Origin of the sequence: Corallococcus sp. AB038B, assembly GCF_003668955.1 — a bacterium.
In the GTDB taxonomy this organism is placed as follows: Bacteria; Myxococcota; Myxococcia; order Myxococcales; family Myxococcaceae; genus Corallococcus; species Corallococcus exiguus.
Genome location: NZ_RAWO01000007.1, coordinates 281,276 through 336,640, shown reverse-complemented (window position 1 = coordinate 336,640; position 55,365 = coordinate 281,276). Strand labels below are relative to the sequence as shown.

49 protein-coding genes (1 of these 49 running past the window's edge) are annotated in these 55,365 nt (G+C 70.0%); 28 read left to right on the top strand and 21 right to left on the bottom strand.

The window, feature by feature from the left end:
- Positions 1 to 746, top strand: partial view of a hypothetical protein gene (locus D7Y04_RS26855; RefSeq protein WP_147454488.1) — the 3' portion only. Its footprint begins 34 nt before the window's first position; 746 of the gene's 780 nt are visible here — the last part of the coding sequence; its start codon lies off the left edge, out of view; it ends in the stop codon at positions 744 to 746.
- Positions 747 to 750: 4 nt separating this feature from the next.
- Here the strand turns inward: D7Y04_RS26855 and D7Y04_RS26850 are convergent, their stop codons facing one another.
- The 4 genes from D7Y04_RS26850 to D7Y04_RS26835 form a co-directional block, all read right to left on the bottom strand.
- Positions 751 to 1,437 (bottom strand): hypothetical protein, encoded by a 687-nt coding sequence (locus D7Y04_RS26850; protein WP_121761107.1) that lies wholly within the window; start codon positions 1,435 to 1,437, stop codon positions 751 to 753.
- Between the two features lie 94 nt (positions 1,438 to 1,531).
- Positions 1,532 to 4,246, bottom strand: coding sequence for an AsmA family protein (locus D7Y04_RS26845; protein WP_121761106.1), 2,715 nt, complete (start codon positions 4,244 to 4,246; stop codon positions 1,532 to 1,534).
- A 232-nt stretch (positions 4,247 to 4,478) separates the two neighbouring features.
- Entirely contained in the window at positions 4,479 to 4,940 is a 462-nt protein-coding gene (locus tag D7Y04_RS26840) for a fibril protein (protein WP_121761105.1), read from the bottom strand.
- A gap of 160 nt (positions 4,941 to 5,100) precedes the next feature.
- Positions 5,101 to 6,018, bottom strand: a complete 918-nt coding sequence (locus D7Y04_RS26835; RefSeq protein WP_121761171.1) for an iron-containing redox enzyme family protein — start codon at positions 6,016 to 6,018, stop codon at positions 5,101 to 5,103.
- A gap of 61 nt (positions 6,019 to 6,079) precedes the next feature.
- Here D7Y04_RS26835 and D7Y04_RS26830 point away from each other — a divergent pair, with 61 nt between their 5' ends.
- Positions 6,080 to 7,018: a dimethylarginine dimethylaminohydrolase family protein gene (locus D7Y04_RS26830; protein WP_121761104.1), complete on the top strand. Its 939-nt coding sequence runs from the start codon at positions 6,080 to 6,082 to the stop codon at positions 7,016 to 7,018.
- A gap of 73 nt (positions 7,019 to 7,091) precedes the next feature.
- Here D7Y04_RS26830 and D7Y04_RS26825 read toward each other — a convergent pair whose 3' ends face one another.
- The gene (locus tag D7Y04_RS26825; protein ID WP_120595017.1) at positions 7,092 to 7,841 is read right to left on the bottom strand and encodes a sterol desaturase family protein; all 750 of its coding nucleotides are present in this window, start codon (positions 7,839 to 7,841) and stop codon (positions 7,092 to 7,094) included.
- A 358-nt stretch (positions 7,842 to 8,199) separates the two neighbouring features.
- Between D7Y04_RS26825 and D7Y04_RS26820 the strand changes: the two genes are divergently transcribed.
- On the top strand, positions 8,200 to 8,538 hold the full coding sequence (locus D7Y04_RS26820; protein ID WP_233601589.1) for a hypothetical protein: 339 nt from the start codon (positions 8,200 to 8,202) through the stop codon (positions 8,536 to 8,538).
- A gap of 33 nt (positions 8,539 to 8,571) precedes the next feature.
- Here D7Y04_RS26820 and D7Y04_RS26815 read toward each other — a convergent pair whose 3' ends face one another.
- The 3 genes from D7Y04_RS26815 to D7Y04_RS26805 form a co-directional block, all read right to left on the bottom strand.
- Positions 8,572 to 9,675, bottom strand: coding sequence for a hypothetical protein (locus D7Y04_RS26815; RefSeq protein ID WP_121761103.1), 1,104 nt, complete (start codon positions 9,673 to 9,675; stop codon positions 8,572 to 8,574).
- A gap of 29 nt (positions 9,676 to 9,704) precedes the next feature.
- Complete coding sequence (locus D7Y04_RS26810) at positions 9,705 to 11,219, bottom strand: VWA domain-containing protein (protein WP_121761102.1); 1,515 nt, start codon at positions 11,217 to 11,219, stop codon at positions 9,705 to 9,707.
- 134 nt (positions 11,220 to 11,353) lie between these two features.
- Positions 11,354 to 14,200, bottom strand: coding sequence for a PAS domain S-box protein (locus tag D7Y04_RS26805; protein WP_121761101.1), 2,847 nt, complete (start codon positions 14,198 to 14,200; stop codon positions 11,354 to 11,356).
- Between the two features lie 206 nt (positions 14,201 to 14,406).
- Between D7Y04_RS26805 and D7Y04_RS26800 the strand changes: the two genes are divergently transcribed.
- Entirely contained in the window at positions 14,407 to 16,161 is a 1,755-nt protein-coding gene (locus tag D7Y04_RS26800; protein ID WP_121761100.1) for a HAMP domain-containing sensor histidine kinase, read from the top strand.
- A gap of 17 nt (positions 16,162 to 16,178) precedes the next feature.
- Here D7Y04_RS26800 and D7Y04_RS26795 read toward each other — a convergent pair whose 3' ends face one another.
- A complete protein-coding gene (locus D7Y04_RS26795) occupies positions 16,179 to 16,694 on the bottom strand; it encodes a GreA/GreB family elongation factor (protein WP_120595009.1) in 516 nt (171 codons plus the stop codon).
- An 86-nt stretch (positions 16,695 to 16,780) separates the two neighbouring features.
- On the opposite strand from D7Y04_RS26795, the gene D7Y04_RS26790 reads away from it, so the two are divergent.
- Together D7Y04_RS26790 and D7Y04_RS26785 are read left to right on the top strand one after the other, a co-directional pair.
- A complete protein-coding gene (locus D7Y04_RS26790) occupies positions 16,781 to 17,062 on the top strand; it encodes a rhodanese-like domain-containing protein (RefSeq protein WP_014400616.1) in 282 nt (93 codons plus the stop codon).
- Between the two features lie 17 nt (positions 17,063 to 17,079).
- Positions 17,080 to 17,970, top strand: a complete 891-nt coding sequence (locus D7Y04_RS26785) for a DMT family transporter (RefSeq protein WP_121761099.1) — start codon at positions 17,080 to 17,082, stop codon at positions 17,968 to 17,970.
- Positions 17,971 to 17,983: 13 nt separating this feature from the next.
- Here the strand turns inward: D7Y04_RS26785 and D7Y04_RS26780 are convergent, their stop codons facing one another.
- From D7Y04_RS26780 to D7Y04_RS26770, 3 genes are all read right to left on the bottom strand, one after another.
- A complete protein-coding gene (locus D7Y04_RS26780; RefSeq protein WP_121761098.1) occupies positions 17,984 to 18,916 on the bottom strand; it encodes an alpha/beta fold hydrolase in 933 nt (310 codons plus the stop codon).
- A gap of 159 nt (positions 18,917 to 19,075) precedes the next feature.
- Positions 19,076 to 19,648: a class I SAM-dependent methyltransferase gene (locus D7Y04_RS26775; protein ID WP_120595012.1), complete on the bottom strand. Its 573-nt coding sequence runs from the start codon at positions 19,646 to 19,648 to the stop codon at positions 19,076 to 19,078.
- Between the two features lie 44 nt (positions 19,649 to 19,692).
- Complete coding sequence (locus D7Y04_RS26770) at positions 19,693 to 20,496, bottom strand: prolipoprotein diacylglyceryl transferase (RefSeq protein ID WP_171809003.1); 804 nt, start codon at positions 20,494 to 20,496, stop codon at positions 19,693 to 19,695.
- 534 nt (positions 20,497 to 21,030) lie between these two features.
- Here D7Y04_RS26770 and D7Y04_RS26765 point away from each other — a divergent pair.
- Complete coding sequence (locus tag D7Y04_RS26765; protein WP_120581264.1) at positions 21,031 to 22,440, top strand: S8 family serine peptidase; 1,410 nt, start codon at positions 21,031 to 21,033, stop codon at positions 22,438 to 22,440.
- Between the two features lie 57 nt (positions 22,441 to 22,497).
- The gene (locus D7Y04_RS26760; RefSeq protein ID WP_120599850.1) at positions 22,498 to 22,959 is read left to right on the top strand and encodes a hypothetical protein; all 462 of its coding nucleotides are present in this window, start codon (positions 22,498 to 22,500) and stop codon (positions 22,957 to 22,959) included.
- A 277-nt stretch (positions 22,960 to 23,236) separates the two neighbouring features.
- Here D7Y04_RS26760 and D7Y04_RS26755 read toward each other — a convergent pair whose 3' ends face one another.
- Complete coding sequence (locus tag D7Y04_RS26755; protein ID WP_120599851.1) at positions 23,237 to 23,839, bottom strand: malonic semialdehyde reductase; 603 nt, start codon at positions 23,837 to 23,839, stop codon at positions 23,237 to 23,239.
- A 128-nt stretch (positions 23,840 to 23,967) separates the two neighbouring features.
- Here D7Y04_RS26755 and D7Y04_RS26750 point away from each other — a divergent pair, with 128 nt between their 5' ends.
- Entirely contained in the window at positions 23,968 to 24,327 is a 360-nt protein-coding gene (locus tag D7Y04_RS26750) for a helix-turn-helix domain-containing protein (RefSeq protein WP_120581261.1), read from the top strand.
- Between the two features lie 28 nt (positions 24,328 to 24,355).
- Here the strand turns inward: D7Y04_RS26750 and D7Y04_RS26745 are convergent, their stop codons facing one another.
- The 3 genes from D7Y04_RS26745 to D7Y04_RS26735 form a co-directional block, all read right to left on the bottom strand.
- Entirely contained in the window at positions 24,356 to 25,102 is a 747-nt protein-coding gene (locus D7Y04_RS26745; protein ID WP_120560256.1) for an SDR family oxidoreductase, read from the bottom strand.
- 154 nt (positions 25,103 to 25,256) lie between these two features.
- Positions 25,257 to 26,474 carry a PLP-dependent aminotransferase family protein gene (locus tag D7Y04_RS26740; protein WP_120599856.1) on the bottom strand — a complete coding sequence of 406 codons (1,218 nt, stop codon included), beginning with the start codon at positions 26,472 to 26,474 and terminating at the stop codon, positions 25,257 to 25,259.
- A 2-nt stretch (positions 26,475 to 26,476) separates the two neighbouring features.
- Entirely contained in the window at positions 26,477 to 26,947 is a 471-nt protein-coding gene (locus D7Y04_RS26735; protein ID WP_120581260.1) for an Lrp/AsnC family transcriptional regulator, read from the bottom strand.
- Between the two features lie 346 nt (positions 26,948 to 27,293).
- Between D7Y04_RS26735 and D7Y04_RS26730 the strand changes: the two genes are divergently transcribed.
- The 14 genes from D7Y04_RS26730 to D7Y04_RS26665 all read left to right on the top strand — a co-directional run bounded on the left by D7Y04_RS26730 (position 27,294) and on the right by D7Y04_RS26665 (position 43,819).
- Entirely contained in the window at positions 27,294 to 28,022 is a 729-nt protein-coding gene (locus D7Y04_RS26730; RefSeq protein WP_121761097.1) for a TetR/AcrR family transcriptional regulator, read from the top strand.
- Between the two features lie 9 nt (positions 28,023 to 28,031).
- Positions 28,032 to 29,027, top strand: coding sequence for a 3-oxoacyl-ACP synthase III family protein (locus D7Y04_RS26725; RefSeq protein ID WP_121761096.1), 996 nt, complete (start codon positions 28,032 to 28,034; stop codon positions 29,025 to 29,027).
- 40 nt (positions 29,028 to 29,067) lie between these two features.
- Positions 29,068 to 30,633: a long-chain fatty acid--CoA ligase gene (locus D7Y04_RS26720; protein WP_121761095.1), complete on the top strand. Its 1,566-nt coding sequence runs from the start codon at positions 29,068 to 29,070 to the stop codon at positions 30,631 to 30,633.
- Positions 30,634 to 30,678: 45 nt separating this feature from the next.
- Positions 30,679 to 31,734, top strand: a complete 1,056-nt coding sequence (locus D7Y04_RS26715) for an alpha/beta fold hydrolase (RefSeq protein ID WP_120596572.1) — start codon at positions 30,679 to 30,681, stop codon at positions 31,732 to 31,734.
- Positions 31,735 to 31,867: 133 nt separating this feature from the next.
- Positions 31,868 to 33,865, top strand: coding sequence for a triacylglycerol lipase (locus D7Y04_RS26710; protein WP_121761094.1), 1,998 nt, complete (start codon positions 31,868 to 31,870; stop codon positions 33,863 to 33,865).
- Positions 33,866 to 33,888: 23 nt separating this feature from the next.
- Positions 33,889 to 35,394: a long-chain fatty acid--CoA ligase gene (locus D7Y04_RS26705; RefSeq protein ID WP_121761093.1), complete on the top strand. Its 1,506-nt coding sequence runs from the start codon at positions 33,889 to 33,891 to the stop codon at positions 35,392 to 35,394.
- Positions 35,395 to 35,611: 217 nt separating this feature from the next.
- Positions 35,612 to 36,349: a response regulator transcription factor gene (locus D7Y04_RS26700; protein WP_120596569.1), complete on the top strand. Its 738-nt coding sequence runs from the start codon at positions 35,612 to 35,614 to the stop codon at positions 36,347 to 36,349.
- Entirely contained in the window at positions 36,346 to 37,782 is a 1,437-nt protein-coding gene (locus D7Y04_RS26695; protein WP_121761092.1) for a HAMP domain-containing sensor histidine kinase, read from the top strand. Before D7Y04_RS26700 ends, D7Y04_RS26695 begins: the two co-directional genes overlap by 4 nt.
- Positions 37,783 to 37,827: 45 nt before the next feature.
- Positions 37,828 to 39,168, top strand: a complete 1,341-nt coding sequence (locus D7Y04_RS26690; RefSeq protein ID WP_120596567.1) for an efflux RND transporter periplasmic adaptor subunit — start codon at positions 37,828 to 37,830, stop codon at positions 39,166 to 39,168.
- Between the two features lie 72 nt (positions 39,169 to 39,240).
- On the top strand, positions 39,241 to 39,987 hold the full coding sequence (locus D7Y04_RS26685) for an ABC transporter ATP-binding protein (protein WP_120596566.1): 747 nt from the start codon (positions 39,241 to 39,243) through the stop codon (positions 39,985 to 39,987).
- Positions 39,984 to 41,216 carry an ABC transporter permease gene (locus D7Y04_RS26680; protein ID WP_120596565.1) on the top strand — a complete coding sequence of 411 codons (1,233 nt, stop codon included), beginning with the start codon at positions 39,984 to 39,986 and terminating at the stop codon, positions 41,214 to 41,216. The genes D7Y04_RS26685 and D7Y04_RS26680 overlap by 4 nt, the downstream gene beginning before the upstream one ends.
- Positions 41,216 to 42,667: a TolC family protein gene (locus D7Y04_RS26675; protein WP_120596564.1), complete on the top strand. Its 1,452-nt coding sequence runs from the start codon at positions 41,216 to 41,218 to the stop codon at positions 42,665 to 42,667. Before D7Y04_RS26680 ends, D7Y04_RS26675 begins: the two co-directional genes overlap by 1 nt.
- 94 nt (positions 42,668 to 42,761) lie before the next feature.
- On the top strand, positions 42,762 to 43,157 hold the full coding sequence (locus tag D7Y04_RS26670) for a hypothetical protein (RefSeq protein WP_120596563.1): 396 nt from the start codon (positions 42,762 to 42,764) through the stop codon (positions 43,155 to 43,157).
- Between the two features lie 296 nt (positions 43,158 to 43,453).
- Positions 43,454 to 43,819 carry a helix-turn-helix transcriptional regulator gene (locus tag D7Y04_RS26665; RefSeq protein WP_120559818.1) on the top strand — a complete coding sequence of 122 codons (366 nt, stop codon included), beginning with the start codon at positions 43,454 to 43,456 and terminating at the stop codon, positions 43,817 to 43,819.
- 25 nt (positions 43,820 to 43,844) lie between these two features.
- Here D7Y04_RS26665 and D7Y04_RS26660 read toward each other — a convergent pair whose 3' ends face one another.
- The 4 genes from D7Y04_RS26660 to D7Y04_RS26645 are packed head-to-tail and all read right to left on the bottom strand — an operon-like array spanning position 43,845 to position 48,783.
- A complete protein-coding gene (locus D7Y04_RS26660; RefSeq protein ID WP_121761091.1) occupies positions 43,845 to 45,389 on the bottom strand; it encodes a response regulator in 1,545 nt (514 codons plus the stop codon).
- Positions 45,370 to 47,418 (bottom strand): hybrid sensor histidine kinase/response regulator, encoded by a 2,049-nt coding sequence (locus tag D7Y04_RS26655; RefSeq protein WP_121761090.1) that lies wholly within the window; start codon positions 47,416 to 47,418, stop codon positions 45,370 to 45,372. Before D7Y04_RS26655 ends, D7Y04_RS26660 begins: the two co-directional genes overlap by 20 nt.
- Complete coding sequence (locus D7Y04_RS26650) at positions 47,415 to 48,119, bottom strand: hypothetical protein (RefSeq protein WP_120596560.1); 705 nt, start codon at positions 48,117 to 48,119, stop codon at positions 47,415 to 47,417. The genes D7Y04_RS26655 and D7Y04_RS26650 overlap by 4 nt, the downstream gene beginning before the upstream one ends.
- A 4-nt stretch (positions 48,120 to 48,123) precedes the next feature.
- Positions 48,124 to 48,783 carry a B12-binding domain-containing protein gene (locus tag D7Y04_RS26645; protein WP_121761089.1) on the bottom strand — a complete coding sequence of 220 codons (660 nt, stop codon included), beginning with the start codon at positions 48,781 to 48,783 and terminating at the stop codon, positions 48,124 to 48,126.
- Between the two features lie 309 nt (positions 48,784 to 49,092).
- Here D7Y04_RS26645 and D7Y04_RS26640 point away from each other — a divergent pair, with 309 nt between their 5' ends.
- The 4 genes from D7Y04_RS26640 to D7Y04_RS26625 all read left to right on the top strand — a co-directional run bounded on the left by D7Y04_RS26640 (position 49,093) and on the right by D7Y04_RS26625 (position 53,381).
- Positions 49,093 to 49,620, top strand: coding sequence for a hypothetical protein (locus tag D7Y04_RS26640; RefSeq protein WP_121761088.1), 528 nt, complete (start codon positions 49,093 to 49,095; stop codon positions 49,618 to 49,620).
- Positions 49,621 to 49,810: 190 nt separating this feature from the next.
- Positions 49,811 to 50,290 carry an RNA polymerase sigma factor gene (locus D7Y04_RS26635; RefSeq protein WP_014400585.1) on the top strand — a complete coding sequence of 160 codons (480 nt, stop codon included), beginning with the start codon at positions 49,811 to 49,813 and terminating at the stop codon, positions 50,288 to 50,290.
- Positions 50,287 to 51,126 carry an ActD-like protein gene (locus D7Y04_RS26630; protein WP_121761087.1) on the top strand — a complete coding sequence of 280 codons (840 nt, stop codon included), beginning with the start codon at positions 50,287 to 50,289 and terminating at the stop codon, positions 51,124 to 51,126. The genes D7Y04_RS26635 and D7Y04_RS26630 overlap by 4 nt, the downstream gene beginning before the upstream one ends.
- Positions 51,123 to 53,381, top strand: a complete 2,259-nt coding sequence (locus D7Y04_RS26625) for a caspase family protein (RefSeq protein ID WP_120596557.1) — start codon at positions 51,123 to 51,125, stop codon at positions 53,379 to 53,381. Before D7Y04_RS26630 ends, D7Y04_RS26625 begins: the two co-directional genes overlap by 4 nt.
- Before the next feature lie 67 nt (positions 53,382 to 53,448).
- On the opposite strand, the gene D7Y04_RS26620 is transcribed toward D7Y04_RS26625, so the two are convergent.
- Complete coding sequence (locus D7Y04_RS26620; RefSeq protein ID WP_121761086.1) at positions 53,449 to 53,952, bottom strand: hypothetical protein; 504 nt, start codon at positions 53,950 to 53,952, stop codon at positions 53,449 to 53,451.
- Between the two features lie 268 nt (positions 53,953 to 54,220).
- Between D7Y04_RS26620 and dnaN the strand changes: the two genes are divergently transcribed.
- Positions 54,221 to 55,327: a DNA polymerase III subunit beta gene (gene dnaN / locus D7Y04_RS26615; RefSeq protein WP_120596555.1), complete on the top strand. Its 1,107-nt coding sequence runs from the start codon at positions 54,221 to 54,223 to the stop codon at positions 55,325 to 55,327.
- Positions 55,328 to 55,365 lie beyond the last annotated feature (38 nt).

Genomic DNA, 55,365 nt, shown 5'->3' with positions numbered 1-55,365 from the left:
TGGCTTCGCTGGCACTCGGAGTGGCCCTGTGGGGGCCTGGGAAGTCGGAGGCCCCTGTCGTCCAGGAGGCGCCCCGCGTGCAGGACTCGACGGCGGACGTCCGGGCGCTCCAGAACCGCGTGAAGGCGCTGGAGGAGACGGTGCAGCTCTTGTCCCGTCGGATGATGGCCTTCGAGCAGGGCGGCGGTACGGCCTCGGCCGGCACGGGCGGTCCTCCGCCCGCGGGCCTGGAGGCGGAGGTCGCGAAGCTGCGCGAGCAGATGCGCGGCGTGATGGTGGGCGAGGCGCTGACCAACGACAGCGCGAAGCAGTCGCTGAAGGAGCTGATGCGCACGGTGCAGGACGAACAGCGCACCGAGCAGCGCCAGCAGTGGCAGCAGCAGGTGGACCAGATGCGCGTGCAGGCGGAGACCGAGCGCTCCGACCGCATGAAGACCTTCATCAGCAACGCGCGGCTCAACTACAGCCAGGAGCAGGCGCTGACGAAGGCGATGCAGGCCGAGGACACGAAGCGCCAGGAGCTGGCGTCGGCGATGTCGGGAGGCCGGCCGGGCCGTGACATGCGTCAGCAGATGCGCGACCTGCGCACGCAGACCGATGCGGAGATGCAGAAGGTGCTCAGCGCGGAGCAGATGACGCAGTACCAGCAGATGCGCCGCGACGACATGAACCCGCGCGGCGCTGGTGGCCCCCGGGGCGGTCCCATCGGCGGCGGCTGGGAGGGGAACGGCGCCGGCGGGCGGTAGCCGCTCAACCGCCAGAGGTCTCCCAGCGCAGGACGTCCTCGAGGTCGAAGGCGTCCGCCAGGGCCACCGACGGGGTGCACAGCAGTACGGGGACCCGAGAGGACGCCGCGCGAGCGGCCTGGACCCGGTCCCAGACGGCAATCGCGGGCAGGTCCACGTCCCGTTCCTCCAGGAAGAGGAACGGGACATCCGCGTCAAAGGACTCCGCGGGCTGGACACGGAAGTCGCGCAGGAAGCCGTTCATCGCCCGCGACGCCCGGTCGGCAATCTCTCCCAGCCACGCCGCTTCCCCCTCACCCACGGAGACCGTGGGCCCGGGAGGAAAGGTGGAGAGCACGGCCTCGTCGCGAGGCGAGCCAGGCTCCACGAAAGGGATCGATATCCCTGCGAGCAGGGACAGTTCCTCATGGACGACGCGCCACCGGCCATCCGGGAAGCGCCGCAGCGTCACGCTGTAGTCGTCGTCATCCACGCCCAGCACGAGCGTCACGGGACCGTCCACCGCGTCCAACACCTGCGTCTGTTGAATCCGGCCGTGAGCCAGTTCGCGAAGCAGCGTGAAGAAGGCCACCAGGTCGCGAGTGGCCGTGCCCTCGGGATCCACAATCACGGTCAGCCGCCGGGGACGAGGCACGACGTCTCGAAGCGAGCGCAGGCCCTCGGCCTGGATGCGCGTGAGCCGGTTGGACATGGCCGCGAGCCTACGCCAGACACCGGAAACACGAACGCCGCGAAGCTCCCGAAGGAACCTCGCGGCGCGAGTGATACCCAGAACCGAGCGGCGCCTACTTCCCGCCGAAGATGCCCTTGAGGCGCTTCTTCGCCTCTTCCTCGGCGCGCTGCCTGGCCTTCTCCTGCTCGATGCGGGCCTGCTCCTCCAGCTTCTTCTTCTCCTCGTTGGCGCGCGCCTCCAGCTCCTGACGCTTCGCCTCCGCTTCGGCCTTCGCCTTGTCCTGGCCGCCCGTGATGATGTCCTCCACGGCCTTGCCCTTCTCACCCAGCAGGCCGCCCAGCGCGGCGCCTCCGGCCAGCTTCAGGATGGTCGTCGCCGCCGGCTTCACGTCGATGCCCGTCACCTCCGGGCTCCACGCCTTGCCTGAGATCTTCAGCCCCACCGGGATGGCTTCCGTCGGCGTCACCTTGCCCACCGTCAGCGTCTTGATGGTCGCGGGCGTCAGCGACACGCCGCCCGTCAGGTCCAGCGTGCCGTCCAGCCCGATGCCGCCGTCGAAGCTCATCGCCGCCTCCGGCCGCGTCCAGGTGATGGGCTTGCTCAGCTGCGCCACGCCGTTCTTGATGGTCACGCTGAAGGGCAGGTTCCCGCCCAGCGACGTCACGTCGCCGCTCTTGAGCGCCTTCGCGAAGGGCACCGCCTTGGCCAGCGGCCCCGTGACGGACGACACCAGGTCCTTGCCCAGGAACGTGCCCTCCAGCAGGTTGCCGTTGATGCCGCCCAGCAGCGTCTGCTGCAGCTTGTCCGGCGTGTAGCCCACGCCCTGCACGTCCACGTTGCCGTTGAACTTGCCCGTCAGCACCTGCTTCGGCGTGCGCGCCGCCAGCGCCTGCGCGACCTCCAGGCCCTGCACCTGCACCTTCGCGGTGAACGGCCGGGCCTCCGGCGCGGGCCCCAGGCGGATGGTGGTCCCGTCCGCCACCACCTTGCCGCCGTAGATGCCCGTCGAGAACTTCTCCACCGTGATGAGGTCGTCCACCATCTTCACCACGCCCGTCACGTTGGACAGGTCCATCGCCGTGTAGCGCAGCGACGCGATGGCGAACTGGATGTCACCCCGGTAGCCGTTGAAGCGACTGGCCTCCCCCGGCGGCGGCTCCGGCGGAGGCTTGCCGCCCGTGCGCGCCAGCACCTGCTCCTCGCTCATCAACAACTTCTCCGCATCCAGCCGCGCGGCCTTCACGTCCGCCTTGAACGTCGTCGTCGCCTTCTTGCCCGTGCCTGCGAGCGCCACCGTGGCGGTGCCCGTCACCGTGTCCTCCAGCGCGCCCAGGCTCATGCTGGTGACGTTCACCGTCATCCCGCTGCCCGTCTTCGCCGGCGCGTACGTGCCCGCCGCCGCGACCTCCAGCCGCTGCCCCGGCGCCTTGTTCACCAGCAGGCCCGGCCGCATGTCCACGCCGTTGAGGTCCGCCTTCGCGTCGAAGCGCAGCGCGCCGCCGCTCGCCGCCGCGCCCGTCACCTTCGCGTTCAGCTTCATCGCGCCGCCAGCTTCCTTCGTCAGCTGATCCGGCACCCGCAGCCGCACTGGCGTCAGGTCCACCACGATGTTGATGGCCTGCGCTTCCTGCGTGCCGCTGCCGCGCACGTCCAGACCAATGGGGCCGGCAATCATCCCGTTGAGCTGCTTGCGCAGCGGCGGGTAGTACTCGGCGAGCACGGCGGGGTCCAGGTTGCGGCCCGTCAGCTCGAAGCCCTCCACCGCGGGCTTGTCCGTGAGCAGCCCCTTCACCTTGCCCTTGCCAGAGATGGCCGCGGGGCCCAGGTCCAGCTTCAGCTTGTCCAGCGCCAGGTCACCCGTGGCCATGTCGCCCGTCACGTCCGTGTCGAGCACCACGTCCAGCGCCTTGCCGCCCTCCGAGCCCGCGAACTTCATCCCCAGCGCCTTGATGACGCCCACGAGCTTCGTGGGGCCCTTGCCGCCGGGCACCGCGCCGCCCAGGTCCGCCTTCCAGTCCGCGTCCAGCGTGCCCGCCTGCAGCCCCACGTCCGGGGGCAGGAACGGCCCCAGCGGCGACAGGTCGATGTGCTCCGCCTTCAGCGTCACCTGCTCCGGCGTGGGAATGAGCGTGGCCGGCAGCGGCGCCGCGGCGAGCGTCATCTTCAAGTTCTGCTTCTCCGCCAGCACCGCCGCGGCCAGGTCCACCTTCAGGGGCTGGCCCACGCGCAGGTCCTTCACCTCGATGTCCAGGTCCTTCACCGCCAGCTCGCGCGCCTGGGCGCCGCCCGCGCGGTCCACGAAGCGGATGGTGCCGTCGGTGAGCGCCGCGCGCTCCACGTGCACGCCCGACAGGTCCGTGGGCTGCGTCTCCTCCTCGGGCGTCTCCTCCTTCGGCTGCTGCGCGGCCAGCTTCTCCTGGAGGCGCTGCACGTTGGTGGTGCCGTCCGCCAGGCGGAGGACGTTCACGGTGAGCCCGGACACCTCCGCGTCCCGCACGCGGATGTCCTTGCCCTTGGAGGTGAGCAGCGGCATCGCCGCCACGCTCACCGTCACGTCCTTCACCTCCGCGAGCGGCAGGTCCTCGCCCTCGGCGGCGCCCACGCTGACGTTCTGGATGTGAGCGCCCACGTAGGGAAAGAGCTTCGTGGAGACGTCGCCAATCTCGATGGGGCGCCCCAGCTTCTGCGAGTACGTCGCGGCCTGGTCGCGCGCCGTCTTCAGCAGGATGGCGTCCAGGCGCCACAGCACCACCGCCACGATGGCGATCAGGAGGGCGAGGATGCCTCCCAGCACATACGGCCAACGCTTCTTCTTCACAGCCGCCACGGTTCCTCCTCCGTCGGGAGAGCGGTCGAACGCTTAGCGCAGCGCCAAGAGCGCCGCACCTCCCATGCACGAAAGGAGGTTGCCAGCGTGACGGTCAACAGCCGGGGGAAAGTCATACTCCTGTCGACCCTTGCATCTAGGCACGACGACCCCACCCAGGAAGGGGGCCTCATGCTTTGAGGACGCAAGAGTCCGGAGCTTTCAAGGAATCATGGGGTAAATCGGGCGGCGCCTAGAGGTCGATGACCTCCGGCTCCATCCCGGACGCGGGCGGCGCGTCGCCCTGGCCCTCCAGCAGGAAACCCCAGGGCGCGTACACGTTCCCGCCGGTGAACGCGTCCACGTAGAGCACCACCGGCGTATCCAGGCCGTCGTACGTGACCTCGAAGATGGACAGCTGGCCCTTCCCCTCGCCCTGGCCATCCACCTGGGTGAACTCGCAGCAGTCGCCCATGCGGCGCCACGCCACCGGCTGGCCCTGCGGGCCTCGCAAGAGCTTGAAGTACGCCATCACGCCCTTGTCTCCCCAACCCACGCGCACCGGGTTCTCCGGCCGGGTGCCGTAGGTCAGCGGATCCGGCCGCTTCGGCATCAGGGGTGCGGTGCGGTGCATCACATCCTGCATGGACGTGCCTGGGGAAGCGCACGCCGTCAGGAGCAGCACCGCGGCGGGGATGCATCGGAACAGGGACATCGGGACCTCCAGCTCGGCCTGGGAAACGCCCCAAGCTGGCGTCCGCCCCGGTTGCCGCGCATCCCCAGCCCCCGCACGGACCGTCCTCCGGGAAACGCACCCCCGAGCCCAGCGCACACGCGCAAGGTCCGGGGGGGAAGGACGACCAGGCCGCGCTTCTTCAGCTCAGCGACTTCAGGTCCAGGCCCAGCTCGTGGCGGTAGCGCTCGAAGCACCGCGCACCCGCCGTCAGCCGGAGCAAGGCTCCTTCCGCCAAGGGCCTCGCGCACGCGGGGTTCGCCTCCACCAGCGGATGAAGCACTTCCTTGTTCCAGGTCTCGGAGTGCTTCACGTCCAACGTGGAGTGCAGCGCGTAATAGCGCCGCACGCGCATGTCGAACCCCAGCCGCTTGAGGCCCTCGTTGACGCACGCGGTGCGGCCCGGCGCCGTCTCCTCCACGATGCCCAGCGCTCCCACCGCGTGGTACGTGTAGCGGCGGTTGAACGCGAACGCGCAGAGCAGGTTCGCCAGCGCGTGCGCTTCCCACACCGTGTCCTCGTCCGTGGGCTTCAACCCCAGCTTCTGCGCCATCTCCGCGAGCATCGGTCCGTGCATCGCGTCCTCGCGCCCTCGGCCCATCTCATCCCAGTAGTTGCGCGCCAGCTCCAGCTTCGCTCGCGTGGGCAGCTGCAACTGCGTCAGCGCCACCAGGTCGTCGAAGCCCGCCTCGCCCGCGACCTCCTGCGTGAGGAACCAGTCCATCTGCTCACGCGTGGCCTGCGTGGCGAGCCATGGGAACAGTGGATCATGCTGTCCGGGACCGGACTCCTTCAGATCCTCGAACCACGCGATGAACCCGTCCGCGTCCTCCGGTGCCTCGGCGGCCCATGCCGCCACGCGCTGTCGCTCCGCCTCTACGTACTCACCTTCGAGCAACCGCAACTGCGTCTCCTCCTGCACGGCTGCCCGCCAGCCCTCGGTGGGAAACCCCGGTGCCAGTCGCGCGTGGTTGAAGCGCAAGAGGGTCCGGTGAAGCCGTTCGGACAGGCGTGCGTCCTCCGTCCCCGCTTCCCCAGCCACCTCGCCAAGCCCGCTCATGGTGCGCACCCTCTCTACACATACCGGAAGGCGGGAGTGCCTTCCGGTCACATGTATGGGGATGACCTTGCACACCGGCCACATCGCTCCCGCCACCTTCGCCGTCAGTCAGGTGCGTTGCGAGAAGGACCACGTCCGCTCGCGCGACTGCGCGTATCAGGTCGCATGGAACATCAATCCGCATATGAAGCCCGGCGCCGTCGCGTGGCGGCGTGCGTGCACGCAGCATCGCGAGCTCCTGCGCGCCCTGCGTGAAGCGGGCGCGGGCTTCTTCGAACTGCCCTTCGTCCACGGCGCGTTCGACTCAGTGTTCGCCAAGGACAACGCGGTGCTCGTCTCCCAGGAGGGTGAGCTTCGCGCCCTGCTCGCTACGATGCGCCATGGCCAGCGACGCGGTGAACAGTTCGCGCGCGCCCGGTGGCTGTCCGCGCGCGGCTTCGACGTCATCGAGCCGCCGCGCGTGCACATCGAAGGCGGCGACGTGGCCATGCTGCCCGCGGGCCGGGGCGCCCTGCTGGGCTGGGGCATGCGCTCCACGCAACGCGCCGCGGGCGTGCTGGAGGCGTTCCTCTCCGCGCCCGTCACGCCGCTGGAGCTGTGCGACCCATACCTCTACCACCTGGACACCGCGCTCACCGTCCTGTCCGACGGCACCGCGCTGGTGTGTCCGGAGGCCTTCACGCCGGAGTCGCTGCGCATGCTGGCGCGCACGGAGGGCATCCAGCAGGTGGTCCCCATCGCACGCGAGGACGCGCTCGCGTTCGGGCTCAATCTGGTGGAGGTGGGCAACACCGTCATCGTCGGTGCGCGCGTGCCTCGCGTGGAGGCGGTGCTGCGCGGCCTGGGGCGCCGGCCCGTCAGCGTGCGGTTGGATCAGTTCCACCTGGCCGGCGGCAGCGCGGCGTGCCTCGTGGCGCGCGTGCACACCCTGCCGCCCCTGTCCGCCCGACGCTTTCGCGAGGAGCAGGCGCAGGACCTGGCCCAGCCGCTCTCCGCGTGACGTGCGCCAAAACGAAGACCTCCCCGGGCGACGAAGCGCGCGGGGAGGTCCGGGGTGAAGCGGGGAGAAGTCCTCAGGACTGTTCGCTGGTGACTTCCGGCGCGCTCAGTCCTTCGGCCTGCTGGAAGCGGCGCGGGTGACCGTCGCCGCGGGTGCCGCCGGAGAGCTTGTCCACCCAGGGGTACTTCTGCGCCTCTTCCGCCGTGTAGCCCAGGTTGAAGACGGTGGCGCTCTTGGGCTTGTCGGAGGCCTTCTCGTACAGCGTGCCGAACACGCGGTCCCAGAAGTAGTTCGTGATGCCGTAGTTGCCCTGCTCATTGTGGAAGTGGTGGGACATGTGCAGGCGCTTGATGTCCTTCAGCCACTTCTGCTGCGGGGCGTAGTTGAGGTGCTGGATGCAGTGGCAGAACTCGTAGAAGCACGTGGTCACCATGCCCCAGCCCAGCGCCGCGGCCGCGCCGGACCGGCCGCCGATGAGGTAGCCGATGGGCGTGAGCACCAGCGCGATGGTGGGCAGCGTGGTGTGCAGCGCGCCGAAGAGCACGCGCAGGTCGTGCGGGTCCTGGTGGTGGTCGAAGTGGATGCGCTTCCAGGTCACCGCCGTCGCCGCGGACTTGTAGAGAAAACGGCCGTGCAGGATGTACCGGTGGATGAGGTACCAGCCGAACGGGTACGCCACCGTGGCCAGCAACATCGCCGCGCCCATGCGCACCGGCGCGTCGAACCACTTCACCGACAGCACGATGCAGGTGATGCCGATGAGGATGTAGGCGACGACGGCGTAGTAGGTGAAGAACGAGTAGACCAGGTCGCGCAGCGACATCCGGTCCAGGTTGTGCTTCCGGTTCAGGAAAGAGACCGCCACGGGGATTCCCTCACTATCCGCTCCGCCGCGGGGCCCGGGCTGCCGGGTGCGCGTGGCGCGAAGGCTTGCTCGCATCCCGGCCCTTGGGGGTGATGCGGTGGTTCCTGAGCTATCAGTCAAGAGGCCCCTTGGCCCAGGAACGGTGAGGGCTCTCTTAGCGCCTTCCTGGAGGCATTGAGAAGCTCCGCTGTTGCCGCGCCCGCACATTGTCTGTCTGCCCGCCCTCCGTCCGACCCGAAGGCGGACTTCCATGCGGGAAGTCCACACCCCACCTTTCCGCCCACAGGCGCGAGCGATCGCGCGAGGGGGCAGATAGATGGCGCGCAAGGCACAGGGACAACAGGGCAGTGGGACCCAGGCGGGGGAACGCCCCGCGCGGCGGAAGACGGCCACCCGGAAGACGGCGGGCGGCGCACCCAGCGCGGGCCGCCTGGAGCTGCGCCGCGACGTCGCGGAGTACCGGGCCGCCGCGGAGGCTCAGGCCGAAATCGTGCGCGAGCGCATCAACGCCGCACTGGAGGTCAGCCGCCGCACGCGCGAGGAGATTGAGGAGCGCATCGCCAGCGAACTGCATGCGCCCCGCGTCACCGCGAAGAAGGCCGCCGCACCGGCTCGCAAGCGCACCCGCTCCTCCACGCGCGCGGCGGCGAAGTAGGGCGCGGCCCCACAGGCCCCCAAGGCCCGGTCTTCAGGAGCGGAGCGCCGGAGCCCGCGCGGGCTGCGCCGCTCCCTCCGGGCCGGAGGACTCCAGGTCCAGCGCGGAGAGCTTCTCCGCCAGCGCCTGGACCCGGTCGCCGCCGCCGTCCAGGGGGGACGCGGCGCGCGCACCGATGAAGCACACGCGGGCCCGCTCCAGCAGGGCCACCTGTGCGTGCAACTGCGCGAAGAGGCGCTCCTGTCTGCGCGACAGCGCGTCCAGGTGGTTGAGCTCCTCACCCAGTGACGCGGCGGCGCGCTCCAACTGGCGCCGGGCCACGCCGTCCTGCGCGTCCTGGGCGCGCTTCTTCAACTCCTGCACCTGCGAGTCCACGCTCCCCTGGGACGCGGAGGACAGCTGCGTCGCCAATTCGGTGTGGGACTCGGCCAGGGTGAAGACGTCCCGGGCCAGCTTTCCGAGCACGGCCTGGAGCTTCTCCAGCCCCGGGCCTCGGGCCAGCTTGTGCGCTTCCTCCTGGCACTGGCGGTAGAGCGTGAGCGCCCGGCTCACCAGGCCGCGCACCTCGCCGGAGAGCGTGGCCTCCAGCCGCATGCCCCGGGTGGCCACCGCGTCCAGGTCCATGGCCAGGTTCGCCGGCAGCGTGCCGATGCTCCAGAACAGCGCCACCACGGCGTAGTCCACCATCAGCGGGAAGTAGCCCCACGCCGGGAGGAAGCGCGCGTCGAGCACCTGGTGCACGTACAGGCCCAGCGCGGTGGTGACGGCCGCGGCCCCGGCGCACAGCGCGACCTGGAGCGGCGTGCCCAGGCTGTCGCGCCCATTGCCCCGCCACGCCAGCAGCCCCGCGGCGATGGCGCCCGCCACCGCGTGTGTCCAGGGAGACCCGAGCCCCAGCACATAGGGCACGGCGGGCAGCAGCACCATCCCCGCGCGCACCAGGAGGTTCTCCGCCGCCTTCGGCTTCACGGCGATGATGGCCGCCGCCATCAGCGCGAAGTAGCCCGGCTCCACCGGCACGCGCAGCACCTGCCGCGCCACGCCGGCCACCAGCGCCATGGCCCCGGCGCCCACGAGCGCGTAGATGCAGCGCGACTCGAAGTCCTCCCGCCGGATGAATTGGATGGAGAGCGACATGGCGCACCGGGCTCCGTACGGCGGGGGGACTAGTAGCTGTTGCTCTGCCCGAAGTTCTTCATCGTCTTCTTCTTGAGGTCGAGCGCCTCGCGGCGGACGTCGGAGTCACTCTGGGCACTGCCATAGGCTGCCTGGGTCTTGTCCACGTCCGCAAGCTCTCCTGCGAGCGCGGACGCCGAAGAGCCGAACAGTTTACGCGCGTTGGTCAGGAAGCTGAGCGCGCTCTCCCGGTTGCCGCTCTGCATCTGCTCCGCGGCCGCCTGGAGCTGCTGGGTACCCAACGCACGGATGGCATGGACGCGCACATCGCGGTCCAGGTTCGCGTGCACCACCTGGACGTCGTTCGTCACCTTCGCGCCCAGGGCCACCGTCACCTGAGACGGCAGGTCCGCCGCCACGTCCACGTACGACACGGAGGCGTCCAGCACGTTCATGTCCGCCGCGTTCGCGGGCGCGTCCAGCGTCAGCTTCACCACCACGCGCGCGGACTGGCCGCCCGTCAAATCGTAGAGGGGGATGCGCACGACGTTGCCGTCGCGGGTGGACGGCAGGCCCATCACCTCCACGCCGCTCACGCCGGGCGGCAGGGTCAGCGTCATGCTCACGTTGCGCGCGACGGTGCTGGCGGCCTGCTCCAGCTCACGGGTGAAGATGGCGGCCAGCTCCGAGGAGTCGCTGACGAAGCCGGAGAAGCCGCCGCCGCGCTCGGCCATGCCGCGCATCAGCGTGTCGTTGAAGCCGCTGCCCACGCCCAGCGCGCTCACGGTGATGCCCGTCTCGCGCAGCTTGCCCACTTCGGAGAAGAGGCCCGCGTTGGACGTCACGCCCTCGGTGGGCTCGCCGTCGCTCAGCAGGATGGTGCGCGTCACCCGGTACTGCCTGGCGTACGCACGCACCGCTTCCGCGCCCGCCACCAGTCCGCCGCTCATGTGCGTGCCGCCGTTCACCTGGATGGCCTCGATGGTGCTCAACAGCTCGCGGCGCGTGGTGTTGTTGATCTCCACGCTGGGCACCACCTTCACGTCGGAGCCGTAGTGCACCAGCGCCAACCGGTCCCCGTCGCGCAGCTGCCGCACCAGCTCCTGCGCGGCGCGCTTCGCGTCCGTCAGCTTGGCGCCATCCATGGAGCCGGAGCGGTCCACCACCAGCGACAGGTTCACCGGCACGCGCTGGACCTTCTCCGGCATGCGCGCCGACAGCTCGAACACGGCGAAGGCCTCGCCCGGGCCCGTCTTCACGTACGCGCCGGACAGCTTGCCCGTGAGCTCCACCGGACCGGCCTTGCCGGACGCGGGCTGGCCCAGGACGACGGGCAGCACGCCCTGGATGGGCGCTTCATCCGGCTGAATCACGGTGTGGGTCTGGTCCACGGCGCTCGTGGCCACGGGGGCCGGCGCGACCCGGTGCAGGTGTCCGTTGGGGAGCCGCTGTTCGACGACCGGCGGGTGCGAGGAGGTCTTCGCGAAGAACGAGCGCGCGTCGAGCGCGAGCGCGCCCACGAACAGCAGGCCAGCGAGAGTCAGCAACAGTTTGGTGCGGTTCATGCGCGGCGACCTTCCCCCAAGGGGTACGAGCGGACGAGCACACGCTCGCAGACCCGTCACGCGGGCGCATCGGTCAGTGGGAGGACCCTCCTCCCGATGACCGATGGGGTGACCCGGACCAGCGTTCCCCGGCGTCAGCCCGCGTCAGGCGGCCCGTGGCGCACCAGCTCTTCCACGGCGCCGCGCACGCGCGCCTCGTCGAAGGGCTTCTCCAGCAGCGGGTTGGGGATGTGCTCCAGGAAGTCGCGCGCGCCCGCGGTGAAGGCGCCGCCGGACACGAAGACGAAGCGGCGCTCCAGGCCCGGGTGGTCGCGCCGCACGGCCTCGTACACGTCGCGGCCGGCGAGGTCCGGCATCATCACGTCGCACAGCACCGCGTCGAAGCCCGGCGCCCGCGACATGCGCTCCAGCGCCTGGCGGCCGCTCGTGGCCACCTCCACGTCATGGCCGCGCAACAGCCGCTGCAGCACGCGGCCCACCGCGGGCTCGTCGTCCACCACCAACACGCGGCCTCGCGGCACCACGGGCGCGGCGGGCAGCGGGGCTTCCGGCGGATGGACGACCGGTTCGGGCTGGGGCGCGGGCAGCACCACGCGGAACGTGCTGCCCTTGCCCACGGTGGTGTCCACCTGGATGTCGCCGCCCAGCCCCGTGATGATGCCGTGGCAGATGGACAGCCCCAGGCCGGTGCCCACGCCCACGGGCTTGGTGGTGAAGAACGGATCGAAGATGCGCCCCATCACCTCCGGCGGGATGCCGATGCCCGTGTCGCGCACCTCCACCACCACCTGCCCGCCGGACACGCGCGTGGCGAGCACCACCTCGTGTTCATGCGCGGCGCCCTCCGGAATCGCCTGCGCCGCGTTCACCACCAGGTTGAGGAACACCTGGCAGAGGCGGCCCTCGTTGCCCATCACCTCCGGCACGCTGCCGTAGTCCCGGCGCAGCCGCGCGCGGTGCCGGATTTCATTGGCGGCCATCATCACCACCGAGTCCAGCACCGCGTGCACGTCCACCGGAGTCATGCGCTCTTCATCCGGCCGCGAGAACGTCTTCAGCTGGCGGACAATCTGGCGCACGCGCTCGGCGCCTTCGCACGCCTCGCCCAGCACCTCCTGCCACTCCGCCACGTCCGGCGGGCGCACGCCGCGCACGCCGGGGCCGGGGGACAGGTGGTGGCGGAACTCGTCCGACAGGAAGCCCAGGTTGGAGACCACGAAGGCCAGCGGGTTGTTGATTTCGTGCGCGATGCCCGCCGCGAGCGTGCCCACCGACGCCAGCCGGTCTGCCAGCGTCAGCCGCGCCTTCAACTGGCGCTGCTCCGTCACGTCGCGCGCGATGGACACCACCGCGGGCTGACCGTCGAAGCGCAGGGGCAGCGAGGCCAGCTCCACCACGCGCGTGCGCCCGTCGCGCAGCACCAGCCGCCGCTCGCTGGTGAGCGGCGCACTGTCCACGGCCGCCACGCCGGTGCCCGGCACGTCCGCCAGGAACTCCGACAGCCGGCGGCCCACCAGTTCCTCCGCGCGCGCGAAGCCCAGCGTGGTGACGAGCACCGCGTTGGCGTAGACGATGTGGCCGTCGCGCTCGATGGCCGCCGGGTCGGGGAAGCCCTCCATCAGAGCGCGCAGGCTGGCCTCGGAGCGCTTCAGCGCCTCCTCCACCTCCCGCCGCTCCGTGATGTCGCGCGCCAGGCCCTCCACCGCCACCACGCGGCCCGCGGGGTCCGTCACCGGCGCCACCACGTGCTCAAGCCACAGCAGGCTGCCGTCGGGGCGCAGGAAGCGCAGCTCCACCGTCCCGCCATCCAGGGACTGGGGCGACTCCAGCACGCGCTCCAGCGCGGCCCGGTCATCCGGGTGCACCTGCCGGTACCACAGCTCCGGATCCGCGTAGTGCGCCTCCGGCCCCAGGCCCAGCTTGGCGTGCGCCACGCGGCTGACGTACGCGAAGCCGCGCGGCGCTTCCCGCCGGTACAGGTACAGCACGTCGGACGCGTTCTCCGCGAGCTGGCGGAAGCGGTGCTCGTGCTCGCGCAGCGCCCGTTCGGACGCGCGGCGCTCCAGCGACACGGAGATGGCGCCGCTGGCCGCGGACAGCAGGTCCACCTCCAGGCGGTCCCACTCGCGCGCCTCGAAGCAGTTGTCGAAGCCCACGAAGCCCACCAGCCGGCCCTGCACGCGCAGGGGCAGCACCAGCAGCGTGAGGATGCCCTGCGGCTCCAGGAGGTCCCGCTCGACGGAGGGGAAGGTGGCCACGCGGCCGGTGACGACCTCGCCGCGCTCCAGCACGGTCGCCCAGCGCCCCAGGATGGGCCGCATGGGCAGGTCCTGGAGCATCGGGTTGTCGATCTCCGCGGTGACCCCGGGCGCGCACCACTCGGCGCGCTGACTGCACATGAGGGTCCCCTGCGCGTTGGTGTACGTCTCGAAGACGTAGACGCGGCTGGCGCCGGAGGCCTGTCCCAGCGGAGCGAGCGCCGGGCTGTACAGGTCGCCGCCCTCCGGCACCGACAGCAGGCGCTGCTGCATGTCCACCAGGGCGGTGAGGTAGCGCTCGCGCCGGGCGAGCGCGTCGCTCGTGCGCTTGCGCTCGGTGATGTCGTTGAGCGTGCCCGCCATGCCCAGCAGCGTGCCGTCCTCGTCGACCGTCACCCGCGCGAAGACGTCCACCCAGCGGAAGCCGCCGTCGCGCGTGAGGTAGCGCACCTCGTGCTGGACGAACTCGCGCTCGCGCGTGAGCAGGGTCTTGCACACCTCCAGCGTGCGCTCCCGGTCGTCCGGGTGCACGAAGTCCAGCGCGGAGCGGCCCAGGCACTCCTCCACGGGAAAGCCTGTCACCTCGGTCCACGCGGGATTGAGGAAGACCCACGTGCGCGCGGTGTCCGTCTGGAACACGACCTCCTGGAGCGTGTCGATGACCTGACGGAAGCGGCGCTCGGTGGGGGTGGTGCCGTCAGGCCGGGTGAACGGCATCTGCATGCGGAGGACTCACGGTGGAAGAACTTGGCCGTGCGGGCGGAACATCCGCGACGCGCACGTAGACAGTCGAACGATTGAGGATCGCCGTCATGCAGGCAAGGGGGCCCGCGGGAAGAGCGTGAGGATGGGAAGCATTCCCTGTCCTTGAGGATGGAGTGGGCTGCGGGTCCTGTCTTCCTTTCTTCCCGGGAGGCGGAGATGACACCATGATGCGTGCGGAAAGCCTTGGCATGTCCGGCATCACCACTCCAGCCTTGGAGGCCCGCGTGACGGATGGGGATGGCCCGCCCCTGTCAACGCGCGTCATGGACGCCGAAGGCGTTGTTCTCGTTGAATGCACGGGCCGTGTGACTGTTTTCAACTCACAAGCCGCGGCGCACTTCGGCATTCCGGTCCCCCTCCACATCGAGCACGCCCGCCTGCCTGGGTGTGAATGGGTGCGGGACGACGGCACACCGCTGCCGCCGGGCGACTCACCGCTGGCGCGAGCGCTGGCGGGCGAGCCGGTGGATGCGTCCCCATGGCACGTGCTCCGTCCAGATGGAACGCGCGTCGTGCTGCGCTGCAACGCGGTGCCGGTGCGGGGCGGGGACGGGCAGGTGGCCGCGGCGCTCCTGCGCACGCATGCCGTGGAGGCGGTGCCCGAGTCCCTGTTGGATGTGTCGCGCCTGCTGGCGGAGGCCGGGGCGCTCCTGGGTACGTCGGTGGCCGCGGAGGCGCAGCTGGAGCCGCTGCTCAAGCTGCTGGTGCCCGCGCTGGGAGAGGGGGCCCTGCTCGTCCTCCGGACGCCGGGCGCCGTGGGCGATGAAGTCCTGCGCGTGGCGGCGTCACTGCACGCGGACTCAGGAAGGCACGCGCTGTTGCGAGACCTGCTCACGCGCTATCCGCCGGACCCCTCCGTGCCGGGCGGGCTGCCCCAGGTGTTCACGTCCGGGGCGGTGGGGCGTCTGCCCATCCTGTCCGAGGAGCACGTGGTGGCCATCGCGCGGGACGCGGAGCACGCGCGGCTCCTGCGCGAGGTGGGGCCGCACGGCTGCCTGAGCGTGCCGCTGGGCGCGCGCGGCAACGTGCTGGGCGCGTTGATGGTGCTGCGCTCCAACGTGCTGCGGTCCTTTGGCGCGGAGGAGGAGCACTTCCTCACGGAGCTGGCCCACCGCACCGCGCTCTATCTGGAGAACGCGCGGCTGTACCGCGAGGCGCGCGAAGCGGTGCGCCAGCGCGACGAGTTCCTGGGCATCGCGAGCCACGAGCTGAAGACGCCGCTCACGCCGCTGAGCCTCAAGGTGCAGCTGCTGCAGAAGCAGGTGGTGGTGCTGGCGCGCGAGGGCAAGGACGTGCCCACCGACCGCGTCGCGGACGCGCTGGACGTGGTGCAGCGCCAGGTGCGCCGGCTGTCGGGCCTGGTGGACAACCTGCTGGACGTGTCGCGCATCACCGCGGGCCGGCTGCGGCTGGAGCTGGAGGAAATGGACCTGGCGAGCGTGGCCGCCGAAATCCTCTACCGCTTCTCCGCCGCGGCGGCGCAGGCCGGCACGGAGCTGGGCCTGGAGGCGCCGGTGCCGGTGGTGGGCCGGTGGGACCGGCTGCGCCTGGAGCAGGTGGTGACGAACCTGGTGTCCAACGCGCTCAAGTACGGCGCGGGCCACCCCGTCATCGTGAGCGTGGAGGCGCAAGGCACGCTGGCGCGGCTCGCCGTGAAGGACCACGGCATCGGCATCGCGCCGGACGACCTGGTGCGCATCTTCGAGCGCTTCGAGCGCGCGGTGAGCGACCGGCACTACGGCGGCCTGGGCCTGGGGCTCTACATCACGCGCCAGATTGTCGAGGCGTTCGGCGGCAAGGTGAGCGCCGTGAGCACGCCGGGGGAAGGCGCCACGTTCCTCCTGGAGCTGCCCCGGGGCGACATCCCGGAGGAGTGGCTCGTCGCTCACGCGGCGCCAGGGCCCACCCAGAGCGAGTAGGCCCGCGTCGCTTCAGCTCAGGCGACTTCCAGCACCGTCCACTCGCGCACCTCACCCGCGAGCGTCACCTCCACGGTGTCGCCGGCCTTCTTGCCCAGGAGCGCGCGGCCCACGGGGGAGCTGGGGGTGATGACGGAGAGGAAGCCGTCGCCGCCGGGGCCGGTGAGTTCGGTGCCCGCGCCGGCGGGGAGCACGAAGAAGGTGCGCTCGGCGAAGCCGTCCTCGTCCTCGGTGCTGCAGTCCACCAGGGCGCCCAGGCCCACGGGCCCCTGGCGCGAGAAGCGGGGCAGCTCCTTCTGGCCGAAGGCGGTGAGGGCCTGGAGCTCTTCTTGGAGGCGGCGGGCACGCTGGGCCTGGCCGGTGGCGAGGCTGCCGTACTCAATGGCGGCGCGGCCGTCCTCCTTCTTCTCGGACTCCGTGGCGAGGCTGCGGGCGGCCTCACGGGCATCGGCCTCCGCGCGGTGGGCCAGCCGGTCGCTCTGCTGGAGTCGCTCGGACAGTTGTTGGAGCAGGGTGAGCTTGTCGAGTCGCATGGGTATCGATACAGGACTGTAGCGCCCGGTGCGACGGCCTCCAGTTTTCAGCCCGACGGGGCCCCGGGCTTTGGTTGAATGGGGTGATGACGCCTCAGGAACGCTCGCAGAAGGCCCACGAACTCGTCGCCCAGGGCGCGGTGCTGCTGGATGTGCGCACCCCGGAGGAGTTCCAGCAGGGACACCCGGACGCCGCCCGCAACATCCCCGTGCAGGTGCTGGCCCAGCGCCTCTCCGAGGTCGGCCCGGTGGGCACGCCCGTGGTGGTGTACTGCGCGGCGGGAGGCCGCAGCGCGGTGGCCGCGGAGCTCCTGCGCAAGGGTGGCTTCCCGGACGTGTTCGACCTGGGCTCCGTGAAGAACTGGTAGGCGCGCGCCCGGGCGCCATGCAGACCCGCACCGCCGGCTTCCTCCTCGTCGCCCTGTCCGGCGCCTCCTTTGGCGCGTTGGGCCTGTTCGCGCGCCTGGCCTACGCGGCGGGCACGGACATGCCCACGCTGCTCTTCCTGCGCTTCATGCTGGCAGGGCTGGTGCTCGCGGCAGTGATGGTCGCGAAGGGCGGAAAGTGGCCCCGGGGCCGCCTCCTGTGGGGCCTGGTGGCGCTGGGCGCGGTGGGCTACTTCACGGAAGGCAGCGTCTACTTCATCGCGCTCCAGCACGCGTCCGCCGGGCTGGTGGCGCTGCTGCTCTACCTCTTCCCCGCGCTGGTGGCCCTCATCCAGGTGGCCCTGGGCCGCGAGCACCTGAGCCGACGCCGCTGGTTGGCGGTGGGGCTGGCCCTGTGCGGGACGGCGCTCACGGTGGACCCCGGCCCGGACGCGAAGCCGCTGGGCATTGGCCTGGGCGTGCTGTCGGCGGTCATCTACGCGCTCTACGTCCTGTCCAGCGCGCGGATCGCGGGGCCGGCGGGGCCGCTCGCGGCGAGCACCGTCGTCCCGCTGTCGGCGGGGGCCGCCTTCGGGGCGCTGATGCTGGTGAAGGGCCCGTCCTTTCCCCAGACGCCGGGAGGCTGGGCCGCGGTGGCGGGTCTGGCGCTGCTGTCCACGGTGGTGGCCTTGCTGACGTTCTTCGCGGGCCTCAAGCGCATTGGACCGGTGAACACGTCGCTCCTGTCCACGCTGGAGCCGGTGATGGCGGTGGTGCTGGGCGCCATCTTCCTGGGCGAGCGCCTGTCCTTGCGGCAGGGCCTGGGCGGCCTGCTCATCCTGGTGGCGGTGGTGGTGCTGGCCCGGAGCGACTCCAGCCGCCCGGCGGAACCCGGGACGGCCGGAGCCTGAGTCGCGCGAGCGACTACAGGCACTCGAGGAACTGCTGCACGTCGTTCACGAAGCGCTGGGGGCGCTCGGCGTGCGGCGCGTGGCCGGTCTCCGGGTAGAGCAGGTACTTGGAGCCGCGGATGGCGCGGGCCAGGGCGCGCTGCTCCGTCACGGAGAAGAAGCCGTCGTGGTCCCCGCCGATGATCAGCGTGGGCACGCGGATGCGGCCCAGGCGCGCGGAGTGGTCCTCCGCGATGAGCCCATCCAGCGCGTCCTGCCACACGCGCGCGGGCAGCTTGGAGCTCTCCGAGACGAGCGTGTTCAGGTACGACGCCGGAATGGGCGCGTAGAAGGTGCTGGCCTGGAACTCATGGATGAAGGCGGGATCCACGGGGTCGGTCAGCGTGTCCACGACCTCCTTGAGGCCCAGGGCCACTTCATTGCCCGCCACGGTGGGCGCGGAGCCCACGAGCACCAGTCCCTTCACGCGGCCGGGGGAATCCAGCGCCACCTGCTGTGCGATGAAGCTGCCCATGGAGTGGCCCACGAGCACGGCGCGCGAGACGCGCATCGCATCCAGGAAGGCCACCACGTCCTTCGCGAACGCCTGCTGCGTGTAGCAACACGCCGGACGGGACGAGTCGCCATGACCGCGCTGGTCCAGCGCGTAGATGTGGAAGTCGCGCGAGAAGCGCTGAAGGTTCAGGTCCCAGGTGTGATGCGAGTCCGTATAGCCGTGGAGCAGGACGACGACAGGCCCGTCCTGGCGGCCCTGCTCGACGTAGCGGAGCGTGACGCCGGTGGACAGCCGCACGGAGCCCTCACGGGGATTGGAGCCACCGTGACGGTCGGAGTCCGCCAGGGCAGCCGGAGCACTCACGAGGTCGGACGCGGAGTCCGAGGATACGTCGGGTCCACAGCCGGCGAACACCAGCACTGCGAGGAGGGGTCGAAGGGCGCGCAGCATGCGTCAGGGCCTCATGGGATGGGACGCGGCGGGTAGGTCCGCCGCGAGGACTCACGCCATCCTAAAGAGACCTCTGACATCCCGTATGCGAATCCATCCTGGCAGGTCGGAAGTGACCTGCCAGGGCGGGTCGCGCAAGCCCCTTCCTGAAGGGAGGCTTCAGGGCCGCCGTGCGAAGATGAACTCGCCCATGCCGCCCAGGCGCTGCTCGCGCCGGAGGATGTGGAAGCCCGTGGTCTCCACCAGGCGGAAGGTGTCGCGGTTGAGGCGGCAGCCGCCGGTCAGCTTGCGCCACGCGGGCGTCAGCAGGTCCTGCGCGGTGGCCACGGCCGGGTTCGGGGCCCGCACGTGCTCCAGCAGGCGCAGCTCTCCGCCCGGCTTGAGCACCCGCATCACCTCCGAGAGTGCCGTGCCCGGCGCGTCCACGCAGCAGAACACCAGGCTGGACACCACCGCGTCGAACGAGCCGTCCGTGAACGGCAGCGCCTGCGCATCCGCCTGGAGCAGCGCCACGCCGCTGCGTCGAGCCCGCGCGCGCACCAGCGCTCCCAGGTCCACGTCCACCGCGGTCACCGACGTCACGGAGTCCGGGTAGCCCGGCAGCGCCAGGCCCGTGCCCGCGCCCACCTCCAGCACCTTGCCGGACAGCCCTTCCACCAGCTGCCGCCGGGCGGCGTTCAAGCCCACCCAGCCCAGCGGCGCCATCAACGCGTCGTACGCCAGTGCCTTCACGCGGTACCCCCCCCTGCTGCGAGACGATGCGAAACGTGGACGCGCTACCGCGCTGTCTCCACCCGGCCCTGCGGCGCGGACGGCTTCTGCGAGGATGCGCTCGGCGCCTGCTTGCGCAACAGGCCCCACAGTCCGTACGCCACCAGCAGCAGGCTGCCGTACTGCGCCGGCGTCAGGCCGAAGTAGCGCGCGTCCACGTACGACAGGTCCGTGGCCCGCAGGAAGTCCAGGCTGAAGCGGGACGCCGCGTACAGGAGCGCCAGCAGCGGCAGGAGCCGACCCTTCATCTTCGGCATGTCGCGCAGCGCGTACAGCAGGCCGGTGATCGCGAAGAGCACGATGGCGTCGTAGAAGCCCAGGTCGTGCCGGTTGCCGTTGGGGAACTGCACCGCCAGGAAGAAGTCCGTCAGCTTGCCCGGGTGGTCGTGCACCGCGAAGCACCCCAGCCGCGCCACCGCCCAGCCCGGCGCCACGCCCAGCGCGAAGCTGTCCGCGTAGTCGTTGAAGCGCAGCTTCTTCACCCGGAAGAACACCACCGCCGCCAGGATGCCGCCCAACAGGCCGCCGAAGGACGACAGGCCGTCCCAGAACCGGAAGATCTGGAACGGGCTCTTGGACATCTCCTCCGGGTGGTAGAAGAACAGGTGCACCCAGTGGCCGAAGAGCATGCCGGCCGCCACCCCCCACATCGCGAAGTCCGCCAGCGGGTTCGGGTCCAGCCCCTCGCGCTCCGCCTGCTTCGTCAGCAGCCGGGCAGCCAGGAGGATGCCCGCCGCCACGAAGACGTTGAAGGGGTTCAGTTCCAGGGGCCCCAGCTTGAACGAGGGGGCGTGCCAATAGGGAATCAAGGGGGCTCCAGAAAGGCCAGGGATCCGCGCGGACATACTCCGGGCGGATGGAAGCCGAACAATCGGCGCATCCCGGGCTTCCCTCCACCTCTTTTTCCACTCCCCGCCCGCCGGGCGCGCAAGCCCCACCCGGACGCCCACTCGCGCGCCCGCCCCTCCTGCCTGCCCCTTCCCCACATCCGCTGGCGGACAGAGCCCGTGTGCGCCCCTGGCCACTGCCCTCGTCCCACGGAGGGAATCCGTTGTGTTTCCGGAGGTTCGGGGAAGCCGAGCGAGGACCGAGACACCAGACAAGGGGTGTCTATTACGGAAATCCCGTGATTTTTTGTCAGGGGGTCGCGGTCAAATCCCCCGGTTGGACCCCAGTGCATGGGGAGAGGGGAGGGCAGGTGATGCAACGGCTCCGGGCGACGCCCGCGAGCCCGACCCACCGGATCCGAAGGGGCTTGTCAGGGTCCCCAGGTGGGCGCGGTCGTACCGCAGGTGCTCTCCCTTCGAGCCCGGCGCGGATTGAGCGGTTCAAGGAGCACAGCCATGAAGTCATTCCTGTTGGTACCCAAGGAGTCCATCGAGACGCAGGCCCGGCCCGGAGTGCGTGGCACGGCGCAGGGCGAGCGCGTCCTCAGCCGCAGCACCGCGCTTCGCTTCAGCGCGGCCCAGAAGGCACCGGACGCCCTCACCGCTCTCGGCCTGCGGTCGGCCACGCTGCCTGGCGTGAAGCCCGAAATCAGCGGCCAGGCGGCGCGCGGACGCAAGCGCGCCCGCGGCAAGAAGGCCAGCGACGTCGACGCCACGCCCATGCCGGGCGCGCCCGTGACGGAGCAGGCCGGCACGGAAGCCGGCAGCTACCGGTTCATGCCGCTCATCGGCGCCACCATGGCGCACTTCTACTCCCAGGACGCGGAAGTCGCGGCCCGCGGCGAGCTGGCGGCGGAGTTCGAGTTCATCCCGGACGTGGTGCCCCTGTCCTTCCCCGGTCCGGTGTCCGCCGGACAGACAGGGCCGCGCAACCGCGGCATGAGCTCGCTCGCGCAGCGCGAGTGGCCTGACGAGTCCGGTGTCCCCCTGGCGCACGCCCAGGGCATCCGGGGCGCCGGCGTGATGCTGGGCATCCTGGACACCGGCGTGGACGCGGACCACCCGGAGCACGCGAGCAAGACCATCCAGTTCCGCTACGTCTCGCTCTTCCCCAACTCGCCGCACAACCCCGCGCGCGACGTGCGCGGTTTCGATCCGGACGGCCACGGCACGCACGTGTGCGGCATCGCCGCGGGCGTGCACCACGGCGTCGCGCCGGAGGTGGACCTGTACGCCGCGTCCGTCATCGAATCGGAGACCATCCGCACCAGCCTGGGCCGCGTGGCCGCCGGCATGGAGTGGTTGCTGCACCAGTTCAGCCGTCCGGAGAACGCGTCGCGTCCCGCCGTCGTCAACCTGTCGCTGGGCTTCCCGCTGCAGCCGCCTCCGGGCATCTCCGAAGCGGACTACCTGCTCAACCAGCGCGCACTGCAGGCCATGCTGCGTCGGCTTCTGGACAGCAACATCCTGCCCATTGTCGCGGCGGGTAACAGTGGACCCGACACGGTTGGTTACCCAGCGGCCTTTCCCGAGGCCCTGGCTGTGGGGGCAGTCGACTTCGAGCGCAACGTGGCCACCTTCTCCGCCAGCGGCTCCGTGGGGCGTCGGGTCGTACCTGACGTCATGGGCTACGGGGTGAATGTGTATTCGTCTACTGAACGCCGCTGCAACAATCAGGCGTTCTATGAACGAATGAGCGGCACAAGCATGGCGGCGCCGTATGTCGCGGGAATCGCCGCGCTGTATCGTTGCCGCGCCCCTGACTTGACGGCATTGGAAGTGAGGGATTTGATTCTGGGCAATGCCATCAAGCTTCCTCGCTCGGCGAACCACCGGACGGGGAAGGGCCTGGCTGTTTTCAGGTGACGCGGTAGTTGCCGGGGCCGGTGCCACGTGAGCACCGGACCTGGGGAGGATGTGGCCATGAGCAGGAAGAATGGCGTGCCGGGCGGACCTCAAGACATTTCGGCCCGGATGTCCTCCGTCGCCGCCGTGCGTCCGCTGCCTGGCAGCGGAGGCACGGTGCGTGCGTTGCCGGGCGCGGGTGGCCTGGAGCGTGACGCACAGCCGGCCGGCGACATTGACGTCACGGTGATGCCCCGGGAGTCGGCCGCGCCGAAGAGCGTCTCCGCGTCCTCACGGGCACCCCTGCGTTCGCGCGCGGATATCTACAAGGAAGGCCAGGCGGAGAACGCCCGCTTCCGCGAGAGCTTCATGCGCTGGCTGGAGGCACACCAGTTGGTGGGCGCCGTGCGCGCCATGAGCGAGCCGGGCGGTTCCCTGCCCATGCTGCACTTGAGGTGCGCCCCGCGCGTGCTGGACCAGCTGCGCCGCGCGCCGGAGTTCGAGGCGGGCACGATGATGCCGCTCGAACAGCTGTACTAGGCCCGCCCCACCGCGCTTGCCTCCTGTCACCGGCCCCGCGTCTCGCCTTCCTTGTAACGGAAGACGGCCCTCCGGCGGTCTACGCCGCCTTGCGAAAGGCGAGCCCCCGCGTCTGGGCGCCTGCGCTGTCGCACCGGGAAGAGGCTCGCTTGCCGCGTTCACCCCTGTGGAACCGACGGCGGGGCGGCTTCTTCCTGATTAACCTAGAAACTCAGGATTGTGGCCGCCTGATGCCATTGAACGGAGGGACCAATGCCCTGTCTGGGATTGGACGGTGTCAGTCCAACCGGCAGGCGTCCTCGAAAGACAGACGCGGGTTGCGCGGGAAGAGCTTCGCCGGGTCGCCGTAGCCCAGGTTGATGAGGAAGTTCGACTTCCAGCCGGTGCCCTGGAGGAAGGCCTCGTCCACCTTGGCCTTGTCGAAGCCGCCCATGGGGCCGCAGTCGAGCCCCAGCGCGCGCGCCGCGAGGATGACGTAGCCGCCCTGCAGGGTGCCGTTCATGAAGGCCGCCTGCTCGCGCGCCTCCGGCGTCTGGGCGGCGAAGACGCTCTTCATGTCGCGCGAGGGGAACAGCTTGGGCATCTGCTCGTGGAACGCGGTGTCGTACGCCACGATGACCGTCACTGGCGCCTGCATCGTCTTGTCCACGTTGGTCGGGGACAGCGCGGGCTTGAGCCGCTCCTTGGCCTCGCGGCTCCTCACGAACACCAGGCGCACCGGCTGGCTGTTGACCGCGGTGGGCGCCATGCGCGCCAGCTCGTAGATGCGCCGCAGCGTCTCGTCCGTCACCGGCCGGTCCTGCCAGCCCGGGTAGGTACGGGCCTCCGTGAAGAGCTGCTCCAGCGCGTCCGTGTCCAGGGCCGTGTTCGGGGTCGCCATGCGTGATGTCCTCCGTTGCGAACACCCCATGGCTATCCGCGTCACTTTTATTTCGCAAGTAGCTTCCAAAAAGTAAGTAAGTGCCGACGGAAAGGGGCGGGCGCTATATTCGGAGTGGAGGTGGCACGATGCATGACGACTCAAGCCCGCTGTGTGCGCGGTTCCTGTCGGCGGCCGACCTGCTGGGGCGGCGCTGGACGGGCGTCATCCTGCGCATCCTGATGGACGGGCCGTGCCGGTTCGGGGAGCTGACGGCGCGCATCGGCACCATCAGCGAGCGCGTCCTGTCGGAGCGGCTCAAGGACCTGGAGGCGGAGGGCATCCTCGAGCGCCACGTGGACCCGGGCCCGCCCATCCGCTCCGAGTACCGCCTGACGGAGAAGGGTCAGGCGTTCTGGAAGGTCATTGACGAGCTGGGCAAGTGGGCGGAGCGCTGGGTGGACGTGAAGCCCACGCGGGCCGCGCCCCGGAAGCGCAAGAGCGCCTGAAGCCCGGGGCGCGGATGCTGCGAACGGCCTAGAAGTTGTGACCGCCGTCCACGTCGATGGTGCGGCCGTTGAAGTAGTCGCACTCCACGATGAACTTCACGGCCACCCAGATGTCCTCCGGCTCGCCGATGCGGCCCACCGGGATGGCGGCCACCAGCGCGTCGCGGGCCTTCTGGTTCATCCCCTGCGTCATGGGCGTTTCAATCATGCCCGGCGCGATGGCGCCCACGCGGATGCCGAACGGCGCGAACTCGCGCGACCAGGTGACGGTGTTGGCGGCGAGCGCGGCCTTGGCGGACACGTAGTTGGACTGGCCGCGGTTGCCGTGCCGCGCGATGGACGACATGTTCACGATGACGCCGGGGCGCTGGTCCGTCTCCACCATCTTGGTGACGACCTCGCGCACCATCAGCGTGGCGCCGGTGAGGTTCACTCCGATGACGGCGTTCCAGTCCGCGGTGGACAGCTTCTTCACCTGGCCGGTGGTGCGGTCCTTCTTCACGAGCAGCGCGTCGCGCAGGATGCCCGCGTTGTTGATGAGGCCGTTGAGGCCGCCCATGGCGCCGTGGGCCCACTGCACGAAGTCCGTGACGTCCTGCTCGTTGGACACGTCCAGCTTGCGGCGGTGGATGCCCGCCGGCAGCGCCGCGAGCTTCTCCTCGTTGACGTCGCCAACGGCCACCTGGCCGCCCGCCTCGTGGATGCGCTGAGCGAAGTGCGCGCCCATGCCCTGCGCGCCGCCGGTGACGATGATCTTCAGGTCCTTCAGCTGCATGTGGCTCTCCTGGGCGTCATGGAAAAAACGCGCGCAGGGTACGCACACCGCACGGGCGCTGGCCAGCGCCGCGGAGGCTGAAACCTGAATCAAGCTTCAACTTCTCATGAGCCCCGGACCCCCGACGCGGTGCGTTGGGGCCGGACCGGCAGGGCTACAGTGCGTCGGAGATGACCGAGCCCAGCCGGCGCATGCCCTCGTTGATGAGGTCGGGCGGGCGGTTGGAGTAGTTCAGGCGCATGAACTGGGGCTTCTGGTCGTTGGCGAAGAAGGGCGCGCCGGGGACGAAGGCGACCTTCTGCTCCACGGCGCGGGGCAGCAGCGTGGCCGCGTCCAGGCCCTGGGGCAGCTCCACCCAGAGGAACATGCCGCCGTCCGGCCGGGTCCACTTCGTGCCCTTCGGCATGTGGGCCTCCAGCGCGGCCAGCATCGCGGTGGCGCGCTCGGAGTAGACGGGCATCAGCGCCTGGATGTGGCCCGCGTAGTCGAAGGTCTCCAGCAGCAGCGCGGTGGCGCGCTGGGCCAGCGTGGCCGTGTGCAGGTCCGTGGCCTGCTTGGCGATGGTCAGCGACTTGAGCAGCGGGCGCGGCCCCGTCACCCAGCCCAGGCGCAGGCCGGGGGCCAGCGTCTTGGAGAAGGTGGACAGGGACAGCACCACGCCCTGGTCGTCCATCGACGCCAGCGACGGCAGGTGCACGCCCTTGAAGCGCAGCTCGCCGTACGGGTCGTCCTCCAGGATGATGAAGCGGTGCTCCTGCGCCAGCCGCACCAGCGCCTTGCGGCGCTCCAGGGACAGGGTGGTGCCCTTGGGGTTCTGGAAGTTGGGGATGACGTAGAGCAGCTTCGGCACGCGCTTCTTCAGCAGGGCCGCCAGGTCGTCCGTGTCCATGCCGGCGTCGTCGCTGCGCACGGTGGCGAAATCCACCTCGTAGCCGCCGAAGGTCTGGAGCGCCGCCAGGTAGCTGGGGTCCTCCACCACGACCAGGTCACCCGGATCGAGCAGCACCTTGCCCACCAGGTCCAGGCCCTGCTGCGAGCCGCTGGTGATGAGCACCTGGTCCGCGTGGACGTGCTGGCCCTTGCGCGCCAGGTGCGAGGCAATCCACTCGCGCAGGGGGGCGAAGCCCTCCGTGGTGCTGTACTGGAGCGCGGGCCGCCCCTCCCGGGCGAAGGTCTGCTCGAACGCCTTGGCGATGGCGTCCACGGGGAAGAGCTCCGGGGCGGGCAGGCCGCCGGCGAAGGAGAGGATGTCGGGGCGCTCGGCGATCTTGAGGATTTCGCGCACCGCGGACGTCTTCATCCGGGACATGCGTTTGGACAGCCGGTAGGCCGGAGGAGGGGGCAGGGGTGCACTCATAGCGTCCGCGCTCATGTTCATTCTCCGTTCAACAGCTCATCGGGGACACGCACGTGCGTGTCTTCCTTCAGGGTCGACAGGACGATGGTGGTGCTCGTGCGGGTCACACCTGGAATGGTGCGCAGCGTCTCCACGAGCAGCGAGTCCAGCGTCCGCGTATTCGCGGTCTTCACCTTCAAGACGTACGAGTCCTGCCCCGCGACCCGGTGGGCCTCCAGCACGTCCGGCAGCTCCGCCACCTTCCGCGCGAAGCCCTCGAAGTGCTTGGGGTGCTCGATGCTCACCCCGATGAAGGCGGTGATGTCCTTGCCCAGCTGCGTCGCGTCCACGCGCGCCGTGTAGCCGGTGATGATGCCCTTCTCCTCCAGCTTGCGGATGCGCTCCGCCACCGCCGGCTGGGACAGCTTCACCCCACGTGACAACTCCAGCTGCGTGGCCCGGCCATCGCGCTGAAGCATATCGACGATGCGATAATCCAGGGGGTCCATGGGGTGTAAAACCTTATTTCTATAAGCGGACCTGGCAGTCGACGGTGAAGTTATATGCATCTGCCATGAAGTGCAAGTCCGTTTGCATGCAAAATGGTTGATGCCGGCGAAAGGTCTCCTACCCGACCTCCCGAGTCTCCAGGCAGCCAGGCGGAAGGTGGTGCCGGAAGGGCTTGGCGGCAGTCCTCCCTCGGGGCCAGGTGGGCGAGGTGGACACTTCCCCGCTCAAGGGCTGGGGACGTCACGCGAAGTGTTTGACGCCTCGCGTCCGTGTCTGTCTTTGACGCAGGGAGCCATCCATCCGCTTTTGACAGGGCGGTCGGCCGGGTGCTACCCGTCCTGAAAGATGAATCGCCCTTCAACTTCAGAACGAGTCCCCGTCACGCCGCGCGGTCAGCGGACGCGGCAGAAGTTGTTGAAGGCAGCGGAGGCGGTGTTCGGCGACAAGGGCTACGAGCGCGCGTCCATCGCGGACCTCACGCGCAAGGCCAGCGTCGCGCTGGGCACCTTCTACGTGTACTTCCCGGACAAGCAGTCCATCTTCGTGGAGGTGGTGGACGAGCTGGGCGCGCGCCTGCGCCGCCTCATCGCGGAGTCCACGGTCGCGTGCACCACGCGCCTGGAAGTGGAGCGCGAGGGCCTGCGCGCCTTCTTCCAGTTCGTGCGCCAGCACCCCAACCTCTACCGCGTGGTGCGGCAGGCGGAGTTCGTGGACGCGGACTGCTACCGCCGCTACTACGACCGCTTCGCCAAGGGCTACGTGCGCGGCCTCACGCTGGCCATGGAGGCCGGCGAGGTGCGCCGCATGGATCCGGAGGCGCTCGCCTACTGCCTGATGGGCATTGGCGACTTCCTGGGCATGCGGTGGGTGCTCTGGGAGGAGGACATGGGCCTGGAGCGCGTGCTCGACACGGCGATGACGCTCCTGACCCACGGCCTGCCCCCGGACGCGGGCGCCGCGCGCACCCATCTCCAGCCTGTGCCCCCCCCGAAGGCAGCAGCGAAGTCGTCGAAGCCCACCCCCCCGAAGTCGAAGCCGTCTTCCCGCCGTCCGTCACGCGGTCCCCGGAGCTGAAACACCGTCATGCGTTACGCGAACATCCTGTCCACCGGCCGCTACGTCCCCGAGAAGCTCCTCACCAACGCCGACGTGGAGAAGATCCTCGGTGAGAAGGTGGACGAGTGGCTCCAGCAGAACGTGGGCATCAAGCAGCGCCACGTGATGGCGGACAACCAGGCCACCAGCGACCTGGCCGTGGCCGCCGCGAAGGAGGCGCTGGCCCGCGCGAAGGTGGACCCCAAGGAGCTGGACCTGGTGCTCGTGGCCAGTGACACGCCGGACTACCTGAGCCCCGGCACGTCGTCCGTGGTGCAGGCCAAGCTGGGCGCGGTGAACGCGGGCACGTACGACATCAACGCCGCGTGCGCGGGCTGGGTGACGGCGCTGGACGTGGCGTCCAAGACGATTTCGTCGGACGACAGCTACCAGCGCATCCTGGTGGTGGGCGCCTACGGGATGACCCGGTACGTGAACTGGAAGGACAAGAAGACCTGCACGCTGTTCGCGGACGGCGCGGGCGCGGTGGTGCTGGGCGCGTCCGACAAGCCGGGCTTCCTGGGCGCGAAGCTGCTCGCGAACGGCGAGTACCACGACGCGCTGGGCATCTACACGGGCGGCACGAACCGGCCCGCCACGGTGGAGACGCTGGCGCTGACGGACGGCAAGCCCGCGGTGCAGTTCGTGCGCAAGTTCCCCTCCACGTTCAACACCGAGCGCTGGCCCATCCTGCTGGACACGCTGCTCAAGCGCGCGGACCAGACGCTGGACGACGTGAAGCTGTTCGTCTTCACGCAGCTGAACCTGCGCACCATCGAAGCCACGATGAAGGCGCTCAACCAGCCGATGGAGAAGGCGCACTACACGATGGACAAGTGGGGTTACACGGGCTCCGCCTGCATCCCCATGACGCTGGACGACGCGGTGTTGCAGGGCAAGGTGAAGAAGGGCGACCTGGTCGCCTTCTGCGCCAGTGGCGGTGGCCTCGCCATGGCGTCCGCCCTCTACCGCTGGACGGCTTAGTCCCCCCATACCCCGCCTCATTCAGACAGGAGTTCTTCGCATGTTCATCGGGGACTGGATGGGGCGGGGTGCCCTCTACTGGCCGGACGCGGTGGCCGTGGTGGACGTGGCCCGGAAGGACGCGGGCCGCTTCACCTACCGGCAGATGAACGCGCGCGCCAACGCGCTCGCGGGCTGGCTGCGGGACGTGGCGGGCGTGCAGCGCGGCGACCGCGTGGGCATCGTCGCGCACAACGGCGTGGAGTACCTGGACACGCTGTTCGCGTGCGGGAAGCTGGGCGCCGTCTTCGTGCCGTACAACTGGCGGCTGCACGCGGCGGAGCTGACGGAGGGCGTGCGCGCCATCCGCCCGCGCGTGCTGCTCTTCGGAGACGACTTCAAGGACGCGGTGGCCCAGGTGCGCGAGCACGTGGGTGATGGCCTGCGTCTCGTCGCGCTGGAGGCTCGGGGCCTGCCGGGCGCGGATCCGTACGAGAAGGCCATGGCGTACGCGCCCGCCGCTCCGGAGGCTCCGGTGACGAACGACGCGGTGAGCGAGGAGGACATCCTCTGCCTGCTCTTCACCGGCGGCACCACCGGCCGGTCCAAGGGCGCGAAGGTGTCCTACCGCATGGTGGCGTGGAACACGCTCAACACGCTGGTGCATGAAATCCGTCAGGGCGACGTGACGGTGACGCACACGCCGCTGTTCCACACGGGCGGGCTGCTCGTCTACACGCTGCCCTTGCTCACCGTGGGCGGCACCGTGGTGCTGATGCGCCGGTGGGACCCGGACGAGATGCTGGGCCTGGTCGCGAAGGAGAAGGTGACGCTCTTCTTCGCGGTGCCCACGCAGTACCAGCAGTTGATGGACTCGCCGCGCTGGAAGGGGACGGATTTCTCCTCCGTGCGCTTCGTCACCAGCGGTGGGGCGCCGCTTCCGGTGCCGCTGCTCCAGGCGTGGCAGGCGGTGCACCCGGTGCCCTTCAAGCAGGGCTTCGGCATGACGGAGTTCGGCCCGGGCATCTTCAGCATGGGACCGGAGTTCGCGGTGACCAAGGCGGGCTCCATTGGCCGGCCCAACTACTTCATCGACGCGAAGCTGGTGGATGACGCCGGCCACGCGGTGCCTGTGGGCGGGGTGGGGGAGCTGGTGCTGAAGGGGCCCTCCATGTGCTCCGGCTACTTCGAGGACGACGCCGCCACGAAGGAGGCCATCAGCGCGGACGGCTGGTTCCACACCGGGGACCTGGCGCGCGTGGACGCGGAAGGCTTCTTCACCATCGCGGGCCGCAAGAAGGACATGTTCATCTCCGGCGGAGAGAACGTGTACCCGCTGGAGCTGGAGTCCGTGCTGTACGAGCACCCCGCGGTGCAGCAGTGCGCGGTGGTGGGCGTGCCGGACGCGAAGTGGGGCGAGGCGGGCCGGGCCTACGTGGTGCTCAAGCCGGGCGCCGAGGCCTCGGCGGACGCGCTGCTCGAGCACCTCAAGGGCCGGGTGGCACGCTTCAAGGTCCCCAAGCGGGTGGAGTTGATGAAGTTCCTGCCGGTGTCCCCGGCCGGGAAGATTCTCAAGCGCGAGCTGCGCGAGGCGGCCATCGCCGCTGACGCGCGGGCCGCTTCGTGACGCACGGATTTTCCTCTCTCAAGCAACGCAACCAGGAGCGCGCACATGGCTGATACATCCAGGAAGGTCGAGATCCGGGACATCCCCACGCAGCGGCTCCGGGTGCGCGCGCGGCTGGTGGGCGAGGACGGCTTTCCCGTCATCTTCGTGCACGGCAACTGTTCCTCGTCCGCGTTCTTCGAGTCGCTGATGAAGACGCTGCCCGAGGGCTTCCGGGGCATCGCGCCGGACATGCGCGGCTACGGGCACACGGAGGCGAAGACCATCGACGCGACGCGCGGCATGCGCGACTTCGCGGATGACCTGGTGGCGCTGATGGACACGCTGTCGCTGAAGCGCGCGGCGTTCGTGGCGCACTCGGCGGGCGCGGGCATCGTGATGCAGCTGTCCATCGACCACCCGGAGCGCGTGGCCGGCCTGGTGGTGGAGGCGCCGCTGTCTCCCTACGGCTTCGGCGGCACGAAGGACGCGGACGGCACGCCGTGCTGGGCGGACTTCGCGGGCTCCGGTGGCGGCACGGCCAACCCGGACTTCGTGCAGCGGCTGAAGACGAAGGACCGCTCCACGGAGTCGCAGACGTCGCCGCGCAACGTGATGAACGGCTGCTACGTGAAGCCGCCGTTCCGCCACCCGGACGAGGAGATGCTCCTGGACTCCGTGCTGGACACGCACGTGTCGGACGAGCTGTACCCGGGCAACTTCGAGAAGTCGGCGAACTGGCCGGGCGTGGCGCCGGGCACCACGGGCATGAACAACGCCATGGCGCCGGCTTACTACAACACCTCCACCTTCGCGGCGCTGACGAAGGGGCCGGACGTGCTGTGGATCCGCGGCGCGGACGACGCCATCGTTTCCGACACGTCACTGTTCGACTTCGGCTTCCTGGGCAAACTGGGTGCGGTGCCCGGCTGGCCCGGGGATGAGAAGTACCCGCCGCAGCCCATGGTGTCGCAGATGCGCAAGGTGATGGATCGCTACGCGGCCAACGGCGGCCGCTACCGCGAGGTCGTCCTCCCGGACACGGGCCACAGCCCGCACCTGGAGAAGACGAAGGAGTTCCACGACCTGCTCGTCCCGTTCCTGCAGGAGCACACCCGCTAGTCGCTGTTCCTGACGTGCGGTGAGGCACGCGAGGGCCTTCCGGGGAGACCCCTGGGGGGCGTCGTGCGTCCCGTGTGTCCACTCTCAGTCGCAGTCCGCTGTCGCCGCACCCTTCACCCAACCGGAGGTCCGCATGCGAAGCAACTGGAGTTTGTCGCTCACGGCCGCATTGCTGATGGCAGGTTGCGGGGCAGAACCGCCCGCGGAAGCACCCCCGACGCAGGAGTCCGTCGCCACGGCCGAGGCTCCGCTGGACGCGGACCTGGCCCCGTACTTCGACGCAGTCCCCACCTTCACGGGCAACTACCGGGTGGTGGGCACGTACACGCCGCCCACGTGGTCCTGGGGGCAGATTGAGCTGCTGGAAGGCAAGCAGCGCTTCCGCACGGAGTACTACAACCCGCGCACGCTGAAGCTGCGTGACCAGGACACGTTCCAGTCCACCGACTACCCGCTGCGGACGTACTTCGGTTCGCTGAACCAGCAGCTGGTGAACGCGTTCAACCTCCACTACGGGAACAGCTGTGCCACGACGACCGGGGCCACCTGTCCCACGCCCGGCCCCACCAAGCCGGAGGCGCGCTTCGTCCTGCTGCACAAGGGGCGGGCCACCGCGGCGCGCACCTGTAACGTCAACCTGACGCCGACGCTGCTGGTGCACGGCGCCATCCAGGACGCGAACGTGTGGATGTTCCCCAACGGCAACAACGGTTCGGGCGGCACCTACGGCGGCGCGGCGCAGCTGACGGGCATGGTGCAGGACCTGGAGTCGAAGGGCCGCTGCGTGTACGCGGTGACGTTCGGCTCGTTCCACGGCGACAACTTCAACCACGCCATCCACGTGGCCAACGCCGTGCAGCGCGTGAAGGCGCTGCACCCGGGCGTGGCGCGGGTGGACGTGGTGGCGTGGAGCAAGGGCGTGCTGGCGGTGGACCCCTGGCTGGAGAACGCGGCCACGTGGGGCGGCTTCAGCACGACGCGCTTCTTCGAGCGTCTGGCGAAGGAGCAGGCGTCGCAGGTGCCGGCGTATGACGACTCGGTGCGCGTGTACGTGCCGCTGTCTGGCCCGCACAAGGGCATCGACCTGAACTTCCGCCACCCCATCCACACGCTGACCATCGCGAGCACGGCCTCCAACGCGCCGGTGGGCCGTGGCCCGATGCCGTGGACGTACTTCTCCGCGTTCCAGTGCGTGACGTTTGGTTATAGCGTGCCCTGGTTCAACAACCCCTACGCGGAGAGCGTGTGCAAGGATTCCGGGGGCGTGTGGACGGACTACTTCCGCCGCATCTACCTGTCGAACATCACGAGCCTGTCCAGTACGGGCACGCCGGTGTCCAGCAGCACGCTGCAGACGCTGAACACGAGCCAGGGCCTGTCCGCGTCGTTGTTCAAGTTCGACGATTACAACATGAGCCTCTTCGGCGCGGTGAACGACAGCGGCAAGTACGTGACGGCGTACCCGGGCCAGCTGCAGGCGGCGTATGACCTGCGCGGCACGTACCCCATTCCGGACCGCAGCGCGTCCGCGTGGGACAGCATCGATCCGGACGAGAACCGCTACTTCCCCTGGCTGGACACGAAGCTCATCTACAATCCGTACAACCCGTTCTTCGCCGCGGGCTACATGGCGTCCAGCGACCACCGCGTGTGCCGCACGACGGCGTTCGACCCGGTGGGCTCTCCGTGCTTCGCGTACCACGCGCAGCCCCTCTACGAGACCACCGACCGGAATGTGGAGGCGTACGACTCGCTGGGCTACGGCAAGTACCGCATCATGGACGGCCTGGGCATGGCGGCGGCCATGGAGATGGGCGGCAAGTTCATCACGCGTCTGGCGGAGCACGGCGTGGATTCGCGCCTGCCGTCGCTCTACGTGCTGTACGGCACGACGGGCGGGGCGACCCCGTTCGAGACGGATGGCATGACGTCCACCACGTCCACGCTGCGCAGCGACGGCGTGCTCTTCGAGGCGAGCATCGCGGCGATGACCCAGCTCACCCAGGGCTGGACGGCCGCGAAGAAGACCGCCGACGCGAAGCAGGAGGGCATGGCCTATGACCACCTGAGCATGGGCATCACCCCAGCGGTGTGGAACAAGATCTCCACGCACTTCGTTTCGCGGGATTGATGTCTTCGTAGGAGCCGCCGGGCATGCCCATCGTCCACGACTGGCTGGCCCGGCGGGCTTCGCTCGCCCCGGAGCGCACTGCGCTCGTTGATTCGCTTCGGGATGGGCGGCGCATCTCGTGGGCGGAGTGGAATGACTCCGCCCACCGGACCGCGCTGCTGCTGCGCGGACTGGGCGTGGGCCCGGGGGACCGCGTCTCCGTGCTGGCCTCCAACGGCGTGGAGACGCTGGACCTCGTGTTCGCGTGCGCGAAGCTGGGCGCCGTGCTCCAGCCGCTCAACTGGCGCCTGGGCGTGGAGGAACTCCACGGCCTGCTCTCCGATGTCGCTCCTTCCGTCGTCTGCTTTGGGCCGGAGTTCCGCGCTCAAGTGGACGCCTTGCGCCCCCGGCTTCCGGCGCAGTGGATCCCCTTCGCGGATCCGCTCCCCGGTGAGCGCGCCTTCTCCTCCCGCGACGACCTGTCCGGCTCGCTGCCTGTCGTCGAACTGGAGGCGGATGCTCCCTGGGTGCTGTGCTCCACCGGTGGGAGCACCGGGCTTCCGAAGTCCGCCGTGCTCACGCATGGCTCGCTCACCGCCAATGCCGTGAACACCGTCGTCAGCTGGGGCCTCACCCAGGACGACGTGGCGCTGCTCAACGCGCCCCTGTTCCACACCGGCGGCCTCAACGTCTTCACGCTGCCGCTGGTGCTTGCGGGCGGCGCCTCCGTCGTGTGCCGTGCCTTCGACGTGGCGCAGTGCTTCGACCTCATCCACTCGGGCTCCGTGAACCTCGTGTTCGGCGTGCCCACCATGTTCATCGAGATGCAGCGGCATCCCCGCTTCGAGGCCGTGGACTTCTCCCGCCTCAAGCTGCTCATCAGCGGCGGCGCTCCCTGTCCCGCCCCTGTCTTCGAGCGCTTCTTCTCCCGAGGCGTTCCCTTCCGCACCGGCTACGGCCTCACCGAGGCCGGCCCCAACAACTTCTTCCTCCCTGACGCTGTCATGCACTCGCACCCGGGCTTCGTCGGCGTGCCCCTCTTCCACGTCGAAGCGCGCATCGATGGCGAACAGCGCCCCGGTGACGTGGGCGAGCTGCTCCTTCGCGGCCCCCATGTGTGCGCCGGCTACTGGCGCCGCCCGGAGGAGACCGCCCGTGCCTTCGCGGACGGCTGGCTCCATACCGGCGACCTGGCCTCCCGCGACGCCCAGGGCCTCTTCCGCATCGAGGGCCGCGCCAAGGACCTCATCATCTCCGGCGGCGAGAACATCCACCCCTCCGAGGTCGAGAGCGTCCTCGCCGGCCACCCCGACGTCGCCGAGGTCGCCGTCATCGGTGTCCCCGACCCGAAGTGGGGCGAAGTCCCTCGCGCCCTCGTCGTCCCCCGACCCGGTGCGGCACCCACACTGGAGGCGCTGGGAGCGTTCTGCTCGGGCCGGCTTGCCCGTTACAAGCTGCCCCGGACGCTGCGGCTGCTGGAGGCCCTGCCTCGCACCCCGGCGGGCAAGGTGGACCGGCGGGCGCTCACCCGGCTGCACGGCGAGCCCTGAATTTCCGTCCGTTGCGGCCGTCCCCCTGAAAACCCCTGGGATGACCCGCCGGAGCCCCATCCGTAATATTTCGTCATGGGCCCGTAGCCCCCTGGAAATGTAGGGGTGAGAGGTTGCAGGTCGCGGCCCGGAGGCGGACCGCGGGGCCCGGACTTAACGGAGAGAAGCCCGGGCCCTCATTCGCCTCCGGTCCGCATCCCTCGCGGAGACCCGACCCATGGAGACGACCCCACGCCCCACGACCTCCGAGGAGGCCACCATCCAGGTGCTCCTCGTCGAGGACGATGAACGCCTGGCGCGGCTCACCGCCCGCTACCTCCAGGAGCACGGCATCATCGTGACCGTCTCCGCCTCCGGCACTGACGCGCTCCTCCAGACGGCCCGCCACACCTTCGACGTCATCCTCCTGGACCTCATGCTCCCCGGCCGCGACGGCCTGGAGGTCTGCCGCGAGCTGCGCACCCGCACGGACGTCCCCATCATCATGCTCACCGCGCGCGGCGAGGAGGCCGACCGCGTCCTGGGCCTCGAGTCCGGCGCGGATGACTACCTGCCCAAGCCCTACTCGTCGCGCGAGCTGCTCGCCCGCATCCGCGCCCAGGTGCGCCGCGCTCGCGGCAAGGTGGGCCCCACCAGCCACCCCGTGCACGCGGGCCGCCTGGTGCTGGACCCGCGCAGCCTGAGCGCGTCCCTGGACGGCAAGCCGCTGTCCCTCACCACCTACGAGTTCAGCCTGCTGCGCGTCCTGGCCGAGCGCGCTGGCCGCGTCCTCAGCCGTGAGCAGCTGCTCGACCTGGTGAAGGGCAGCGCGGACGAGGTGTTCGACCGCTCCGTGGACGTGCACATCTTCCGCCTTCGCCAGAAGCTGGAGGTGGATCCGCGCAACCCGCGCCTGCTCAAGACGGTCCGCGGTGCCGGCTACATGCTGGCCACCGAGACCGAGGCGGAGCCGTGAAGTTCTTCCGGATGCCCATGGGCCTGCTCCCCCGCATCTACCTGGTGGGAGTCATCCAGATTCTCCTCGTGGGCGTGTCGCTCATGCTCGCGCGCGACCTCCTGCGCAACGAGTCCTGGCGCAACCGCTTCGACGACGAGCTGTCCTACTTCGTCGACGAGTGGTCCGCCCTGCGCGACAACCCCGCCGAGCTCCAGGCGTCGCTCGAACGCGCCCAGCAGCGCATGGGCATGCGCGTCACCCTGCGCGCCGCGGACGGGGCGCTGCTCGGCAACACGCGTCCGGACGCCGCGCCCCCGCTCAGGCCCGAGGAACTCTCCGCCGTCAGCTCGCGCGTCACCCGCAGCGGCCCTCGCGGACCGTTCCCCGGGGCTGGCAGCGGCCCTGGCCGCATGCTGGTGGTGAGCCCCTTCCCGGGCCCCATCCAGGTCTATGCCGCCGTGTCCCTGCCCCCGCCGCCGCCTCCTCCTGACGGCGACCGGCAGACGGCCATCATCGTGGGGCTCGTGCTGGCGTGTACCGCCATCACCTCCGTCGTCTTCGCGCGCACGCTCGCGGGCCCGCTGGAGAAGCTGGCCTCCGCGGCGCGTGCGTTTGGCGCCGGACGGCTGGACGTGCGCGCGGGCCTGCGCCGCAAGGACGAGCTGGGCCTGGTGTCCGAGGCCTTCGACGAGATGGCCGGCCGCATCACCCAGTTGCTGCGCTCGCAGAAGGAGTTGCTCGCCAACGTGTCGCATGAGCTGCGCACGCCCCTGTCCCGCATCCGCGTGGCGCTGGACCTGGCCGCGGAGGGCGACGCGCAGACGGCGCGCGAGCTGTTGCCCGACATCACCGAGGACCTGTCCGAGCTGGAGCGCCTGGTGTCGGACGTGCTCACCACGTCCCGCCTGGAGCTGGTGACGGAGGGCGCGAGCGGCGTGCCTCCCTTGCGCCTGGAGCGCGTGGACGCGAACGCGCTGCTGGACAAGGCCGCCGCCCGCTTCCACACCGCCCGGCCGAAGCACCGGCTGGAGGTCCAGGTGGACGGCACGCTGCCCGCGCTGGAGGCGGATCCCGTGCTACTGCGGCGCGTGTTGGACAACCTGCTCGACAACGCGGGGAAATACTCGGAGCCCGGCACCACCGTGAAGCTGCACGCCCGGGCGGCGGGCGACGGCCTCCAGGTGGACATCCAGGACCAGGGCATCGGCATCGAAGCGCAGGACCTGTCTCGCGTGGGCACGCCCTTCTTCCGCACCGACCGCAGCCGCGCTCGCACCACCGGCGGCGTGGGCCTGGGGCTGGCGCTGGTGCGCCGCATCCTGGATGCGCACCACGGCCGCCTCACGCTGGAGAGCCAGCCGGGCCAGGGCACCACCGCGCGCGTCGTGCTCCCCGGAGTGGGAGCGGCGGACACACCGGATGGCCGCCTCGCCGCGGGTCATCTTTCGTAATAGAGACGAGATTCGCCGAAACATTTCAAAACGTAGATAAGGGGCATGAAGGCCTTGAGCGAGATGCCGCGGGAAGCGCCGGCCCTGGCGCCGGTGGAGCTGGATGAGGACGAGGGTCGCAAGCGTGGCATTCCGCGCTGGGCCTGGGTCCTGGCAATCCTGGTGGTGGCGGGCGCGGTGGTGTTCTGGCGCATGCGCGCTGGAAACCAGGCGGACGCCGTCACCTACGACACGACCCCCGCCGAGGCCCGGAAGCTCACGGCCAAGGTGACGGCCACCGGCACTGTCGCGGCGCTGGTGACGGTGCAGGTCGGCAGTCAGGTCTCCGGTCGCATCCAGGAGCTGATGGTCGACTACAACTCGCAGGTGAAGAAGGGGCAGGTCATCGCCCGCATCGACCCGCAGCTGGTGCAGGCCGCGCTGGACCGGGCGAAGGCGAACATGACGGCCTCGCGCGCGAACCTCCAGAAGGCGCGCGTCAACGCGGACGTGGCGAAGAAGCAGGCCGTGCGTTCGCGCGAGCTGCGCGCCCAGCAGTTCATCTCCCAGTCCGAGCTGGAGACGGCCGAGTCCGCCGCCTCCAGCGGGCAGGCGGAGGTGACGGCCGCGGAGGGCTCGGTGGCCCAGGCGCAGGCCGCGCTCAACGAGGCGGAGGTCAACCTCAAGTACACGACCATCGTGTCGCCCACGGACGGCATCGTCATCTCGCGCAGCGTGGACGTGGGCCAGACGGTGGCCGCGTCCCTCCAGGCGCCCGTGCTCTTCACCATCGCGGAGGACCTGCGCAAGATGCAGGTCAACACCAGCATCGCGGAAGCGGACGTGGGCAAGCTGCAGCCCGGCCAGAAGGCCACCTTCACCGTGGACGCCTTCTCGGGGGAGACCTTCGAGGGCGTCATCCGGCAGATCCGCAACGAGGCCATCACCGTGCAGAACGTGGTGACCTACCTGGCCGTCATCGACGTGCCGAACCCGGACCTGAAGCTCAAGCCGGGCATGACCGCCAACGTGACCATCGTCACGCAGCAGAAGGACCAGGCGCTGTCCGTGCCCAATACGGCCTTGCGCTACCGCCCGGTGCCGTCGCCGGACGCCGCCGCGCAGGCTCCGGCCCAGCAGGCCCCGGCCGGCATGCGCACCGTCTACGTGCTGCGCCGCCAGCCGGAGCAGAAGCCGCAGCCTGTCGCCGTGAACGTGCGCACCGGCATGACGGACGGCACGTTCACGGAAGTGGTGGAGGGTGAATTGAAGGCGGGCGACCGCGTCATCACCGCAGCGAACTCGGCGGCGGGCGCGACGCCTTCCGCGGGTCCGTCAGGCGGCGCGAGCCCCCTCGGTGGCGCGGGCGGCGGCCGGGGCATGGGCGGCGGGCGCCGCGGCTTCTAGGCGCGCGCGGCCGTTCCAATCACAGACATCATCACAGGAACTGCGGGCAGGGGAAGGGACAGAGGCAGACAGATGGACGCGGACACGAAGCGGGCACCCCCCGTCATCCAGCTCAACAAAGTGGCGAAGGTGTACAAGTCTGGCGACGTGGAGGTGCGGGCCCTTCGTGGCGTGGACTTCACGGTGGAGCCTGGGGAGTTCGTCTCCATCATGGGCTCCTCTGGTTCGGGCAAGTCCACGCTGATGAACATCCTGGGCTGCCTGGACCGGCCCACCTCCGGTGAGTACCTGCTCAACGGCCGCGAGGTGGCCCGCCTGGACCGTGACGGCCTGGCGCGCGTGCGCAACCGCACCCTGGGCTTCGTCTTCCAGAGCTTCAACCTGCTGGCGCGCACCACCGCGCTGGAGAACGTGGAGCTGCCCATGCTCTACGCGGGCGTGCCCTCCAAGGAGCGGCGTGCGCGGGCGAAGGAAGCGCTGGAGCGCGTGGGGCTGGGGGCCCGGCTGGACCACCACCCGAAGCAGCTCTCTGGCGGTCAGCAGCAGCGCGTGGCCATCGCGCGGGCGCTGGTGGGGCGGCCTCGCGTCATCCTGGCGGACGAGCCCACGGGCAACCTGGACTCGCGCACCACGGTGGAGGTGATGGCGCTGTTCCAGCAGTTGCAGAAGGAAGGCATGACGCTGGTGCTGGTGACGCACGAGCCGGACGTGGCCGAGTACACCCAGCGCATCGTGGTGGTGAAGGACGGGCGCATCGTGAACGACAGACGCCAGACGCCGAACCCGGCGGTGGTGCCCGCCGAGGAGGTGGGGACATGAACATCATGGAGACACTCGTCCTGGCGCTGCGTGCACTGTTGCGCTCGAAGACGCGCTCGGTGCTCACCGCGCTGGGCATCATCATCGGCGTGGGCGCGGTCATCGCCATGGTGGCCATTGGCGACGGCGCGAAGGCCAGCGTGCAGAAGGTCTTCGACTCCATGGGCACCAACCTGCTCATCATCCTGCCGGGCTCGTCCAAATCCGGTGGCGCGCGCGGCGGCTTCGGCAGCCAGCCCACCATCACCTGGGACGACCTGGAGGCCGTGCGCACGCAGGTGTCCAGCGTGCGCGGCGCCGCGCCGGAGATGCGCTCCAACGCGCAGGTGTTCAGCGAGGACCAGAACTGGAACACCAGCATCATCGGCACCACGACGGACTACTTCTCCGTGCGCAGCTGGACCATGGCGAAGGGCGCGCACTTCACGGACGCGGACAACGAAGCGGGCGCGAAGGTGGCGGTGCTGGGCCAGACGGTGGTGGACAACCTCTACGGCAAGGGCTTCAACCCCGTGGGGCAGGTCATCCGCATCAACAAGACGCCCTTCACCGTGATGGGCGTGACGGCGCCCAAGGGCCAGTCGCCCGTGGGCCAGGACTTCGACAACACGGTGTTCGTGCCGGCCACCACGTTCAAGCGGCAGGTGCAGGCGCAGAGCCTGGGCGCGTACATCACCGGCGCGGTGTTCGTGCAGGCGGCCAGCGCGGACCTCACGGCCAAGGCCCAGACGGACGTGACGAACCTGCTGCGTGAGCGTCACCGGCTGGGCGAGGACGACGCCAACGACTTCGACGTGCGCAACCTGGCGGAGGTGGCCAGCGGTCAGCAGCAGAGCACGGAGACGTTGAGCCTGCTGCTCGCGGCCATCGCGGCGGTGTCGCTGGTGGTGGGCGGTATCGGCATCATGAACATCATGCTGGTGAGCGTCACCGAGCGGACGCGCGAGATTGGCGTGCGCGTGGCGGTGGGCGCCCGTCCGCGAGACATCCTGGCGCAGTTCCTCATCGAGGCGCTGACGCTGGCGGTGCTGGGCGGAATCATCGGCGCGGCCGTGGGCCTGGGCGTGGCGAAGCTGCTCGCCGCGCAGTTCGGCTGGCCCATGCTGGTCCGTCCTGACGTCGCGCTGCTGGCCATCGTGTTCAGCGGCCTGGTTGGGGTCGTCTTCGGTCTGTATCCGGCGCGCAAGGCGAGCCTGTTGGATCCCATCGATGCACTGAGGTACGAGTGATGCGCGCGCTTCCGTTGACGCTTTCGTTGTGCGTCCTGCCCGTGGTCGCGGGGGCCCAGGCGGCCCAGCCCGCCGCCCCGCAGGTCCAGGCTCCGGCGACGGCCCCGGCCGCCACGCCGCAGGCCCCGGCTCCGGCAACGCCCGTGACGCCTCCGGCCGTGCAGCAGTCCCTGACGATGTCCGCCGCCGAGGGGCGCGTCATCACCCTGGCGGACGCGGAGGCCGCGGCGCGCCAGTACCAGCCGTCGCTGCGTTCGGCCCAGGCGAGCACCGACGCGGCGTACGCCCGGGTGGACCAGTCCTTCTCCAGCTTCCTTCCGCAGGTGAGCGCCAGCGCGGGCTACACGCTGGGTACCAGCAACCGGGCCGTCATCCAGAACGTGCCGGGCAGCGACACCGGCGTGGTGTCCAACTCCACGCGGCGCTTCAGCGGCAGCATCGCCGCCAACCAGCTCATCTACGACTTCGGCAAGACGTCTGGCCGCTACAACGCGTCGAAGGAGACGGCGGGCGCGCAGGAGAACTCGCAGGAGCAGGTGCTCCAGGACGCGCTGCGCAATGTGCGCACGGCGTACTTCAACGTCCTCACGCAGAAGGCCCTCCTGGGCGTGGCGCGCGAGACGCTCCAGAGCGAGGCGGCCCGGCTCAACCAGGTGAACGCGTCCGTGCAGGTGGGCTCGCGGCCGGAGATTGACCTGCTCCAGCAGCGCACCGCGAAGGCCAACGCGCAGGTTGCGCTCATCCGCGCGCAGAACACCTATGCCAGCGCGAAGGCGCAGCTCAACCAGACCATGGGCGTGGAGACGGCCACCGACTACACCGTGCAGGACGTGACGGTGGCGGCCATCGCGGGCGAGGACGAGGTGCTGGACGCGCTGGTGAAGCGCGCGCTGGAGGCCCGTCCCGACGTGGCCGCGCGCGAGCGGCAGATTTCCGCGCAGGAGTCACAGGTGAAGGTGACGAAGGCCGGCCACCTGCCCTCCGTGAGCGCCACGGGCAACCTGTCCGACGTGGGGGCGAACCCGTTCAACGGCGCCACGCTGAGCGCGCAGGGTGGCGTCCAGCTGAGCTGGGCGCTGTTCCAGGGCGGGCTCGTCAACGCGCAGACGCGCGAGGCCAACGCCAACCTGCGCGACCTCCAGGCGCAGAAGGACGCGCTCCGGCAGCAGGTGCGGCTCCAGGTGGAGCAGGCCCGGCTCAACGTGGTGGCCACGCGCGAGGCGCTCACCGCCGCGGACGAGGCCCAGGTGAACGCGCGCGAACGGCTGCGGCTGGCCGAAGGGCGCTACCGCGCGGGCGTGGGCAACATCATCGAGGTGAGCGACGCGCAGGTGGCCTTCTCCAACGCCGCCGCCCAGCAGGTGCAGGCGACGTACGACCTGGCCACCTCCCGCGCGGAGCTGGCGCGCGCCCTGGGCACGGTGGAGTTGACCACCCTGGCGTCCGGGTAGTGACAGCGGGACATCCGCCGGAACCCCACGGTCATCGTTCGTTCATCTGAGCGTTCTATTCCCAAGGCTCCCCCCGTTGTCACCGGAGCGGACCATGGAAGCGAACCGCCAGGCCCACCGAGGCGTACTGCTACTGCTGGTGATGGTGGGCGGCCTGTGTGGCGGCTGCCCGCAACCCCCGCCGGACGATGCACCGGACGCGCGCTTCAGCACCCCCGTCTTCGAGGCGCACGTGGCCGCGGATGGCGGCTGCGACGTCAACGGCGACGGCCAGGGCGAGGCGCTCACCGTGGACGCGCCGGCACCGGTGACGGTGCGCTGCCTGGGGGACTGGGACGGTGACGGCTACGCAGACGTGGCCGTGCTGCCGCGCGACGACACTCGCGCCGTGTACCTCTTCCGCGGCGGGCCGACGCGTTCTGGAGTTCTATCGCTCGACGCGCCCGATGCGGTGTATCTGGACGGCACTGAAAACATGAGCCAACCCTGAAGGGTGGCAGTGGCGGCAGGACGCCTGAAGACCGTAGGAAACGGCGGCTCCAACGTCCTGGGTCACCTCCGGACAAGACCGGAAACGCGCGGAGATGCACTTCTCGGAGGCCGTTTCCAGAGGGCGCTCCGTCTCAAAAGAGCCATGGGTGTCGGGGTTGCCCGGACTCCGAAAGTCCACCTCCCGCGCAGCGACCCTATGGGTGAACAATGGGAGGCTGACCCGGCAAGTTCTGTCTGTCTGCCTCTATACGTCCTATGCCGTCGGCCAAACGTTTCGGGTCGGCAAGCGAAGGCATGGACAAGAAACTCGCAACCACCATCGGCGCATCCGCACGGGTCGCCCGGGGCCGCATGGAGCTTACGCAGGCCGATGTGGCCGAGCGAATCGACGTGGCCACGGAAGTGTACGGCCGCCTGGAGCGCGGCGGTATGCTCCCCAGCGTCCAGACCCTGCTGAAGCTGTGCCACGAGCTGCACGTCTCCGCGGACGAGCTGCTGGGACTCGCGGCGCAGGGCGCTCCGCCGTCGCGCGCCAGCGAGGCCCCGCCGCCCACGCCGGAGCGTCCGGAAGTGCGCCGGCTGCTGCGCAGCGTGCGTCAGTTGGATCCCGCCCAGGTGAAGCTGCTGGGCCTGGTGGCCAACGCGCTGACGCGGCGGTAGCCACCCCCACTCCCCACTCCCGCCTTCAGAGGTTCGACAGGACGCGATCCAGGTCCGCGGGCCGCACCGGCTTGGTGAGGTGCACGTCGAACCCGGCCTTCAGGGCCTGCTGGTAGGCCTCCGGGTCGCCGTAGCCGCTGAGCGCCACCAGCCGCAGCCCCTGCCCCACGCGCGCGCGCAGCGTCCGGGCCACCTGGAAGCCGTCCATGCCCGGCAGGCCAATGTCCACCAGCGCCAGGTCCGGCGCGTGCTCCAGGGCCAGCTCCACGCCCCGCACGCCGTCCTGGGCCACCGCCACCTGGTGACCCCACAGCTCCAGCAGGTCGCGCATGGACTGGCGCGCGTCCGAGTTGTCCTCCACCAGCAGGATGCGCCGCGCGCGCCGTGCATCCAGGAGGTTCGTCCCGGCCGCCAGGGGGACGCGGTCCGCGGGGAGCAGGGGCAGCCGCACCAGGAACTCGCTGCCCCGCCCTGGGCCGCCGCTGGTGGCCTCCACGGTGCCGCCGTGCATCCGCACCAGCGTGCGCACCAGGGTGAGGCCAATGCCCAGGCCCCCGCGCGAGCGCTCCAGGGAGGTGTCCGCCTGGGCGAACAGCTCGAACATGGCGGGCAGCTTCTCCGGCGCGATGCCGATGCCCGTGTCCTTCACCCGCAGCACCGCCTGCGCGTTGCCGTCCACGCCCTCCTGGAACAGCTCCACGGTGACGGTGCCCTCGTCCGTGTACTTGGCCGCGTTGTCCACCAGGTTGGTGAAGACCTGCTCCAGGCGCGTGGCGTCGCCCTCCAGCCACAGCGGCGCGCGCGGCAGGTGGACCTCCAGCTTCAGGCCGCGGGCCTCCACGCGGGGGCGCAAGATGGCGAGCACCTGCTGGAAGGTCGCCGTGAGGCTCACCGGCTCCGTGCGCAGCTCCACCTTGCCCCGGGTGATGCGGCTGACGTCCAGCAGGTCATCCACCAGCCGCGCCAGGTGGTGCGTCTGGCGCTGGATGATGCCGTGCATCCGCGCTTCCTTGGTGTCCGCGGGCGCCTTGCGCTCCAGGATGCCAATGGCCGTCATGATGGCGGCCAGCGGGTTGCGCAGCTCATGGGCCAGCATGGCCAGGAACTCGTCCTTGCGCCGGTCCATCTCGATGAGCTGATCCGTGTGCAGCCGGGCCTGCTGCTCCGCGTGGCGCAGGCGCAACAGCGAGCGCACCGTGGCGATGAGCTCCGAGGGCTCATAGGGCTGGGTGAGGTACGCGTCCGCGCCGCCCTCCAGGCCCTGCACCTTCTTGTCCGGCGTGACGAACGTCGCGGACGTGTGCATCACCGCGATGGCGGCGGTGGCCGAGTTGGCCCTCAGCCGCGCGCAGACCTCATAGCCGCTGATGTCCGGCAGCTTCACGTCCAGGACGATGACGTCCGGGCGGTGCTCCTCCGCCATGAGGAGCGCCGCCATGCCGGTGGCCGCCTCCAGCACGCGGTAGCCGGACATCTCCAGGATGCGGTTGACCAGGTAGCGGTTGGCCTCGTCGTCGTTGACGTTGAGGACCGTTGCCAGACGCGCCTCCTCAGCCACGGGAGCTCCCATCGCGCAGCTCCCGGTTCCCCAGCCCCGCCTTGGACAGCGCGTCGCGGATGCGGGTGATGGCCACCTCCCGGCTGAGCGTGTGCTTGGCCAGGATGGCGGACGTCTCGCGCGCCAGCCGCTGGCGCTCCGGCTCCTGCAGCTGGTGGGAGGTGTGCAGGATGATGGGGATGTCGCGCGTGCGCGGATCCGCCTTCAGTTCGTCCAGTACGTCGAAGGCGGTGATGTCCGGCAACACGAAGTCCAGGAAGATGAGGTGGGGGGCGTTCTCGCGGGCGATGCGGACGCCTTCGCGGCCGTTGGCCGCCTCCAGCAGTTGGAACTGCGTGTCCTTGAGCAGTTGCTTGAGCAGGTAGCGGTGCACGTCGTCGTCGTCGATGATGAGCACCCGCTCCACCGGCCCGGTGCGCGCCATCGCCGTCAGCTTCTTCTGCAGGCGCACTTCGTCCACGGGCTTGAGCCAGAACTCGTCCGCGCCCAGGGCGCGCGCCTTCTGCTCGCGGTCCGTCACGGTGACGACGAGGACGGGGATGTCGCGCGTCTGCTCCCCGTTCTTCATCTCCGCGAGGAAGTTCCAGCTCGTCTCGCCCTCCAGCATCACGTCCAGCACCATGGCCGCGGGGCGCACGCGCTGCATCACCTTGCGCGCTTCCTCCACGCTGCGCACGGGCAGCACCTGGAAGCCGGAGCGCGCCAGGTACTTCTCGTAGAGGAAGAGCGTCTGGCGGTCGTCCTCCAGCACCAGCACCGGGGCGCGCGAGGGGTCCAGCGACTCGCTGCGCTGGGTGAGCCCCGTCATCTCCGACACCTCCGGGTGGACGCGCGGCAGGGTGATGAGGAAGGTGGTGCCTTCCCCCAGCTGGCTCTTCACGGTGAGCGTGCCGCCCAACAGCTCCGTCAGCTTGCGCGCCAGGGGCAGGCCCAGGCCGGTGCCCTTCACGCGCCGCTGCAGGGGGCTGTCCACCTGGATGAACTCCTCGAAGACGCGCTCGTGGTTCTCCGGCGCGATGCCGATGCCCGTGTCCTTCACGGAGAACACCACCGTGTCGCGCGGGCCCCGGGCCGCGGACACCGTGACGGAGCCGGACTCGGTGAACTTGAGCGCGTTGGAGATGAGGTTGCGCAGCACCTGGCTGAGCTTGGCCTCGTCCGTCTCCAGCTCCAGGGGCTCCGCCGACTCCTCGAAGTCGAGCGCCACCGTCGAGTCCGTCGCCAGCAGGGGACGCGTCATGCCGCGCATCGCGCTGATGAGGTCGGACGCGACGAAGCGGGTGTGGCGCAGCGTCGTCTTGCCGGACTCCACCTTGGACAGGTCCAACAGGTCGTTGACCAGCTCGAAGAGCGCCTCCGCGGAGCCGCGGATGAACTGGACCTGCTTCTCCTGCTCCGGCGCGAGGCTGCCGTTGAGCGGGTTGAGCAGCACCTTGGACAGCCCGAGGATGGAGTGCAGCGGCGTGCGGAACTCGTGGCTCACGTTGGCCACCACGCGGCTCTTGATTTCGGACGCGCGCTGGAGGCTCTCCGCCTTCTCGTCCAGGGCGGCGTGCAGGGTGCGCACGCCCTTGTTGGATTCCTCCAGCTCGCGGTTGAGGCGGGCCAGTTCCTCCGCGCGGCGCTTGAGCTCGTGCTGCTGGCGCTCCGTCTCGCGGTGGAGCGCGGACAGTTCGCCCAGCGTGGTGCTCACCTGGGTGAGCGCGGCGCCGTAGTCCTCCGGCACCAGGCTGCCCACCAGCGCGATGCCGCCGGCGTGAGGCCGGGCGCGGAAGGCGAACGTCGCGGGCTTGTGGTGGCTCTGGAGGATGAGCTCCCAGCTGTCCACGGCCTCGTCGCGCGCCTGCACGAGCAGCTTCTCGACCTTGCTCTCGCTGCCGTGGCTCGCCAGGCTCTGCAGCGTCTGGCCTGGCTGGATGTCCAGGTGGCGCGCGGCGCGCTCGTCGCGCCAGACGATCGTGCCTTGCGCATCACAGGCCAAAGCCAGCTCGCGGCTGAGGGATTCGAAGATCCCGGAGCCGCGGTCCTCTTCCTTCATCATGAGTGGGTCTCCTCCCACGAATCGGGCATCCGCGCGAGCAACGTCCGCGCTTCAGGGGGGCCGTCCGCCAGGGCCGCTTTCAAGGCGTCCAGGGTTTGGAGAAGGGTCAGGGGGGACAGTCTCCGTTGGGGCCAGAATCCTGCGTACCACTGGAGATGGGCATTCCACAGGTCGTCGCGGCCCAGGGCGAGCGCATCCGAGAGATAGGACAACTGGAGCCGCACCTCTTGTTCCAGGCGGGGGCGGCTTCCTGGGGGAAGCGGTCCCTCCGTGCGCCGGACGACCGCGCTGATGATGGCGGCGGCGTCCGACTCCACGGCGTGGGCGGGGCCGTCTTTGTACAGCAGGGCCTGGCGGGCGGACTGGACGTAGGTGTGGGGCAGGGAGTCCGGCCCGAAGCCCTCCGCCTGGAGCGCGCGGGTGAGCCCGTCGAAGTGCTGATCCAGGTGCAGCGAGCACATGCCGCGCGTGACGAGCAGGGTGCGCAGCCAGCGCGCGTAGTCCTCGAGGATGGCGGGGCGCGCCGCGTCCAGCGCTTGCACGAGGTAGCGCACGTGGAAGACGGCGTCCTCGTCACCGAAGCGGCGGGCGCGCTGGATGCCGTAGCGCGCGGCCCAGAACGGGTCTTCGTACAAAGCTTGAACAGAGTTGGACGCGAGGAACGCGGTCCGCGCTTCCACCTGGAGGCTCACGTTCGGCATGGCGTCAGACCCCGAGGGTGCGGCAGGCGGAGGCGACCAGCTCGCGGACGCTCTTGCCGAAGAAGGACACGCCGAGTTCGTCCTCGAGGACGGGGCCCCAGTCGAAGGCGAGCCCTCCCACCGCGATGGGAAGGGACGGAGAGACTTCACGCACCTTGCGCACGGCCTCGCGGACCTGGGGCATGTGGAAGGGCATGGAGACGGAGAGGGCCAGGAGGTCTGGCGGGGACTCGCGCACCATGCGAGCCAGGTGATCCGCGGGCACGTTGGCGCCGAGGAAGCGCACGTTGAAGCCGGCCATCTCCAGGAAGTCGCTGGCCATGCGAGCGCCCACTTCGTGCAGTTCGCCCTCCACGCACGCCATCAACACGACCTTGTCGTTGGACGGGTCGCGGGGCAGGTGGCGGTACAGGTGGGCCAGGACGTACTGGGAGATGGCGGTGGCCAGGTGTTCCTGGGCCACGGAGATGACGTTCTCCTGCCAGAGCCGCCCGATTTCGTACTGGGCCGCCTGGATGACCTCCAGATGGAGCTCCTGGAGGGGCACGCCGCACAGCAGGCCCTCGTCCACGAGCAGGCGCAGGGCCTCCTGCCGGTTTCCGGAGAGCTGCGCGGACAGATACCGCGCCCGCAGCGAGTCGATGGCAGGGGTCGTTTGAATCACGGGAGCCGGTAGCGAACGGGGCAGGGTAGGGGTGTTCCAGCTTCCGTTAAACCCTGGAGCGTTCTCCCGCTTCCGTAAGTGAACAGTCCCCTGTCCTGCGGATCGAACGTTCGCTTTTCTGCTTGCAGGTCAGGCGGGCTCGCGAGTGGGTCTTGCGGCCTGAACGTGCTTTGCTGGAATTCGTGCTTGGCCGCTCTTGCTGGTCTGGTTGGAGCTTCGTTGCCGGTCTGGGCCTGTTGGCGGGCTGCTCGGCTCCGCACCTGGCTCGATGAGCGCACCTATCGGTTGGATGCGCTGTAGGAAGGCCGCATGCAAGGGCGGATCATGTCGCTGAGGGCTGTCGCGTTGGTGCTGGGACTGCTGGGTTGTGCCCGGAGGCCCGAGCCTCTTTCGGCGCCAGTGCTTGAAGACCGGACCGTCCGCTTCCCGGTCTCCTCCGATGCCGACGCGGGCATCCTCCATGACAGTGCGCCGGTCGTGCTGGATGGCGAGACCCTGCGCGCATTGTCGATCGTCTCGCGGGACCTGTTCCCGCTGGGGAGCACGGCGACGTCCTGTGACAGCCGGCCGGAGTCCTACACGTACCGGGTGCTCCGGCAGGACGGCCTGCTCTTCGTCTTCGTGGACGAGAACCCCGCAGCATGTGGACGGAGGTTTCCGTCGCTCGACTCCGGCGCGAAGTACGCCCTTCGCCCGGACGGACGCATCCTCCGACGCGTCGTCGACGGCGTGGATGCGGATGACGACCTGCGGGGCGTGATGCTTCCAGATGGCGGCGTGCAGACCATCCTCGTGCCTCCGAGCCAGGGCCTGCTTCCAGGGGACGCGGGGCAATGAGGGCCATGGGTGGGCGGGTGTGCTCCGCTCGCCCAGGTCGGAGCTGGCGGGCGGACGTGCGGGCCTCCTTTCCCGGCCCGGGGTGGCCCGGGTGGGGGGAAACGGGGTAGGCACGCCGCTTTCGTCAAAATGCCGGTGACAGGTTTTCGGGGCACCGGTGTTCCCCTGGTCCAACCGGGAGGCGCGTGCGGTGTCCGTCGATGTGGAGGCCTATTACCGACGCTATGGCCCCCAGGTGCTCCGGCGCTGCCGCTTCCTGCTGCGCGATGAGGAACAGGCCGTGGACGCGATGCATGACGTGTTCGTTCAACTGCTGCGCTACCAGGCCGCGCTGAAGGACGCCGGGCCCTCCAGCCTGCTGCATCAGATTGCCACCCGCGTTTGCCTCAACCGCCTTCGCGGCGCGAAGCGGCGCCCCGAGGACCGCGACGATGAGCTGGTGCTCAAAATCGCCGCTTCCGGCGACACCGAGGCGCGCACCGCCGCCCGGGGCCTGCTGGACCGCCTCTTCGGCCGCGTCCCCGCGTCCAGCCGCGACATCGCCGTGCTCCACCTGGTGGACGGCATGACGCTGGAGGAGACCGCCCGCGAAGTGGGCCTGTCCGTGTCCGGAGTGCGCAAGCGCCTCCGGGCCCTGTCCGCTGTCCTGCAGGAGCTGGAGGCCGCATGACGTCCCCCCACCGCACCCCAGACTGGCTGCTGGAGCGAATCGCCCTGGGGGAGCTGCCCCCGGACGAGCTCGCCGCCGCCCGCGACCGCCTGTCCCGCGAACCCGATGGCCCCGCGCGCCTCGCCGCCCTGGAGGCCGACTCGCGCGCCACCCTGGAGGCCCTGCCCCCCGACCGCGTCGCCCGCGAAGTGAAGGCCCGCTTCGCTCGCGCCGACTCGCCCGCCGCGCCCCGCGCCGAGGCCTCGCCATCGCGCCCTTCCTGGCGCTTCCTGCCCGCCCTGGTGCCGGTGCTCGCCGCCGCGACCCTCGTCGTCCTCGTCCGACCGGGGGCGTCGTCCCAGCAGGAGGCGCACGACCCTTGGACGGGCACCGGCGGCACTCCCGGCGTCCTGGAGCCCACGCGCAGCAAGGGACTCCAGCCCCGCATCGACGTGCACCGCCAGGCCGGCACCCGCACCGAGCACCTCACCGACGGCGCCCCCGCCCAGGCCGGTGACGTGGTGCAGCTGTCGTACACCGCCGCCGGCCACGCCCAGGGCGTCATCCTCTCCGTGGACGGCCGGGGCACCGTCACCTCGCACCAGCCCGCGCTGGGAGACACGTCCGCGCCCCTGGAGCGCAGCGGCACGCACCTGCTGCCCCGCGCCTACGAGCTGGACGACGCCCCCGGCTTCGAGCGGTTCTTCCTCGTCACCGCGGACAACCCCTTTGAACTGGAGGGTGTGATGGCCGCCGCGCGCGTGCTCGCCGCATCCCCCGAGGCGCGCACCGCGCCGCTGACCCTGCCCACGGGCCTGGGCCAGACCTCCTTTTTGTTGGAGAAGTCCTCCCCATGAGAGCGCTCGTCATCCTCCTCTTCGCGCTGGGCGCGGCCACCCCCGCCCACGCCGGCGAAGCCGCCGCCGTGCGCAGGCTGGCCCTGCTCGTGGGCGTCAACGACGGCGGCCCGGAGCGCGTGCGGCTTCGCTACGCGGAGACCGACGCGAAGGCCTTCTCCACGGTGCTGTCGGAGCTGGGCGGCGTGCTGCCCCAGGACCGCGTGCTCCTCACGGACGTGGACCGCGCGGGCGTGCTCGCCGGCTTCGACCGCGTGCGCCGTCTGGCGGAGGGTGTCCGCACCGCCGGGGCCCGCCGCGTCGAGGTGCTGCTGTACTACTCCGGCCACTCCGACGACGAAGGGCTGCTGCTCAAGGGCCAGCGTCTGGACTACGGCGAGTTGCGCCGCTCGCTGGAGGGGCTGCCCGCGGACGTGCGCATCGCGGTGCTGGACTCGTGCGCGTCCGGCGCGTTCGCGCGCAAGAAGGGCGGCGTCTCACGGCCCGCGTTCCTGGTGGACTCCGCCATCCAGGTGAAGGGCCACGCCATCCTCACCTCGTCCAGCGCGGATGAGGCGTCACAGGAGTCCGACCGGCTGGGCGGTTCGTTCTTCACGCACCACCTGCTGTCCGGACTGCGAGGCGCCGCGGATGTCACCCACGACGGTCGCGTCACCCTCACGGAGGCCTACCAGTTCGCCTTCCACGAAACGCTCGCGCGCACCGAGCGCACGCAGGGCGGCGCGCAGCACCCCAACTACGACATCGAGCTCGCCGGCACCGGTGACCTGGTGATGACCGACCTGCGCGCCACCACCGCGGGCCTGGTCCTCACCGAGCCGCTGGAGGGCCGCCTGTATGTGCGCGACGCGGTGGGCACGCTGGTGGTGGAGGTGCAGAAGCAGTCCGGCCGCGCCACCGAGCTGGGCCTGGCCCCCGGCGCCTACCGCGCCCGGCGCGAGTGGGACGGCGGAGTGTCCGAAGCGGCCTTCACGCTGAAGGAGGGCATGCGCACGCCGCTGGCCCCCGGTGACTTCCTGGGCGTGGGCCACGAGGCCACCGTGATGCGCGGCGGTGGCGGCGGCATGTCCCCCCAGGGCCGAACGATGCTCCCGGTGAACCTGAGCCTGGTGCCGAGCATGAGCACCAACACGCTGCGAGCAGGCCGCGCGCAGGTGGAGAACCGCTTCGCGCTGGGCGTCGTCAACGGCGGCGCGGCGCTGGGCGGCGGGCTGGCGTTGGGGCTCGCGGGCAACGTGTACGACGCGGAGGTGTCCGGCCTGGCCATGGCGCTGGGCTTCAACACGTCCGGCGGCGACGTGTCCGGCGCGCAGCTGTCGCTGGTCACCAACGTGGCGGGCGGCGCGGTGCGCGGTGCGCAGGCGACGCTGGGGCTCAACGTGACCAACGGGGACGTGGACGGCATCGGGCAGCTGGCCCTGGGCGCCAACGTCGCGCGTGGCGCGCTGGGCGGTGTGCAGGCGGCGCTGGGCGCCAACGTCACCACTTCGGACGCCACCGGGCTGCAGCTGTCACTGGGTGTCAATCATGCGAACGGCACGATGAAGGGCGTGCAGTTCACGCTGGGCATCAACTCCGTGGCGACGGCCGCGCGGGGCATCCAGGGGTCGGTGCTGCTCAACCGCGCGCCGTCCCTCACCGGCATGCAGCTGGGGTTGATCAACGTGGGCGGTGACGTGTCCGGCATGCAGCTGGGGTTGATCAACGTCGCGGACACGGTGCACGGCATGCAGCTGGGCCTGATCAACGTCTCCGACGAGGTGAACGGCGTGCCGGTGGGCCTGGTGTCCTACGAGAGGAAGGGCCAGCTGCACCTGGAGGTGTTCGGCAGCGACGTGCAGCTCACCAACCTGGCGCTGAAGTTCGGGGGCAAGCACTTCTACACGACGCTGCTCGCGGGCATTGGCCCGGACGACCGCTTCCAGCGCTTCAGCCTGGGCCTGGGCCTGGGCGGGCACATCCCGCTGAGCTCGCGCTTCTGGGTGGACGTGGACGTCGCGGCCAGCCAGGTGCTGTCCACGCGAAACCCGTTCTCCAGCGCGTCCAACACCCTGCTGTCGCAGGCGCGCGCCATGCTGGGCTTCCAGGTCATGCCCCGGCTGGCCGTGTTCGCCGGCCCTACCTACAACGTGGCGTTCACCTGGGGAGAGCCGGAGTTCGCGAAGCTGACCACGCTGCCGGTGCGCTCGCACGTCATCAACGCGGACACGCGCATGCAGCGCTGGCCCGGCTTCCAGGCGGGCGTGCGGCTCTGAGGTTCTGAGGCTCTGGAATCCGGCCGGGGCCGCGCATGACACGCGGTCCCGGTGGGATGGGGCACGCTCAGCCGACGATGCGGGTGGCGCGCAGGACGATGGCGTCGCCGCCGGGACCGGCCTTGAGACGCTTGTCCAGCGAGCCCTCCACCTTGAGTCCAGGGCCGCCCTTGGAGGCGCGCTGCAGGAGCTCACCCAGCTTCGCGTCGTCCCCGCCCGTGACAGCGGTCAGGTCGATCTCGTGGAGGGACTGGAGCTTCTTGTCCGGCGCGTCCGCGCTGAACAGGTCGTAGTGGTCGCAGGGCGGCGCGAAGCAGCGCTTCCCGTTGTCCTTGACGATGTAGACGGTGCTGGTGGTCATGGTGGCGTCTCCGGGTGAAGGGGTGGGGGCGGCCGTGCCGGGCTCGTTGGCGGCTCCCGCGGGCGCGTCCACGTCGGTCCGCTTCAGGTCGGCGGGGGCCTCCGCGCCGGACACGTCGCTGGAAGGCTGCGCGGTGGGGGAGGACGGCGTGCTGCACGCCACCGGGCCGAGCACGAGCACGGCGGACAGGAGCAGGGAGCGGGCGTTCATGGCGACTCCGGGAAGGAGAACGGGGGTGCCCTCCTACAACGCGGGAAGGGCACGGCCGGGTCCACTCTGCCCGGCCGCGCGCCCGCCCACCAGGGCAACAGGGGTCTTTTTCCTGCCTGTCCCACCTGGACACCCGAACAGTCTAGAATCGGGCGGAGCATGCCCATAAACGGGTGCCAAGACGGTGGTGGAAGGCCCCCCCCGTTCGTTGTACACCCGCGCCCCAAGAGATCGGCCTCCGGGGCCGTGACCTGTAAGGACGCCTACGATGGAATTCCGCATCGCCGCCGACGAGCTGAAGAAGGCCCTCTACCGCGCCCAGGGCATCGTGGAGCGCAAGACGACGATGCCCATCCTCGCCAACGTGCTGCTCACGGCGAACAAGGGCAGCATCACGGTCACGGCCTTCGACCTGGACATCGGCATCGTGTCCGAGCACCCGGCGGACGTGTCCAAGCCGGGCGCCGTCACGCTGAGCGCGAAGTACGTCTTCGACATCGTGCAGAACCTCCCGGACGCGGAGGTCACGCTCAAGAAGCTGGCGAACAACTACGTCGACATCTCCTCCGGCTCCGCGCACTTCAAGATCGTCGGCATGGCCGCCGAGGAGTACCCGAAGCTGCCCAAGGAGGAGAACGCTCCCCTGGTGCAGATCTCCGGCAACGTGCTGCTGGAGATGATCAAGAAGACCCAGTTCGCCATCTCCAGCGACGAGACGCGCTACATCCTCAACGGCGTCTTCTTCGAGCCCCAGTCCAGCGGCAAGGTCCGCATGGTGGCCACGGACGGCCACCGGCTGTCGCTCATCGAGCGCGAGATGTCCGGCGACTTCAAGCTCAAGAGCGGCGTCATCATCCCGCGCAAGGGCCTGATGGAGCTCAAGCGCCTGCTGGACGAGGCCCCGGACGCGGAGTGCCACCTGGGGTTCGCGGAGAACTCGGCGCTGTTCAAGAAGCCGGGCCTCACCATGGTGATGCGCCTCATCGACGGGCAGTTCCCCGAGTACCAGCGCGTCATCCCCAAGGAGGGCGAGAAGGTCGTCCTCGTGCCCAAGGTGCGCCTGCTGGAGGGCCTGAAGCGCATCGCGCTGCTGTCCGCGGACAAGAGCAACGCCATCCGCATCGGCCTGGAGAAGGGCAAGCTGCTCATCACCGCCAGCAACCCGGACCTGGGTGAGGCGCGTGACGCCCTGGACGTGGACTACAAGGGCAACGACATCACCATCGGCTTCAACGCCCGTTACCTCATGGACGTCCTGGGCGTGACGGAGACGGACGAGGTCAGCTTCGAGCTGGGCGACGAGCACAGCCCGGGCGTGCTGCACGGCCCCGGCGACCGCAGCTTCACGGCCGTGGTCATGCCCATGCGCGTCTGAGCCGACACAGTCGTCCAACTTCCCACGTCGGCGGGACG

Excerpts from the sequence above, each read along its gene's own strand:
- D7Y04_RS26850 (WP_121761107.1), bottom strand. The coding sequence starts at position 1,437 with ATGTCCAACCGGCTCACGCGCATCCAGGCCGAGGGCCTGCGCTCGCTT.
- D7Y04_RS26840 (WP_121761105.1), bottom strand. The coding sequence starts at position 4,940 with ATGTCCCTGTTCCGATGCATCCCCGCCGCGGTGCTGCTCCTGACGGCG.
- D7Y04_RS26835 (WP_121761171.1), bottom strand. The coding sequence starts at position 6,018 with ATGAGCGGGCTTGGCGAGGTGGCTGGGGAAGCGGGGACGGAGGACGCA.
- D7Y04_RS26830 (WP_121761104.1), top strand. The coding sequence starts at position 6,080 with ATGACCTTGCACACCGGCCACATCGCTCCCGCCACCTTCGCCGTCAGT.
- D7Y04_RS26825 (WP_120595017.1), bottom strand. The coding sequence starts at position 7,841 with ATGTCGCTGCGCGACCTGGTCTACTCGTTCTTCACCTACTACGCCGTC.
- D7Y04_RS26820 (WP_233601589.1), top strand. The coding sequence starts at position 8,200 with ATGGCGCGCAAGGCACAGGGACAACAGGGCAGTGGGACCCAGGCGGGG.
- D7Y04_RS26815 (WP_121761103.1), bottom strand. The coding sequence starts at position 9,675 with ATGTCGCTCTCCATCCAATTCATCCGGCGGGAGGACTTCGAGTCGCGC.
- D7Y04_RS26810 (WP_121761102.1), bottom strand. The coding sequence starts at position 11,219 with ATGAACCGCACCAAACTGTTGCTGACTCTCGCTGGCCTGCTGTTCGTG.
- D7Y04_RS26805 (WP_121761101.1), bottom strand. The coding sequence starts at position 14,200 with ATGCAGATGCCGTTCACCCGGCCTGACGGCACCACCCCCACCGAGCGC.
- D7Y04_RS26800 (WP_121761100.1), top strand. The coding sequence starts at position 14,407 with ATGATGCGTGCGGAAAGCCTTGGCATGTCCGGCATCACCACTCCAGCC.
- D7Y04_RS26795 (WP_120595009.1), bottom strand. The coding sequence starts at position 16,694 with ATGCGACTCGACAAGCTCACCCTGCTCCAACAACTGTCCGAGCGACTC.
- D7Y04_RS26790 (WP_014400616.1), top strand. The coding sequence starts at position 16,781 with ATGACGCCTCAGGAACGCTCGCAGAAGGCCCACGAACTCGTCGCCCAG.
- D7Y04_RS26785 (WP_121761099.1), top strand. The coding sequence starts at position 17,080 with ATGCAGACCCGCACCGCCGGCTTCCTCCTCGTCGCCCTGTCCGGCGCC.
- D7Y04_RS26780 (WP_121761098.1), bottom strand. The coding sequence starts at position 18,916 with ATGCTGCGCGCCCTTCGACCCCTCCTCGCAGTGCTGGTGTTCGCCGGC.
- D7Y04_RS26765 (WP_120581264.1), top strand. The coding sequence starts at position 21,031 with ATGAAGTCATTCCTGTTGGTACCCAAGGAGTCCATCGAGACGCAGGCC.
- D7Y04_RS26760 (WP_120599850.1), top strand. The coding sequence starts at position 22,498 with ATGAGCAGGAAGAATGGCGTGCCGGGCGGACCTCAAGACATTTCGGCC.
- D7Y04_RS26755 (WP_120599851.1), bottom strand. The coding sequence starts at position 23,839 with ATGGCGACCCCGAACACGGCCCTGGACACGGACGCGCTGGAGCAGCTC.
- D7Y04_RS26750 (WP_120581261.1), top strand. The coding sequence starts at position 23,968 with ATGCATGACGACTCAAGCCCGCTGTGTGCGCGGTTCCTGTCGGCGGCC.
- D7Y04_RS26745 (WP_120560256.1), bottom strand. The coding sequence starts at position 25,102 with ATGCAGCTGAAGGACCTGAAGATCATCGTCACCGGCGGCGCGCAGGGC.
- D7Y04_RS26740 (WP_120599856.1), bottom strand. The coding sequence starts at position 26,474 with ATGAGCGCGGACGCTATGAGTGCACCCCTGCCCCCTCCTCCGGCCTAC.
- D7Y04_RS26735 (WP_120581260.1), bottom strand. The coding sequence starts at position 26,947 with ATGGACCCCCTGGATTATCGCATCGTCGATATGCTTCAGCGCGATGGC.
- D7Y04_RS26730 (WP_121761097.1), top strand. The coding sequence starts at position 27,294 with ATGAATCGCCCTTCAACTTCAGAACGAGTCCCCGTCACGCCGCGCGGT.
- D7Y04_RS26725 (WP_121761096.1), top strand. The coding sequence starts at position 28,032 with ATGCGTTACGCGAACATCCTGTCCACCGGCCGCTACGTCCCCGAGAAG.
- D7Y04_RS26720 (WP_121761095.1), top strand. The coding sequence starts at position 29,068 with ATGTTCATCGGGGACTGGATGGGGCGGGGTGCCCTCTACTGGCCGGAC.
- D7Y04_RS26715 (WP_120596572.1), top strand. The coding sequence starts at position 30,679 with ATGGCTGATACATCCAGGAAGGTCGAGATCCGGGACATCCCCACGCAG.
- D7Y04_RS26710 (WP_121761094.1), top strand. The coding sequence starts at position 31,868 with ATGCGAAGCAACTGGAGTTTGTCGCTCACGGCCGCATTGCTGATGGCA.
- D7Y04_RS26705 (WP_121761093.1), top strand. The coding sequence starts at position 33,889 with ATGCCCATCGTCCACGACTGGCTGGCCCGGCGGGCTTCGCTCGCCCCG.
- D7Y04_RS26700 (WP_120596569.1), top strand. The coding sequence starts at position 35,612 with ATGGAGACGACCCCACGCCCCACGACCTCCGAGGAGGCCACCATCCAG.
- D7Y04_RS26690 (WP_120596567.1), top strand. The coding sequence starts at position 37,828 with ATGAAGGCCTTGAGCGAGATGCCGCGGGAAGCGCCGGCCCTGGCGCCG.
- D7Y04_RS26685 (WP_120596566.1), top strand. The coding sequence starts at position 39,241 with ATGGACGCGGACACGAAGCGGGCACCCCCCGTCATCCAGCTCAACAAA.
- D7Y04_RS26680 (WP_120596565.1), top strand. The coding sequence starts at position 39,984 with ATGAACATCATGGAGACACTCGTCCTGGCGCTGCGTGCACTGTTGCGC.
- D7Y04_RS26675 (WP_120596564.1), top strand. The coding sequence starts at position 41,216 with ATGCGCGCGCTTCCGTTGACGCTTTCGTTGTGCGTCCTGCCCGTGGTC.
- D7Y04_RS26670 (WP_120596563.1), top strand. The coding sequence starts at position 42,762 with ATGGAAGCGAACCGCCAGGCCCACCGAGGCGTACTGCTACTGCTGGTG.
- D7Y04_RS26665 (WP_120559818.1), top strand. The coding sequence starts at position 43,454 with ATGGACAAGAAACTCGCAACCACCATCGGCGCATCCGCACGGGTCGCC.
- D7Y04_RS26660 (WP_121761091.1), bottom strand. The coding sequence starts at position 45,389 with ATGGGAGCTCCCGTGGCTGAGGAGGCGCGTCTGGCAACGGTCCTCAAC.
- D7Y04_RS26655 (WP_121761090.1), bottom strand. The coding sequence starts at position 47,418 with ATGATGAAGGAAGAGGACCGCGGCTCCGGGATCTTCGAATCCCTCAGC.
- D7Y04_RS26650 (WP_120596560.1), bottom strand. The coding sequence starts at position 48,119 with ATGCCGAACGTGAGCCTCCAGGTGGAAGCGCGGACCGCGTTCCTCGCG.
- D7Y04_RS26640 (WP_121761088.1), top strand. The coding sequence starts at position 49,093 with ATGCAAGGGCGGATCATGTCGCTGAGGGCTGTCGCGTTGGTGCTGGGA.
- D7Y04_RS26630 (WP_121761087.1), top strand. The coding sequence starts at position 50,287 with ATGACGTCCCCCCACCGCACCCCAGACTGGCTGCTGGAGCGAATCGCC.
- D7Y04_RS26625 (WP_120596557.1), top strand. The coding sequence starts at position 51,123 with ATGAGAGCGCTCGTCATCCTCCTCTTCGCGCTGGGCGCGGCCACCCCC.
- D7Y04_RS26620 (WP_121761086.1), bottom strand. The coding sequence starts at position 53,952 with ATGAACGCCCGCTCCCTGCTCCTGTCCGCCGTGCTCGTGCTCGGCCCG.
- dnaN (WP_120596555.1), top strand. The coding sequence starts at position 54,221 with ATGGAATTCCGCATCGCCGCCGACGAGCTGAAGAAGGCCCTCTACCGC.